Source organism: Leptospira ainlahdjerensis (assembly GCF_016919175.1).
GTDB lineage: Bacteria > Spirochaetota > Leptospiria > Leptospirales > Leptospiraceae > Leptospira > Leptospira ainlahdjerensis.
This window is the reverse complement of record NZ_JAFFPU010000073.1, coordinates 1-57,435: the sequence shown is the minus strand read 5'-3', so window position 1 is coordinate 57,435 and position 57,435 is coordinate 1. Positions and strand designations below refer to the sequence as shown.

At 42.5% G+C, this 57,435-nt stretch carries 53 protein-coding genes and 1 pseudogene (1 of these 54 only partly in view); 27 read left to right on the top strand and 27 right to left on the bottom strand.

Annotation, left to right across the window (positions count from 1 at the left end):
- Positions 1-246, bottom strand: the start of a protein-coding gene (locus tag JWG45_RS18045) for an HIT family protein (protein ID WP_205281015.1). Its footprint begins 276 nt before the window's first position; the window shows 246 of its 522 coding nt (coding positions 1-246); its start codon is at positions 244-246; its stop codon lies beyond the left edge, outside the window.
- 268 nt (positions 247-514) lie between these two features.
- Between JWG45_RS18045 and JWG45_RS18040 the strand changes: the two genes are divergently transcribed.
- Genes JWG45_RS18040 through murC form a run of 8 tightly spaced genes read left to right on the top strand, consistent with a single transcriptional unit; the run spans position 515 to position 8,527 of the window.
- Positions 515-904 (top strand): rhodanese-like domain-containing protein, encoded by a 390-nt coding sequence (locus JWG45_RS18040; protein ID WP_232380762.1) that lies wholly within the window; start codon positions 515-517, stop codon positions 902-904.
- Positions 905-948: 44 nt separating this feature from the next.
- On the top strand, positions 949-1,914 hold the full coding sequence (gene rsmH / locus JWG45_RS18035; RefSeq protein ID WP_205281014.1) for a 16S rRNA (cytosine(1402)-N(4))-methyltransferase RsmH: 966 nt from the start codon (positions 949-951) through the stop codon (positions 1,912-1,914).
- Positions 1,907-2,269: a hypothetical protein gene (locus JWG45_RS18030; RefSeq protein ID WP_205281013.1), complete on the top strand. Its 363-nt coding sequence runs from the start codon at positions 1,907-1,909 to the stop codon at positions 2,267-2,269. The genes rsmH and JWG45_RS18030 overlap by 8 nt, the downstream gene beginning before the upstream one ends.
- A complete protein-coding gene (locus JWG45_RS18025; RefSeq protein ID WP_205281012.1) occupies positions 2,244-3,737 on the top strand; it encodes a UDP-N-acetylmuramoyl-L-alanyl-D-glutamate--2,6-diaminopimelate ligase in 1,494 nt (497 codons plus the stop codon). Before JWG45_RS18030 ends, JWG45_RS18025 begins: the two co-directional genes overlap by 26 nt.
- Before the next feature lie 54 nt (positions 3,738-3,791).
- Positions 3,792-4,904: a phospho-N-acetylmuramoyl-pentapeptide-transferase gene (gene mraY, locus JWG45_RS18020; RefSeq protein ID WP_205281011.1), complete on the top strand. Its 1,113-nt coding sequence runs from the start codon at positions 3,792-3,794 to the stop codon at positions 4,902-4,904.
- Positions 4,901-6,055, top strand: coding sequence for an FtsW/RodA/SpoVE family cell cycle protein (locus tag JWG45_RS18015; RefSeq protein WP_205281010.1), 1,155 nt, complete (start codon positions 4,901-4,903; stop codon positions 6,053-6,055). The genes mraY and JWG45_RS18015 overlap by 4 nt, the downstream gene beginning before the upstream one ends.
- Complete coding sequence (locus JWG45_RS18010) at positions 6,052-7,128, top strand: UDP-N-acetylglucosamine--N-acetylmuramyl-(pentapeptide) pyrophosphoryl-undecaprenol N-acetylglucosamine transferase (RefSeq protein ID WP_205281009.1); 1,077 nt, start codon at positions 6,052-6,054, stop codon at positions 7,126-7,128. Before JWG45_RS18015 ends, JWG45_RS18010 begins: the two co-directional genes overlap by 4 nt.
- Before the next feature lies 1 nt (position 7,129).
- The gene (gene murC / locus JWG45_RS18005) at positions 7,130-8,527 is read left to right on the top strand and encodes a UDP-N-acetylmuramate--L-alanine ligase (protein WP_205281008.1); all 1,398 of its coding nucleotides are present in this window, start codon (positions 7,130-7,132) and stop codon (positions 8,525-8,527) included.
- A 6-nt stretch (positions 8,528-8,533) separates the two neighbouring features.
- Here murC and JWG45_RS18000 read toward each other — a convergent pair whose 3' ends face one another.
- Positions 8,534-9,355 (bottom strand): tetratricopeptide repeat protein, encoded by an 822-nt coding sequence (locus JWG45_RS18000; RefSeq protein ID WP_205281007.1) that lies wholly within the window; start codon positions 9,353-9,355, stop codon positions 8,534-8,536.
- 132 nt (positions 9,356-9,487) lie between these two features.
- Here JWG45_RS18000 and hisE point away from each other — a divergent pair, with 132 nt between their 5' ends.
- From hisE to JWG45_RS17985, 3 genes are read left to right on the top strand one after another with little or no spacing between them, the layout of a single operon-like run.
- A complete protein-coding gene (hisE, locus tag JWG45_RS17995; protein WP_205281006.1) occupies positions 9,488-9,766 on the top strand; it encodes a phosphoribosyl-ATP diphosphatase in 279 nt (92 codons plus the stop codon).
- A 3-nt stretch (positions 9,767-9,769) separates the two neighbouring features.
- On the top strand, positions 9,770-11,647 hold the full coding sequence (locus tag JWG45_RS17990; RefSeq protein WP_205281005.1) for a hypothetical protein: 1,878 nt from the start codon (positions 9,770-9,772) through the stop codon (positions 11,645-11,647).
- A gap of 36 nt (positions 11,648-11,683) precedes the next feature.
- Positions 11,684-11,872, top strand: coding sequence for a hypothetical protein (locus JWG45_RS17985; RefSeq protein ID WP_205281004.1), 189 nt, complete (start codon positions 11,684-11,686; stop codon positions 11,870-11,872).
- A 452-nt stretch (positions 11,873-12,324) separates the two neighbouring features.
- Here JWG45_RS17985 and JWG45_RS17980 read toward each other — a convergent pair whose 3' ends face one another.
- From JWG45_RS17980 to JWG45_RS17935, 10 genes are all read right to left on the bottom strand, one after another.
- On the bottom strand, positions 12,325-12,963 hold the full coding sequence (locus JWG45_RS17980) for a hypothetical protein (protein WP_205281025.1): 639 nt from the start codon (positions 12,961-12,963) through the stop codon (positions 12,325-12,327).
- Between the two features lie 14 nt (positions 12,964-12,977).
- The gene (locus JWG45_RS17975) at positions 12,978-13,388 is read right to left on the bottom strand and encodes a zinc ribbon domain-containing protein (RefSeq protein ID WP_205281003.1); all 411 of its coding nucleotides are present in this window, start codon (positions 13,386-13,388) and stop codon (positions 12,978-12,980) included.
- A complete protein-coding gene (locus tag JWG45_RS17970; RefSeq protein ID WP_205281002.1) occupies positions 13,388-13,972 on the bottom strand; it encodes a cytochrome c-type biogenesis protein in 585 nt (194 codons plus the stop codon). Before JWG45_RS17970 ends, JWG45_RS17975 begins: the two co-directional genes overlap by 1 nt.
- A complete protein-coding gene (locus JWG45_RS17965; RefSeq protein ID WP_205281001.1) occupies positions 13,969-16,158 on the bottom strand; it encodes a heme lyase CcmF/NrfE family subunit in 2,190 nt (729 codons plus the stop codon). The genes JWG45_RS17970 and JWG45_RS17965 overlap by 4 nt, the downstream gene beginning before the upstream one ends.
- Before the next feature lie 42 nt (positions 16,159-16,200).
- The gene (locus tag JWG45_RS17960) at positions 16,201-16,596 is read right to left on the bottom strand and encodes a cytochrome c maturation protein CcmE domain-containing protein (RefSeq protein ID WP_069606428.1); all 396 of its coding nucleotides are present in this window, start codon (positions 16,594-16,596) and stop codon (positions 16,201-16,203) included.
- 100 nt (positions 16,597-16,696) lie between these two features.
- Positions 16,697-17,467: a YdcF family protein gene (locus JWG45_RS17955; RefSeq protein WP_205281000.1), complete on the bottom strand. Its 771-nt coding sequence runs from the start codon at positions 17,465-17,467 to the stop codon at positions 16,697-16,699.
- Between the two features lie 126 nt (positions 17,468-17,593).
- Positions 17,594-17,773: a tautomerase family protein gene (locus JWG45_RS17950; protein WP_205280999.1), complete on the bottom strand. Its 180-nt coding sequence runs from the start codon at positions 17,771-17,773 to the stop codon at positions 17,594-17,596.
- Between the two features lie 325 nt (positions 17,774-18,098).
- Positions 18,099-18,509: a hypothetical protein gene (locus JWG45_RS17945; protein ID WP_205280998.1), complete on the bottom strand. Its 411-nt coding sequence runs from the start codon at positions 18,507-18,509 to the stop codon at positions 18,099-18,101.
- A 10-nt stretch (positions 18,510-18,519) separates the two neighbouring features.
- Positions 18,520-20,853, bottom strand: coding sequence for a TonB-dependent receptor (locus JWG45_RS17940; RefSeq protein WP_205280997.1), 2,334 nt, complete (start codon positions 20,851-20,853; stop codon positions 18,520-18,522).
- A gap of 53 nt (positions 20,854-20,906) precedes the next feature.
- Positions 20,907-21,233 (bottom strand): LIC10965 family protein, encoded by a 327-nt coding sequence (locus tag JWG45_RS17935; protein ID WP_205280996.1) that lies wholly within the window; start codon positions 21,231-21,233, stop codon positions 20,907-20,909.
- Positions 21,234-21,381: 148 nt separating this feature from the next.
- Between JWG45_RS17935 and JWG45_RS17930 the strand changes: the two genes are divergently transcribed.
- Together JWG45_RS17930 and JWG45_RS17925 are read left to right on the top strand one after the other, a co-directional pair.
- On the top strand, positions 21,382-21,597 hold the full coding sequence (locus JWG45_RS17930) for a hypothetical protein (protein ID WP_205280995.1): 216 nt from the start codon (positions 21,382-21,384) through the stop codon (positions 21,595-21,597).
- 103 nt (positions 21,598-21,700) lie between these two features.
- The gene (locus tag JWG45_RS17925; RefSeq protein ID WP_205280994.1) at positions 21,701-22,009 is read left to right on the top strand and encodes a DUF1272 domain-containing protein; all 309 of its coding nucleotides are present in this window, start codon (positions 21,701-21,703) and stop codon (positions 22,007-22,009) included.
- 169 nt (positions 22,010-22,178) lie between these two features.
- Here JWG45_RS17925 and rsx read toward each other — a convergent pair whose 3' ends face one another.
- Both rsx and JWG45_RS17915 read right to left on the bottom strand, forming a co-directional pair.
- Positions 22,179-23,234, bottom strand: coding sequence for an LIMLP_03685 family anti-sigma factor (gene rsx, locus JWG45_RS17920; RefSeq protein WP_205280993.1), 1,056 nt, complete (start codon positions 23,232-23,234; stop codon positions 22,179-22,181).
- Complete coding sequence (locus JWG45_RS17915; RefSeq protein ID WP_205280992.1) at positions 23,231-23,779, bottom strand: RNA polymerase sigma factor; 549 nt, start codon at positions 23,777-23,779, stop codon at positions 23,231-23,233. The genes rsx and JWG45_RS17915 overlap by 4 nt, the downstream gene beginning before the upstream one ends.
- A gap of 43 nt (positions 23,780-23,822) precedes the next feature.
- Here JWG45_RS17915 and JWG45_RS17910 point away from each other — a divergent pair, with 43 nt between their 5' ends.
- From JWG45_RS17910 to JWG45_RS17900, 3 genes are all read left to right on the top strand, one after another.
- Entirely contained in the window at positions 23,823-24,692 is an 870-nt protein-coding gene (locus JWG45_RS17910) for a hypothetical protein (protein WP_205280991.1), read from the top strand.
- A 387-nt stretch (positions 24,693-25,079) separates the two neighbouring features.
- Positions 25,080-25,700 (top strand): SGNH/GDSL hydrolase family protein, encoded by a 621-nt coding sequence (locus tag JWG45_RS17905; RefSeq protein ID WP_205280990.1) that lies wholly within the window; start codon positions 25,080-25,082, stop codon positions 25,698-25,700.
- On the top strand, positions 25,697-26,503 hold the full coding sequence (locus JWG45_RS17900; RefSeq protein WP_205280989.1) for a hypothetical protein: 807 nt from the start codon (positions 25,697-25,699) through the stop codon (positions 26,501-26,503). Before JWG45_RS17905 ends, JWG45_RS17900 begins: the two co-directional genes overlap by 4 nt.
- Positions 26,504-26,962: 459 nt before the next feature.
- Here JWG45_RS17900 and JWG45_RS17895 read toward each other — a convergent pair whose 3' ends face one another.
- Complete coding sequence (locus JWG45_RS17895; RefSeq protein ID WP_205280988.1) at positions 26,963-28,192, bottom strand: acyltransferase family protein; 1,230 nt, start codon at positions 28,190-28,192, stop codon at positions 26,963-26,965.
- A 1,461-nt stretch (positions 28,193-29,653) separates the two neighbouring features.
- On the opposite strand from JWG45_RS17895, the gene JWG45_RS17890 reads away from it, so the two are divergent.
- Complete coding sequence (locus JWG45_RS17890) at positions 29,654-30,379, top strand: hypothetical protein (RefSeq protein ID WP_205280987.1); 726 nt, start codon at positions 29,654-29,656, stop codon at positions 30,377-30,379.
- 63 nt (positions 30,380-30,442) lie between these two features.
- Here JWG45_RS17890 and JWG45_RS17885 read toward each other — a convergent pair whose 3' ends face one another.
- Positions 30,443-31,279, bottom strand: a complete 837-nt coding sequence (locus JWG45_RS17885; RefSeq protein WP_205280986.1) for an alpha/beta fold hydrolase — start codon at positions 31,277-31,279, stop codon at positions 30,443-30,445.
- A 76-nt stretch (positions 31,280-31,355) separates the two neighbouring features.
- Here JWG45_RS17885 and JWG45_RS17880 point away from each other — a divergent pair, with 76 nt between their 5' ends.
- The 3 genes from JWG45_RS17880 to JWG45_RS17870 all read left to right on the top strand — a co-directional run bounded on the left by JWG45_RS17880 (position 31,356) and on the right by JWG45_RS17870 (position 34,936).
- Positions 31,356-31,742 carry a DMT family transporter gene (locus JWG45_RS17880; protein ID WP_205280985.1) on the top strand — a complete coding sequence of 129 codons (387 nt, stop codon included), beginning with the start codon at positions 31,356-31,358 and terminating at the stop codon, positions 31,740-31,742.
- 580 nt (positions 31,743-32,322) lie between these two features.
- Positions 32,323-33,495 carry a CaiB/BaiF CoA transferase family protein gene (locus tag JWG45_RS17875; protein WP_205280984.1) on the top strand — a complete coding sequence of 391 codons (1,173 nt, stop codon included), beginning with the start codon at positions 32,323-32,325 and terminating at the stop codon, positions 33,493-33,495.
- A gap of 277 nt (positions 33,496-33,772) precedes the next feature.
- Positions 33,773-34,936 carry an acyl-CoA dehydrogenase family protein gene (locus JWG45_RS17870; protein WP_205280983.1) on the top strand — a complete coding sequence of 388 codons (1,164 nt, stop codon included), beginning with the start codon at positions 33,773-33,775 and terminating at the stop codon, positions 34,934-34,936.
- Positions 34,937-36,214: 1,278 nt separating this feature from the next.
- Here the strand turns inward: JWG45_RS17870 and JWG45_RS17865 are convergent.
- Together JWG45_RS17865 and JWG45_RS17860 are read right to left on the bottom strand one after the other, a co-directional pair.
- Positions 36,215-37,213, bottom strand: a complete 999-nt coding sequence (locus JWG45_RS17865; RefSeq protein ID WP_205280982.1) for a sigma-70 family RNA polymerase sigma factor — start codon at positions 37,211-37,213, stop codon at positions 36,215-36,217.
- A 2-nt stretch (positions 37,214-37,215) separates the two neighbouring features.
- Entirely contained in the window at positions 37,216-38,409 is a 1,194-nt protein-coding gene (locus tag JWG45_RS17860; protein ID WP_205280981.1) for an NAD(P)/FAD-dependent oxidoreductase, read from the bottom strand.
- 202 nt (positions 38,410-38,611) lie between these two features.
- On the opposite strand from JWG45_RS17860, the gene JWG45_RS17855 reads away from it, so the two are divergent.
- Entirely contained in the window at positions 38,612-39,562 is a 951-nt protein-coding gene (locus JWG45_RS17855) for a cytochrome-c peroxidase (protein ID WP_205280980.1), read from the top strand.
- A 297-nt stretch (positions 39,563-39,859) separates the two neighbouring features.
- On the opposite strand, the gene JWG45_RS17850 is transcribed toward JWG45_RS17855, so the two are convergent.
- A complete protein-coding gene (locus tag JWG45_RS17850) occupies positions 39,860-40,288 on the bottom strand; it encodes a MarR family winged helix-turn-helix transcriptional regulator (RefSeq protein ID WP_205280979.1) in 429 nt (142 codons plus the stop codon).
- 110 nt (positions 40,289-40,398) lie between these two features.
- On the opposite strand from JWG45_RS17850, the gene JWG45_RS17845 reads away from it, so the two are divergent.
- Together JWG45_RS17845 and JWG45_RS17840 are read left to right on the top strand one after the other, a co-directional pair.
- The gene (locus tag JWG45_RS17845) at positions 40,399-41,196 is read left to right on the top strand and encodes a hypothetical protein (protein ID WP_205280978.1); all 798 of its coding nucleotides are present in this window, start codon (positions 40,399-40,401) and stop codon (positions 41,194-41,196) included.
- A 24-nt stretch (positions 41,197-41,220) separates the two neighbouring features.
- Positions 41,221-41,853, top strand: a complete 633-nt coding sequence (locus JWG45_RS17840) for a class I SAM-dependent methyltransferase (RefSeq protein WP_205280977.1) — start codon at positions 41,221-41,223, stop codon at positions 41,851-41,853.
- Between the two features lie 617 nt (positions 41,854-42,470).
- Here JWG45_RS17840 and JWG45_RS17835 read toward each other — a convergent pair.
- Entirely contained in the window at positions 42,471-44,144 is a 1,674-nt protein-coding gene (locus tag JWG45_RS17835) for a TolC family protein (RefSeq protein ID WP_205280976.1), read from the bottom strand.
- A gap of 21 nt (positions 44,145-44,165) precedes the next feature.
- On the opposite strand from JWG45_RS17835, the gene JWG45_RS17830 reads away from it, so the two are divergent.
- Positions 44,166-46,310 carry a thioredoxin domain-containing protein gene (locus JWG45_RS17830; RefSeq protein WP_205281024.1) on the top strand — a complete coding sequence of 715 codons (2,145 nt, stop codon included), beginning with the start codon at positions 44,166-44,168 and terminating at the stop codon, positions 46,308-46,310.
- A 220-nt stretch (positions 46,311-46,530) separates the two neighbouring features.
- On the opposite strand, the gene JWG45_RS17825 is transcribed toward JWG45_RS17830, so the two are convergent.
- The 4 genes from JWG45_RS17825 to JWG45_RS17810 are packed head-to-tail and all read right to left on the bottom strand — an operon-like array spanning position 46,531 to position 50,859.
- A complete protein-coding gene (locus JWG45_RS17825; RefSeq protein WP_205280975.1) occupies positions 46,531-47,736 on the bottom strand; it encodes a hypothetical protein in 1,206 nt (401 codons plus the stop codon).
- Positions 47,714-49,252, bottom strand: coding sequence for an MBOAT family O-acyltransferase (locus JWG45_RS17820; RefSeq protein ID WP_205280974.1), 1,539 nt, complete (start codon positions 49,250-49,252; stop codon positions 47,714-47,716). Before JWG45_RS17820 ends, JWG45_RS17825 begins: the two co-directional genes overlap by 23 nt.
- A 36-nt stretch (positions 49,253-49,288) precedes the next feature.
- Positions 49,289-49,660, bottom strand: a complete 372-nt coding sequence (gene rsfS, locus JWG45_RS17815; RefSeq protein WP_069606453.1) for a ribosome silencing factor — start codon at positions 49,658-49,660, stop codon at positions 49,289-49,291.
- Positions 49,661-49,665: 5 nt separating this feature from the next.
- The gene (locus tag JWG45_RS17810; RefSeq protein WP_205280973.1) at positions 49,666-50,859 is read right to left on the bottom strand and encodes an LCP family protein; all 1,194 of its coding nucleotides are present in this window, start codon (positions 50,857-50,859) and stop codon (positions 49,666-49,668) included.
- Positions 50,860-51,924: 1,065 nt separating this feature from the next.
- Here JWG45_RS17810 and JWG45_RS17805 point away from each other — a divergent pair.
- A complete protein-coding gene (locus JWG45_RS17805; protein WP_205281023.1) occupies positions 51,925-52,464 on the top strand; it encodes a DUF1564 domain-containing protein in 540 nt (179 codons plus the stop codon).
- Positions 52,465-52,550: 86 nt separating this feature from the next.
- Here JWG45_RS17805 and JWG45_RS17800 read toward each other — a convergent pair whose 3' ends face one another.
- Positions 52,551-54,566 (bottom strand): DUF1566 domain-containing protein, encoded by a 2,016-nt coding sequence (locus tag JWG45_RS17800; protein WP_205280972.1) that lies wholly within the window; start codon positions 54,564-54,566, stop codon positions 52,551-52,553.
- A 128-nt stretch (positions 54,567-54,694) separates the two neighbouring features.
- On the opposite strand from JWG45_RS17800, the gene JWG45_RS17795 reads away from it, so the two are divergent.
- Both JWG45_RS17795 and JWG45_RS17790 read left to right on the top strand, forming a co-directional pair.
- Positions 54,695-55,234, top strand: a complete 540-nt coding sequence (locus tag JWG45_RS17795; RefSeq protein ID WP_205280971.1) for a TlpA family protein disulfide reductase — start codon at positions 54,695-54,697, stop codon at positions 55,232-55,234.
- The gene (locus JWG45_RS17790; protein ID WP_205280970.1) at positions 55,231-56,355 is read left to right on the top strand and encodes a hypothetical protein; all 1,125 of its coding nucleotides are present in this window, start codon (positions 55,231-55,233) and stop codon (positions 56,353-56,355) included. The genes JWG45_RS17795 and JWG45_RS17790 overlap by 4 nt, the downstream gene beginning before the upstream one ends.
- A 35-nt stretch (positions 56,356-56,390) precedes the next feature.
- Here JWG45_RS17790 and JWG45_RS17785 read toward each other — a convergent pair whose 3' ends face one another.
- Both JWG45_RS17785 and JWG45_RS17780 read right to left on the bottom strand, forming a co-directional pair.
- Positions 56,391-57,020 carry a DNA-3-methyladenine glycosylase family protein gene (locus JWG45_RS17785; protein ID WP_205280969.1) on the bottom strand — a complete coding sequence of 210 codons (630 nt, stop codon included), beginning with the start codon at positions 57,018-57,020 and terminating at the stop codon, positions 56,391-56,393.
- Positions 57,021-57,174: 154 nt separating this feature from the next.
- Positions 57,175-57,435, bottom strand: a pseudogene (locus JWG45_RS17780) (hypothetical protein); the annotation flags it as partial.

Below are 57,435 nucleotides of genomic sequence, written 5' to 3'. Positions count from 1 at the left end.
ATAAGAGAGAATATGTCTTTTGGGAAAGACCATCAAATGTCCGGGATTGTAAGGATATAAATTTACGGAAACAACGGTGAGATCGGTTTCGGAAACCGTAAGATTGGGAACGTCCGGATCTTTTCTACAAATTCCGCAGAGGATACAATCCACCTCGGGTCTTTTTCCCCGTGCGTAATCCAGTTTATGAATGGAAAAAAGATTTTTCCTGGGTTCGTCCCATTGAGTAGAATTGGATTCTTCCATGAACCCTAAATTATTCCGGTCATCCGGGCTGTCAAAAAATTAGCACGGCGGATCGTAAGGAAAAGTGACTTCCTCTTCGTTTCCATTGAGAGAAGGAAAAAAATTCGGATTCCCTGAGAGATAAAATTCTCCAAAAAAGAATACAAGCGATCGGAAACCGATCCTTTCTTCGATTTTTCGAGGGACATTTTGTGCGAGAGATGAAAACTAGATTCTAAAAAATCAAAAGAATCGATTCGGCAAAAAGTCGAACACGGATGGAAGGAAAATGATGAAGAATCAGAATCAAGATAGGAATGATCTTTTGGGAAAACGGAAATTGCTTCTCTGGATTCTAACCTTAGGATTTTCTCTTCTCTTTTTTTGCGGAAAGACCCAAGAACGGGCAGACAAAAATCTTGTGAAAGAATGGATTTCTCAGAACGCCCTCGTCGTGGACGTAAGAACTCCGCAGGAATTTGAAAGCGGTCATTATACAAACGCGGTGAACATTCCTCTGGATCAGATTCCTTCTCGGTTGGAAGAATTCGGATCGACCGATCGAAAAATCGTTTTGTATTGTCGTTCGGGCCGTCGCAGTCTTGAAGCTCAGAAGACGCTTCAATCGAAAGGATATTCCAACACAATCAACGCGGGGGGGTTGACGGACTTACCTTAGAATCTCCTTGCAGGACCGGATCTTCGAAAAAGGATGGAAAGACATTGGAACCGGTTCATTATTCAGTTCAAGGAAAAGAGATTCTCCGAATCTTTCAGGAGAATTTTTCAAAAGAAGAATCCATTCTTTTCTTAGATGGAACCGCTGGAGAAGGCGGACATAGCCTTCTCTTCTTACAAGAATTTCCTAATTCTAAAGTCATTCTCTGCGATCGGGATCCGGTCATGTTGTCCCGCGCGAGCGCGCGACTTTCCGAATTCAAAGAAAAAGTCATCCCGATTGAAACCAATTTTTCGGATATCAACTCCGAACTTTTGAAAGCGCACGGTGTGGAAGAGGGCCCTCAGGGAATTCTTCTCGATCTTGGAATTTCCACGTTCCATCTTTTTCATTCCGGAAGAGGTTTTAGTTTTCGAGAATCCGAACCCCTCGACATGAGACTTTCTCCGGATAGGGGCTTGAGCGCAGAAGACGTTCTCAACACGTATCCAAAAGACAAACTCTTAAATATTTTTTATACGTACGGCGAAGAACGTTGGTCCAAAAAAATCGCCGAAGTGATCATCGATCGAAGAAAACACAATCCGATCACAACTTCCGGAGAACTGGCGGAACTCATTTCCAAAATCATTCCTCGAAAGTTTTGGCCACCGGGAAGACATCCGGCGACTCGGATCTTTCAAGCGCTTCGTATCGAAGTCAACCAAGAACTCTCTCATATCGAAATCGGTCTGAAGTCACTTCTCGATCTTTTACGAAAAGACGGAGTGATTCAAGTGATCTCGTTTCATTCTCTCGAAGATCGAATCGTAAAAAACGCGCTCCGAGATTATGCGAAGGAAAACGGTTTTACTCTTCTTACAAAAAAACCGATTCTTCCTTCCGAAGACGAGACGAGGGAGAATCCGGCTTCCCGTTCCGCAAAATTGAGAGTGCTCAAAAAAACGAAATCGGTCGATAAGAAATATAGAAAGGAAGATTTCGAGGAAGAGGAAGAATCGGATGTCTAAGATCGGAGCCTTGTTGGAAAATCCTGTTTGGAAGGATCTCGGAATTCTTTTTTTCAATCTGGGAAAGGTGATCCTTTTCTTAAGTCTTTTTTTTCTCTATGTCTGGCAAAACGTCCAGGTTGCAAGACTCAATCGAGAGATCAGCATCGCAACCGGCGAAAAGATCAAACAGATCAAAAAGAACGACGACTTAAAAATCGGAGTCGCCACTTATACTTCCGCAAGAAGAATCGAAACTCTTTATAGAAAAACATACAACTACCTTCCCATCACGGTGGGAGATAGAATCATAACTCTAAACCTACCTCCTGAAAAAAATGAAGACGAGAATGAAGTTAACCCAGCTTCTCCATGAATTTCCAGAACTCAAACTCAGATCCGTTCCAAACGGCAAGTCGTCCGATGGAATCGAACTCGGTTATATCCAATCCGATTCTCGAAAGACAAACTTAGAAGATATCTTCTGCGTCTCCGATTCCCTCGGTTCTAAAAAAGAAGAATTTATTTCCAACACAAAGGCTTCCTTGATTTTGATTCGGACCGGTTCTTCGATCGTTCTTCCGGATTCTAAGATCGTTTTAGAAACCGAAATCGATCCCGAACAACTCCAAGGTAGAATCGCTTCCTTTCTTCTCGGTCACCCTTCGAAAGAGTTGGAGATCGTCGCTGTGACGGGAACCAACGGAAAAACTTCTCTTACGAATATTCTTTTTGCATTAGCAAAAGAGCAAGGACGCAATTGCGGTTTGATCGGAACGATCGGAGTGAAATTCGGAGATCGACTGATCGATACGGGTTACACTACGCCGGACGCTTCCTCTCTCAATCTCATTCTCAAGGAGATGAAGGAGCAGGGAGTGGACACCGTTTTTATGGAAGCGAGTTCTCACGGTCTCAAGCTCGGAAGGATGAACGGAATTTCTCTGAAGGCGGGCGTCTTTACCAATCTCACTCAGGATCATCTCGACTTTCATCCGGATATGGAAGATTATTTTGAAAGCAAGTTTCGTCTTTTTGAAATTTTGGATTCTTTCCCTTCTTCGTTTGCCGTTCTCGATTATATTTCACCGGGTGGAAAAGAGCTTTTGGAAAAAATCCAATCACGCCTTCCGAGTTTGCAAGTGAGTGCGTTAGACGGTCCTCTCGGAGAATGGAAAGTCGAAGGTCCGTCCTTGAATCTCCAAGGCACTTCCTATACTTTGAAGGAGGGACGTCATTCTCATTGGATTCATACCAATCTTCTGGGTTCGTTTAACGTTCGCAACACCGCTCTCGCTTGGATTACCGGAATCAGGCTCGGCTTGGACCCTCAAAAGATGTCTTCTTCTTTGGAAAGAATTCCGCAGATCCCCGGACGTTTCCAAATCGTCTACAGCAAGGACCGTTCGAGAATGGCGGTTGTCGATTACGCGCATACCCCGGACGCTCTGGAAAATATTATCCGAAGTGTCCGAGATTCTAAACCGAAACAACTGATCACTCTCTTCGGTTGTGGGGGAGATCGGGATCGGACCAAACGTCCAAAGATGGCGCGGATCGCGGAAGAACTTTCGGATCAGGTCATTCTTACCTCCGATAATCCGAGGACGGAAGAACCGGAATCCATCTTGGACGAGATCCAGACCGGCTTTTCCAAAGGTTTTGTTCCGCTCCTCAGGGAAGTGGACCGAGCCAAGGCGATCGCGGAAGGTGTGGCGGTTTTGCCGGAAGGCGGTTGTCTTCTCGTCGCCGGAAAGGGGCACGAAGAATATCAAATCATCGGCAAAGAAAAACGTCACTTCAGCGACGTGGAGCAGGTTCAAAAAGCCTTCGGTCTTTTTTAAAATTCTCCGATACAAATAAAGAACACTCCTTTTTTTTGAAACTAGGACGGGTACATGTTTTACTATCTCTACGATCTTTACTTCAACCATCTGGACTCCCTTCGCATTTTTAGCTACGTTACGTTTCGCGCCTTGATGGCGGGATTGACTTCGATGTTGGTCACGTTCTGGCTCGGTCATCGTGTGATCGACTTTTTATACGGGCTCAAGTTTAGAGAATCCGTTCGGGACGACGGTCCCAAATCCCACGAGGCAAAAAAGGGAACTCCTACGATGGGAGGTCTTTTGATCATCGGCTCTCTTCTTCTTTCCGTTCTTCTTTGGGGGAATCTTAAGAATCCGAACATCATACTGCTTGCGGTCTTTTCCCTGTTTTTCTCCGCCCTCGGTTTTGCTGACGATTATATGAAATCGGTAAAAAAGATCAAAGGTGGAATGCGCGCGAGAACGAAGTTTCTTCTTTCGATTCTGATTTCTCTCGGGTTTGGTATATTATTTTTTTATTATACGGGCCTTACTCCTCCGGGACATTCCGGTAAGATTCCGTTCCAACTGACGGATTTGTTTTTTCCTTTTGTAAAGGGGCCTGTTCTTGCATTAGGACTTCTTGCGATTCCGTTTTCGATCATCGTGATCATCGGTTCTTCTCACGCCGTGAATTTGACGGACGGACTCGACGGACTTGCGACCGGAACCGTTGCGATTGCCGTTGTTACGTTAGGAATCATCGCTTATTTTTCGGGAACCCCGATCGTCGCAAATTATCTCAACATTCCGTATCTTCCGGGCGCTCACGAATATTCGGTATTCTTATCCGCGCTCGCGGGAGCTCTTCTCGGATTTCTCTGGTTCAACGCGCATCCGGCTCAGATTTTTATGGGGGACACGGGTTCTCTCTTTTTAGGAGCGACCCTGGGTATGGTCGTGATCCTTTTGAAGAAGGAAATTCTTCTTTTGATTCTGGGAGCGATCTTTGTCAGCGAAGCGCTTTCCGTGATTCTTCAAGTGGGATCCTTTAAGTTGACCGGAAAAAGAATCTTTAAGATGGCTCCTCTGCATCATCACTTTGAATTGGGAGGATTGAAAGAAACCAAGATCGTAATTCGATTTTGGATCATCGCGGTCATCCTCGCGATCATCTCCTTATCGACTCTCAAAATTCAATGATTGATTTTATCGGAAGGAAGTGGAGGGAACTCTGGGTTCCGGGAAAAACTTCTTTGGACGTTCTTCTCATCGTAACGATCTTTATTCTTCTTTTTTTGGGTCTATGCGTTATGTATTCTTCTTCGAGCATAACCGCTTGGAGAGAATTTAAGGATTCGGAATACTTCCTCAAAAAACAAGCGATCTGGATTTGTGTAAGTCTTGTGTTTTTCTTTTTTTTCGCGCTCTTTCCCTATCAAAAACTCGAAAGACTCGCCGCCTTAGGAATGTTAGTCGCGATCGGACTTTTGATTCTCGTATTCATTCCTGGGGTGGGAAAATCGGTTTCCACGTATTACGGAAGAAACTTTCACAGATGGATCGCGCTGGGGCCGTATCAACTCCAACCCTCGGAAGTCGCGAAAGTGGCGGTTTTGATCTATCTCGCGTCGCTTTTTAAAAAATTAAAATTAGAATCCGCCCCCGATTACAAAAAACTCTTGGTTCCTTCGGTTTTACTGCTCACAGTAATCGTTTTGATTCTTGTCGAACCAGCTTTTGGAACGACATTAGAAATTCTTTTTGTAATTTTGGGTTTTATTTTTTTATTCGGATTTCCTTTTCGAAATTTGCTCGTCGTAGGTATTGTATCCCTTCCTCTGATTTATATATTGATCGATCGGGTCGGTTATCGGAAGAAGAGGGTGGAAGTTTGGCTGGATCCGTATCGGTATCGATTCGACGAGGGGCATCAGCTCGTGACCTCGTTTCGTGCGTTTTTGGACGGGGGTTGGTTTGGAAACAAACTCGCTTCGGGTTACGCGCATCGTTATCTCACCTACAGCCATACCGACTTCGTATTAGCAACGTTCGTCGAAGATTTCGGTTTTGTGGGTTTTTTGATTTTTATTTTTCTAATCCTTTTACTTTTGTTTCGCGCGTTTTATCTGGTGCAGAAGGTAAAGGATCCGTTCGGTTTTTATTTAGGAGCGGGGATTTTGATTATCTTGGGAACACAATTTATCATCAATATGTTCGTTGTTACCGGAATTTTTCCGATCACCGGTATTAGCTTACCGTTTGTTAGTTACGGGGGATCTTCTATTCTCATCGTTTTGATTTCTCTTGGAATTCTTGTCAATATAACGAGAAAGGAAAACATAGGTCTATGAGATCGATTGTAATCGCTGCCGGCGGGACCGGAGGGCATATATCACCGGGAGTGGCTCTTGCAGAAGTTCTTACGGACTTAAAAGAGCAGATCGGTTATGAGAGTTTATATCTCTATTCTCTCGAGCGAAATCGAAACAATCCGGATTTAGAACAAGCACCGTGTAACGTTCTCTGGCACGATCTTCCTCCTCTTTCCAGCAACGTTCTTCTTTTTCCCTTTCGTTATACGTATCAGATTCTAAAAACCTTTTTGCTTTTCCGTAAGCTCAACGTGGATGTCGTCGTCGGTATGGGCGGTTATTCGACGGTTTCTTCGATTTTATACGGAGTTCTTTTTAGAAAAAAAGTCTATCTCTGCGAACAGAATTGTATTCCCGGAAACGTGAACAGATTGTTTTTTCGATTCGCCAATAAGGCCGCGTTTAGTTTTCCTCCGATTGATCATTCAGTACCTTGCGATTGGTCGATTATCGGAAATCCTTTGAGAAAGAAGACACTTCCGAGGATGTCCTTGAAGTTTTCCGAAAAATACGACCCTAAAAAGAAAAAACAATTCAACGTGCTCGTGATGGGCGGAAGTCAAGGGGCCAGGCAGATCAATAATATCGTGGTTCGTCTGATGGATCACGACGAAATCAACACTCAATTTCGATTTCGCTTATTAACTGGCTCGGCCTTATACGAAGAGGTTTCTCAAAAAACGAAGAAGGACGCGGAACTCATTTCTTATACTGATAATATGAAGGAACAATACGAATGGGCGAACTTCGTGATCGCTCGATCCGGATCCGGAGTTTTATCCGAGTGCGCGGCGTTTTCTCTTCCCATGATTCTCATCCCGTATCCGTATGCAAAAGACGATCATCAGATGGCGAACGCGAGATATTTTGAAATGAACGGAGCAGCGTTAGTATTAGATCAGAAAGACGAAGACGAATCCCATCTTTTTAGAATTTTGGACAAATTGGCAAACGACGTATCTTTGTTAAACGACATGTCTATCAAATCTCTTCAGTGCTCTCATGTGGACGCGGCAAGAGACACGGCGAAATATTTTTTCTCTCTGGACTAAGATGCAGATCGAATGGAAATCCTTTCAAAGACCGTTCTTTCTTGGAATCGGAGGATCGGGAATGTCATCGCTCGCCTTTCTCCTTTTGGAAAAAGGAATGAAGGTCGGAGGTTACGACGGCAAACACTCCGCGGTTGTGGAAAAGCTGATCCAAAACGGAGCGACCGTTCTCAACAAGTCGGACACGCTCGAAGTGGAGAATTACGATCTTGCGATCTATTCCTCCGCGATTCGATTAGATTCTCATCCCTTAGTCAAAAAATTCCGTGAGAAGGGAGTCGCGATGGTTCATCGCTCCGAACTTCTTCACCAAGTGATGTCCGAAAAAAAACAAATCTCAGTTGCAGGCTCTCATGGAAAAACCACAACCACTGCGATGACTGCGTTTCTTCTGGAACGTTGTGGATTCTCGCCGTCCGTGATGGTAGGCGGAGAAGTAGCGTTTTTAAACGGAAGGGGCGGTTCTTGGGGAAAGGGAGAATGGGCTGTTTTCGAGTCCGACGAATCCGACGGAACCTTCAACAATCATAAAGCGGAAGTGCGGATTCTGACGAACGTCGATGAGGATCATTTGGATTATTATCAGACAAGAGAGAATCTTCTCAAAGCTTTCGCGCTTTATATGGAACGGGCGTCGCGAAGGTTGATCGTAAACCTGGACGATATCGGGATCAGAGACGCACTTTTGCTTTTTGGAGATCATTCTAAAATTTTGGGTTTTGCAAGGATAGAAACCATCGATACAAAAGAGATTTTTCAAGATGAAAGAATCAAGGATTCTAAAATCGCTCTCTACCGGATCGAAAGCGGCGTCTTGACTTTCTATTTTCAAGAAAAAGAATATTCTTTTTCTCTAAAGTTTCCGGGAGAACACTATCTCAAGAATGGGCTCGCGGCGATTCTCGCCTGTTTCGAGGCGGGGGCGGACTTGAATGAACTCGTCAAAGAAATCCCTGAATACTCGGGAGTCAGCAGAAGATTGGAATATCTGGGGAGCAAAAACGGGATCGAAGTTTACGACGACTACGGACACCATCCGACTGAAATCAAGGCCGTTATCCAATCGATGGAAGGTCTCAAAAAAGAAGGAAGAGCGGTGATCTTGTTTCAACCGCATCGATATACGAGGACTCAGAACTTATATATGGAATTTGCGGAAAGTCTGGATACAGGAGAAACGGTTTATCTTTTACCGATTTATTCTGCTGGAGAGGATCCTATCGAAGGTGTGGAAACGAGACTCATCGCGGATGCGATGTCACGTCCGACCAAAATTCTATCTAAAGATATCGAAGAGGGAGTTGTCGAACTCGGTCGGTTTTTGAAACCCGGCGATAAGTTTGTTACTCTGGGCGCCGGAAATGTTCGGGATTGGGGAATTCGATTTTTAGAGAATTAGAATATTCTAATTTAGAGAATCAATTCTGAGTTGTAAGTCCTTTTTTTCTTCCTGATCGCTCGTGAGCTCCAGAGCTTTTTTGTAATCCGACTTGGCCTCTTCTTTGCGATTCAATTCCTCGAAAGCATTGCCCCTAAAGAAGTAGGCGGAAGCGCGGTCTCCGTTCGGATATTTTGTAATATAAGCGGTGAACGTATCGACGGATGCTTGGAAACTCCCCACTTCAAGATAAGAAATCCCGAGGTTGTAGAGTGCGTCGTGGTTTTTATCGATGTTTTTGGAATCGGTGGATTCGATTGCCTTTTTAAAAAAACGAATCGCCTTTCCGTATTCTCTTGCCTCGAAATAATAGACCCCTGCTTGAAAGTTTGTTTTGGTGCCGTCCGGATCCTTGGTTAGTTTTTCAAGATATTCTTTTTCGAGATTTCTTTTCGCGTAAGCGTTCTTCAAATATTTGAGAATCATCTTTGCGTCCGGCATTCCGGTGATCTTATCGATCAGACTTCCGTTTTGATCGAGGAAGAGCATCGAAGGATAACCTTCGATGCCGTATTTTCTCTTGAGGTTCGGAAACGTGTCTCCGTCGAGGGAAAGCGTTACGAATTTGGAAAGTTCATTCTGAACTTCTTTTTTAGGATAAATTTCCTTTTTGAGAGTTTTGCAGTAAGCGCACCAATCCGCATAGACGTCGATGAAGATCGGTTTGCCGGTGGCTTTCGCTTTTTCAAAGGCGGTCTTCACCGATTTTTCCCATTGGATTTCGGCTCCAAGAGAAGAATGGAAAACAACGGAAAGAAGGATACAGATTGGGATAAATAAATTCTTCATTCTCTAACATCGGACTGTTTTGCAAATGCTTTAGCCAGCGTTTTCTTTCCGGAAGGGTGCAAAAATACGGTTGTCGGAGAATCGGAGGCTCGAAAAACTAGGGGCAGATTTCGCAAAGGAAGCCTTGGATTCATGGAATTTTTATTACAGTTGGAAAATATTCTTAAAAAAAGAAAACAGGAACTTCCTGATAAATCTTATACGGCCGATCTTTTTCGCGGAGGAGTGGACCGGATTCTTAAAAAAGTTGGAGAGGAAGCCGGCGAAGTTATCATCGCGGCTAAGAATGCGGACAAAAAAGAACTCACACACGAAGCTGCGGACTTACTTTTTCATCTGCAAGTTTTATTGGTCGAACAAGGAATTTCCCTGCAAGACATCGTGGAAGAACTCCGTAAACGACATTCTTAAAAAATGAATTTCCCGGGGAGCGCTTTGGCAAAAAGAATTTCCGGGAGATCCTTACTTTTTTTTCTTTTCATTCCCTTTTATACGATCCTATTCTATCAAAGCGCTTGGCTTTCGGACGATTCTTTCATCACGTTTCGAGTTGTGGACAATTTTTTAAACGGATTCGGTCTTCGATGGAATCCGTTGGAAAGGGTTCAGGTTTACACACACCCGCTTTGGTTGTTTCTATTAATACCAACGCAGTTCTTCGTCCGAGAAATTTCTATATCCGCGTATTTACTTTCATATCTTTGCGGTGTTCTTTTTTTATCCTCTTTCTTTTTTTTCTTTTCTAAGTTTAGAATTTTTGTCGGGATCGTATCTGTTTCTTTTCTCGTTCTCTTTTCTTCTAAAATATTCGTAGATTATAATGCTTCTGGATTGGAAAATCCTCTTTCTTTTCTTTTGCTTCTTTTATTTTTTATTCAATTTTATTCTTTGTATCTAAATTCGGAAGGGCGTATTTCCGGAAGACGCGGGTTTTGGATCGGAATTTTGACGGCGCTTTTGCTTTTGACACGTTTGGATCTGGCGCTTCTTTTCGCGATTCCTCTGATCTTTCTTTTTTTTAGAATTTCGAAAAGTGAGAGAGTTCGATTTTTGATTTCCGCGGTTTACGGTCTTTTGCCTTGGGTGATTTTTCTTTTTTTCTCGCTCGTTTACTACGGATCGATTTTCCCTAACACCTATTTTGCGAAGACGAATGTGATCTCTTCTATTTCAGAAAGAATGATCGCGGGGTGGAATTATATAAGTGTCAGTTTGAAATGGGATCCGATTGCGGGTTTTGTTTTTCTTTCACATCTCTTCTGGATTTTTTCCGAAACGTTCTTAAGACGATTTAAGAATCTCGGATGGAATCTTTCCGAGGACGAAAAGAGTATTCTTTTGCCGGGGGCGCTCTCGATTCTCCCCGTGTTTTTGTATCTCCTTTGGATCGGAGGCGATTTTATGGCCGGAAGATTTCTGGGTTCGTGTCTGATCGTTTCCATTTTTTGCCAGAGTTTCTTTTTGTCGAAACGTTTCGAAAAAAATCAGAAATTCATTAGAAAAATTGTATATACCTTTGGAACCGTACTTGTCGTTTATTTTTTCATAGATCCACGTTCTCCGTTTCGTTATTTTTATCAAAGACAGGAAGTGAGGATCGAAAAAGGTGTGGTCGATGAAAGAGCCTCATACCAGGATAATGTTTCGTTAAAGAGTTGGTGGAGAGGCATTACACCCGAATCGCATCCCTGGGCGCAGTATGCGATTCGAATCCGTTTATCGGAGGTAAAATCTGATTCGGAGGAATTTCTAAAACGAACCTCCGGGAAGATTCCAAAAAAAGAAGAATCCAATTTCGAAAAAAACGCCCTTCCCATTGCCAGGGAAATACAGATTACCACTAATGTCGGTTTAGCAGGTTTTTATGGAGGCCCGGAAATCCACTGGGTCGATCTGCTGGGAATCACAGATCCGTTTTTGGCGAGATTGCCGGGAAAGGGGTTTCCGGGTCATTATATAAGACTTTTGCCGAAGGGTTACGAAGAATACCTTGGGGAAACGGTCTCCGCTTTAGAAAGTTCCGATCTCGATCGGTTTTACTATGAAACACGATTGTTAAGCGAAGAAGAGATTTGGACGAGGGAAAGATGGAGGACAATCTTTGATTTTATGTTTCTTGGGAGTGGGAATTTCAAGAAGAGATTTCCGAAGAACTTTCGATATCCTTTTGTAGTGGAGAAATATCTGAAAACGCTCTATGGTCTTCCGTATGCCAATTGGAAAAAGGAAGACGTGGAAAAGTTTTTGGATCGAGAATACTTTGGTCCGGAAGACATAAGCCCATCAGAATGAAAGAATAACGATTGTCGTAGTTACGACAACTTCTCCGTGAAAGTCGCGGGCCCCACCCTGATCTTGGGTGGAGGGGCGGGTGGCGGAAAAATTCCGGAAACTTTCCTCTATCACAAAATTCTAATTTCGCAAGAAAAAATTCTCATGTGGGAATTCCTACAAAACCATTGTCTCGGGATGATTCTCGTTGTTTCTCCTCTCAACATGTGGGTAAGTTTATGCTGAACTCGGATGGTGGAGGCGGGGCAATAGGAAATTTCCCACAATTTCGCAATAGCGGGCAAACGAAAAGAAAGCAAGAAATAATTCCCGAGTTTGTCGGAGTTCCGACAAAGGTTTCTCGATCTTTTTTACTTTACAAAATCGTGATCGATTCAAACGGATTGTTCGCTCTTCGGTTCGGTATGCAAAAATTCTCCTTCAAACTTTCGATATTCTCTCAATTGCAAAAGTGGAAAGGGACTAAAACTTTCAAAAGGTCTTATCACTCGTCTTGGTCAACTACCATCGAATCCTGGAAGAATTTCGTAGCCATCGTCTTTCTCATCTTGGGACGATCCAGACGAATTGACTTTCCTATAGAAAAAAATCGATGAAAAAAGGAAGTGGCCGATTTCCGAATCCGTGTTTTACAAATCCTTGGATCCAAAGTGAATGACTTGAAATAACTAAAAATTCTAATATTCAAATTTAAGAATGGACTTAGCGGGAGTCGTTACCTGGAAAAAGTTCTTACTCTTGGAGTCAGAATTGAACGCGTTTTTAGGAAAACGAACCAAAAAACGATAAATATGTTCCACATCCGTTGTTACGTCGGAATCGTACAAAATCGCTCCGGAAGGATAAACGCCCGGTGGGACCGTGTAGTAGGGATATCCCACGGTGCCGTACGCGGGGAGAGCGGAAAATCGAGTATTTCGTACCTTTGCAGTGAGAGTTTGTAAATAATAAGGCCAGATTTTTTCAGCGGGTTGGTCGTTTAACAAAAACTGAAAATTCAAAAACTCGGGTAAAACCCTCGTTTCCGGAACGATCTGAAAAAGAATGTATATTCCCTCGGAGCCGTTTAGCTCCGAAATTTCTTTCCATCGTTCCAGTCTGTCTTTCGGCGCTCTTGAAGCGAGTTCGTTTTTTAGATTTTTTCTAACATCTTCCAAATCCTCTTTGTCCACCTTAGAAGCCGAAACGTAAAACCCGGCTCCGTAAAAAGGAAGGTCGTTTAATCTGACGAGGTCGCCTTGTAGTTTGAGATCTTTGCCTTTACAATCGACGGTCGAAATTGCACATAAGAATATTATAAAAACGGAAATTGTTATCCGCTCTAAATCTCTTAAACGATCAGTTTGGTTCCGCAGGACGGACAAAATTTAGCTCCATAGATCTCTATCTTAAACCCGCATTCGTGACAGTATTTAGTAAGAATTTCATTCGGATTCGGAGCCGTCTGCGCTTGTTGCGGGATGTTCTGCGCGATGGTTCTGATTTTCTCGTCGAATTCTTCCAAATCCTTAACGATTCCGTTGGAGATGGACTGAAATTCTCCATCCGTAAGTTTTCCGGTATCGAATTCTATCTTGATGTCTCTTAGATTTTCTAAGATCACTTCTCTTCGATTGATTAGTTCCAGCTTTTCGGATTCTCCATCCGTCGATTTGAGATCGAGGGAAAAACGAACATAAAGGAACGGAAGGACTACGATTCCTACCAAGAGGATGTAAAATGGAATGAGTAGAAGATCCATTATTTCTGTTTTTCCTGTATTTCTGAAAGATATCGATTGAAAGCCTCCGATTCTTGTTTCGAAGAATCGACGGAGACTTTTTTGGAAGAGTTCGGATTCTTACGTTTTATAAAAAAGAATATAAAAAGAATCCCAAGAACTCCTGCAATGCCCAGACTCAAATTGATCCAGGTGGAATCCGGAGTCGCGAGTATGTTCTCGCCAAAACCGAAGACGACCGAGTTGGCCATTCCTGTGTTTCCTGCCTCCACAAATTTTTGAATGACCGGATCTTGTAAGGCCTCTTCACCGAATCCGTGAACCATCTTGTTCACGATTACGTCTGCGCTTTCGCCTTTTGCGATCCGATTTTCTATAAAAATTTTCAGCTTTGCGGAGACGGTGCAATTGTTAAACGAACAACTCTTGATCGTGATCGAGGGAATACAAATACACCGGATCCTTGACGTCACTTCGTGAAAGGTTCGAATCTGTTCGGGCTCGCTCAGATTGGTAAAAGTGGAATCACCAAAGATCGGATTATAAAAAGAAATCGAAACAACGATCGATATGAAAATTAGAATTTTATAAAGTGTTGTTTTCAATTTCTGGATTCTCCAATAGGAAGAAGGATCAGGAGCCCCGAGAAGAAAAAGAGTAGGGAGCCCGCCCAGATAAATTTTACGAGTGGATTGACCCAGACTTCCAAGTTGGCGACGATCTGTCTCGGGAAACGATTGAAATTCTCTAGTTTTCGAACCGGTTGATTTTCGTTCGTAAAAAGATAATTCATAAACAAAAGAGGAAGATCCGGATTTTCATCCGAAAGATCCGCGTGTTCGATCGCGCCTAACTGAACGTATAAATCCTCTTTCGGAGTGGACGCGATCGCCGGTTCGCTCGTAGGGATATGAGTTTCGAAATCTCCACTGAGATGCGAAATCTGCGGATAAAATCTTCTTTCGGTCACCATCGTCGAAAAATCTTTCAGATGGCGTTTGACTTGAAAGGTCGCCTCGTGAGAAACGATCACATTCTGAATGTTTAAACCGTTCTTCGCGTCTCCGTTTACGAGAGGTTTGATCTTGAGAGTGCTCGCTGAAATCTGATAGTTTCCGAGAACTCCCGTGTCTTGGCTGGAATACACGATTTCGTTCTTTTCAGGAGCGTTTAAAAAGTAGAAAAATTTGATCGAAGTGTTTTGTTTAAACGCGTTTCCCGCAAATCCGATAAAAAGGATCACCATCGCCAAATGGACGAGATAACCTCCGTATCTTCTTTTGTTTTTTAAGAGCATTCTAAATCCGGAAAAGAAATAATTCTCCGAAGGATACGTCGCTTTTCTCGCGACGATTCCTCTGTGATATTCTTGCGCGATTCCGGCGATCGTGAAAATTCCGAGGCCTACCGCGACGACGGAATAGATTTCTCCGAGTACGTCTCCTAAACTGTAATCGCTGATCGTAAAATTCTGAGTATAAAAAAGGATGTAAGCTCCCGCACCGAAGATTCCGACTAACAACGGTTTGAAGAGTGTGGAAAAAAAGATCTTATCCGCGCCCTTTCTCCAAGCAAGAAGCGGCGCCGATCCCATGAGGAGGATGAGAAGAATTCCGGATGGAACCCCCCATGAGTTAAACCAAGGAGCTTTGAATTCTCTTCCATAAAGAAGTGGAGAAAAAACTCCGAGAAGAATTGCAAGAGTCGCGATTACGAGAAGAAAGTTGTTAAAAAGAAAACTTCCTTCTTTGGAAGTCATCGCTTCCAGATTTCTTTCCGGTTTTAACGCGTCTCTTCGGTGGATTAAAAATCCGATAAAGAACGCAAAACTTACGCCGATAAAAATGATAAACGGAGTTCCGATTGTGGATTTGGAAAAACTATGAGGGCCTTCTAATACGCCGCTTCTTGTGATCCAGGTTCCCAATAAACAGAAGTGGAAAGCGAGGATGATCAAAAGCATATTCCAAAACTTTAACATTCCTCTTCTTTCCTGAATGATCATGGAATGAAGAAACGCGGTGGAAAGAAGCCAAGGCATCAAAGACGCGTTTTCGACAGGATCCCAGGCCCAATAACCGCCCCAACCCAATTCTTCATACGCCCATTTTGATCCGAGAAGAATTCCGGTTCCAAGAAAAAACCAAGAGAAGATCGTCCATCTTCTCACAAAACGAAACCAGTTTTCGGAAAGATGCCCCGTGATCAAAGCCGAAGTCGCGATACAAAACGGAATCGCAAAACTCACGTAACCTATATAAAGAATCGGCGGGTGGATTACCATCGCCCAGTGTTGCAAAAGAGGATTAAGCCCTCTTCCGGCGACGGCAGCCGGTTGGAATTCGCGAAAGGGTTGCGCGTCGGAATAAAAAACAGCGAGATAAGAGAAGAATGCAGAGATGACGGTTAACGTTAGGTTCATCACCGGAATTCTGTCGTTTATCAATTCTCTTGTTTGCCATAGAACGATAAACGTAAATATGGAAAGTAAAAGATTCCAAAAAAGAAGAGAACCGGAAGAACCCGACCAAATTCCCGTGAGTCTATAAAACAAAGGAAGGTGTTCGTTGGAATGCATCACAACGTAATAGTTGGAAAGATCGGTTCTAAAAAGTTGAACTAAAAGAACTATAAAGGCGAGAAGAATTATGGCCGAGTTAGCCATCAGAGTGTACCTTCCGAGTTCGATCGCTTGGCGATCCTGCTTCCAAATTCCATAAGAAGTTTGTAATATGGAAAAAAGAAGAATTGCGAAAGAGGCGATTATGCAGAGAGCGCCGAAATCATTCATATCAAAGAGTCCATTGTCCTTTCGTTTTTAGGCGATAGAAATTTATTTATTTTCTTCCGAATAGTCGGCTTCGTATTTGGAAGCACACTTTGCTTCCACGTGATCGGAAACAAGAACTCCGTCCTTCATATAACCGTCGACTCTTGCTCTTGTTCCTTCTTTAAATGCGTCTGGAAGAAGAGTTTCGCCGGTGAAAAAAACCGGGATTTCTTTATCGTTAAATTCTAAGATAAATTTTGCGGTCTTACCTTCGCGAACGACGGTTCCCAACTTCACAAAACCTCTCACTCGTAGGAGATCGTCTTGGTAACGAGCGGGAGAGGCCGCCAGTTCGGAAGCGTCCAGAAGCGTATAAGATGTTTCCTTGGACGAGAAGTAAGCGATGGAGCCGAGGGAAAGAAGAATGATCCCTGCGAGGACCGTAAATTTGATATTCATCGTTAAATGTTCCGATCTAGTTTTTGTTTTAGACCATGAAAACAGAGATAACGGAAGGAGAAAAGTGGAAATATCCCGATTTTACTCCAATCCGTATCTTTCAGGAGTTCTTGATCTTTTGAACGAGAATTCCGATCCATTCTTTGATCGAGATCGTTGAGTTTTCGAGACAGAATGTGGATGGAAAGAAGTTGTCCAAGGTGAGGACCGATTTTTGCGCTCGGAAATCCGTGGGGAAGGGAATGATCGTAATTCCCTTGTTTTGAAAGTTTTCCACCGATCGTTTCATGTGGAAGGAGGACGTTACAAGAATAATCGACTTCCAACCGCGCTCTTTGAGTAACTCGGTCGTAAAGGCGACGTTCTCAGCGGTGTTTCTGCTTTTGGATTCTAAGATCAAAGAAGATTCCGGGATTCCGAGTTGTCTTAGGAATCGTCCCGCGGGTTCGGATTCCGGAACTTCTTGGTAGAATAGATTTCCGGATCCTCCCGAAAAAAGAATTCGAGGCGCTTTTTTTGCCTGATAGAGTCGAATCGTTTCCGTAAGTCTTTCCGCGGTGTTATTGAGCTCCACGGGTTCATCGTGGCGACTCAGCGTGGAGACCATTCCGCCTAACACAAGTATAACGTCCGCTTTGGGAACCTCGGTGATTGAAACCGGTGGATAATAAATTTCCAAAGACTGAATGAGTTTTTGTGAGACGGTGCTCGTGGAAAGAATCCAGAGAAAAAGGACGGGAATCAAAACAGAAAGTTTTTCTTTCCATCTTTTGAGTTTGAATCCGGCAAACAATAAAACTAAGAGAACTAAAGGAAGAGGAAATAAGAAGAGCGTTGCAAGTTTGGAAACGGAGAATAGGATTGTGGACATAGATCTTGATGTGGCGGCGCACCCGCGCGCTCCTTATTGTTGAAAAATCGAGTTCTTTGTAAAAAACTCAAAAATTAAATTCCGAAAATTATACTTTTCGACAAAAAAAGAAAACAAATGGAACTCTCATTCGAGGAGTTTCCCGCCTTTGGCCCAATTTTCTTTGGACACTTCTTCGATTACGATGTAGGTTACTTCCGGAGGTTTTCCCGCAACTCGTTCGAGGGTTTCCGTAAATTCCTTTACGATTTCCTCTTTTTGTTTTCGAGTCAGCGGGCCTGCGACTTGTAAGTTTACATAAGGCATAACGTTTGGTCACTCCGTTTCAAATTCGGTTTTCATTTCTTCAATCCGCTTGGATTTGTAAACAGGTTTTCCGATTTCCTAGAAGAACTCGGTTTTTAATTCCGATCGAGAAGAACGTAGAAAAAGAATCGAACATCCGCATCCGTATTGGAGCCGAGTATTTTTGCAAAAAATTAAGTTGGAAAAAGATTCGGTTTGAACCGCTAAATTCGTGAAAGCGAAACGAAGACCGAATCCACAATTCGCCAAATTCGCGACTTTCCCTCGGTCCCCAAAATCGATTCTACAATGGGGACCTCATTGAAATCCCCTAAAATAAATTTCTCTAAAGTGCGTCGGGAGTAAAGGCCGCTCTGTAAGCTTCCGGCGGGCAGGTTAAGTAAGAACAGGATTTGGCAGGAGTCGGTTTTGGTGTTTCCGAACTTTCGGATTCTTCTGCGGAAGCTTCGTTATCGGTCCAAAGTCCCTTTGATGTCAAATCTTCGCATGATATTTTGACCGAATTCGATTTTTGACGTCCGGATGAATAACCCTGACAACTCCAAACGGGAATCTGAGTAAAGCAGGTGCAATTTCCTTGAAAGGCTTGAGTATCGGTGCAATAAACACAGTCCGCTTTTGTTTCGTTAAAAGCGCTTGCGAGTAGACGAATCGACTGGTCTTTGTCGTATTCGTCCTTGTCTTTTTTGCAAAAAAGGATCGGAATGATTAAGAAAATTAGAATGTATTTTTTCATGACTTTGTTCCTATTGAATCATTGTAAAAGGGAAAGAAACCTTTAGAATCGCATTCACTCCCGGGTTGAGAGCATATTCTTTGTAACGGCTCAAATGATCTACATAAGAAACATTGAATACGTTTTGAACGCTCAAGTCCAGAGTGGGTTTCGAATTTCCGTCTCCAAAATACGGTAATTCAAAACCTAATCCGATATCCGTAAGATTGTAACCCTTACTCGGAGTTTCCTTCGGGTCGACGCGGTATTGGGAATCGTAGAATCTTCCGTTCACCGTAAAGTAGAAGTTTTTCATTCCCAACAAGGAATCTTCGGTCCATCGAAGTCCCGCTCTCGCTCGATTGGGAGTCGTTTTTGGAAGAGGGTTCGTGTCGTTCTGATTTCTCGCATGAACGATATCGATACCTCCCGAAAGGACCAAATTTTTCGTCAATTCTGCTTGGATGGAGAATTCGCCGCCTTTTAGAACGGCGTCTCCCTGTTTGTAATTGTATTTAGGTAGTCCTGATTCAGCGTCGATCTCTGCGATGCTCGCTGCATATATGAAATTCTGAATGTGATTTTGAAAAACGCTGATTTCCGCCTGAATCCGCGAAGAGGCGTATCTCAGAGCGAAATCCATGTTATTCGAATATTCCGGTTTGAGTGTGTCTCTTCCGATTTCGAATCTTCCGGTTCCTTCGTGAACACCGTTTGAAAAAAGTTCGAACGGGGTCGGCGCTCTAAAACCTCTTCCGTAATTGAGAACTGAAGAAAAGGACTTATTGATTCTCCAGACGATTCCGGTCGAACCCGTTGTCGCATAATAATTTTTGGTTTGTTCGTTAACGCCCAACGTCGTATTGTTTCTGATATCTGCGGCCCTCTTGTCTCCTCTCACGCCTGCGCTGAGAGTGACGGAGCCCAGCTTCAATTCTTCCAAAAAGAAACCCGCTATGTTTACGATTCCGTAGGACGGGATCAAAGGTTCGGAGCCGATGGTTTTGTTGGTTTGCTGTAATCCGGAAACTCCCGCGGTTCCTTTAATAATTCCTAATATTGGTTTGTGATGGAATTTCGCATCGGCAGTCGCAGTATCGAGATAGAGGTTCAATCCTTGATGTTTTTCTCGAGCAGTGACTTGATAGTATTGAAACGATTTTTCGAAGTTGTCTATCGTTTCGTCCAATAGCGTATCCTTGATCGGTAGAATTTTATTCTTAGATTCGATTTCTCTTCGATTATTTCTTTGGTAGGAGACGTCGAGTTCCAAATTTCCGGCGGGCAAAATAAGAAAAGAATGAAAATGTGATTTTTCGTGTTTTAGTTTTTGAAAGACCGTGGCTCCGGGGTTTTCATTCGGATTGTCGAAAAGATCCTGAGTCTGTTCTCTCTGAAAGGAATCGATATAAAAGTTTCCCCACTTTCCGTCCAATCCAATGGATGCACTTTTATTCTTTTCGATCATCCCCGTGTTCGGAACTGTTCCGTTAGGAGTCGTGATCCTTCCGGCTTTACGGGTGTTGGCGCTGGCACGATAACCGAAACCGTCGATATTACCGAAGACGGCAAAGTTGGCCGCATCCTGTTTATTGTTGGAATAACTGTTGGAATTAAAAAGCCCCGCCATCTTCGGAACGCCTTCGCCAGAAAGGGGGGCTTTGTCTCTGATTACGTTCACAACCCCGCCGAGCGCTTCCGAACCGTATAGGAGACTTCCTGGTCCTCGAATGATTTCAATTTTTTGAATATTAAAAGCATCTAATTCTACTGTGTGATCGTCTCCGAATTGTTGTTCTTCCTGTCGGATGCCGTCGGTCATCACAAGTACTCTTTGACCGGTCAAACCTCGGATGACGGGTTTTGAGGTTCCGGCTCCCGTTGTCAGATTGGAAACTCCCGGGGTGTTGTTGATCGCGGACATCGCATTCTCGCCCCTTTGTCTGTCCAGTTGTCTTCCGGTTAACACCGTGATCGGTTGTGGGGAGGTTAAAAAGTCGGAGATCGTGGATTTTGCGGTAACGTTGATCGAAAAATCGTCCAAAGAACTTTTGATCAGAGTAAACTGAATCTTTTCATCCTTTTCTCCTATGGAAACCGAGATTGTCTCGGACTGAAAACCGCCCGAACTTGCGGAAAAAGTATATTTACCCGGAGTGACGTGATCCAAAACAAATTCACCTTTTTCATTGGTGACGGTGCTCTTTCTGGATTCTTGAATTAAAATCCTAGCATAAGGAATCGGATTTCCGTCCTTATCCTTTACGGTGCCGGACAAGGCGACGTCCAAAGCGTAAACAGAAAACGGGGAAATAAGAATAAAAAATAAGAATAATCTAATATTATAATAAAATGGCTTTCTCAAGCGATAGCTCCCGGACAAAAGTCCTAAAATTAATTCAATAAAAATAAATCGAATTAAATTGAAAAAGGAGGCGCGCGACCGCGTTGGATTTGAATAATCGTGAGAGAAGGAATTCGAGTGTTGGAAAAGTAGGAATTTTCTTTTGTAAGAATTAGGGAGGATTGAGGGATTAGAAAATTGGGGTTCCACAAAGAGGAAAGATTTCTTTGAAACTGACAAACGGGACAAGAGGGAGAATGTTTTACCTCAACTTGAGAAGTATATTCGGAATGTAAAACCGGGAGACGAAATTCTTTTTCCGAGTGGGTATGGATTTCCCTTCCTGCCCAACCGAGGAGCAGAAGCAGGAGAATTCCGATTTTAAGACGATGTTTTGACATTTTTCGAATAAATGCTAATGATAAACCAGTATTGATAGCGCACTTAGAAAGAAAACCAAAAATTCAAAAAAACATTTCATTTCTTAACTTTGAGAAGACTTTCCAAGCCGATCGATATGGAATCGGCAAAATCAAAAAGGAAGAAATCATGTACGAAGAAAATATCGAGCTTATCCAAAGTTTGATTGAAAACAAAAGAGATCCTTATGCGCTTCTTTCTTTTATCGGAGATACGGTCGATGCAATGAGAACCGATATAGAAGGGATCCAGGTTACGAAAGAATTTTACAAAGCGATGAGTAAGATTGCCGAATCGCTGGTTATCGTGGATAAGGAAATTTCCTCCGGAATCGAAGAAAATTAATGCGAAATGCAGATTCGTTTAACGTTTGCGCGAGAATATTCGTTCTTCATTCCCCTCGGAAAAAAAATCTTTATGCTCATCTTCAAAAATTTAGCGTGAGCGTATGTTAGAATTGAGACCGAATTGCGAAAATTGCGAAAAGCCCCTTCCACCTGAATCCATAGACGCAGTGATCTGTTCTTTCGAATGCACTTTTTGTATTTCTTGTTACGAGAAATTTCTTTCCGATGTCTGCCCAAATTGCGGAGGGAATTTCGTTCCGCGTCCGATTCGTCCGAAATATAACTGGAGAGGGGATAATTATCTCGGAAAATATCCGGCGAGCGCGAAAATTAAATTCAGACCGATCAATCTCGTTGAACACGCGGCCTTTGCAAAAAAAATGTCTCAGATACCGCCGAACGAAAGGTAGCATATTTTAGTCTACCAAACTCAATCTAAGAATTCCTGGAATCGGGAAATAAAAATTCGAAAGATAGGTATCGAAAATGGCATTAAAGCCTAGGTTTGCACCGTTTGAAAAAAACCGGACTCAACTTCATTGCCAATCCATGTCTCTGCTCTTTAAAAAAAGGAACTGCCTATTTTCTGAGCGTGGTGATTTCCGAAATGGAAGCCTTGGGCATTCGAACCAGACCGGAATCTATCGATTGGATTGAATAGAAGTCTCCGATTTCAATCAGATAACCTTCGTGGACGGTACCGTTCTTTTTTATGATTTGAACGTATGGCCGACTTGACCATTTTTCACCTTCGTGAAGGTTCTCGATCGTTTTGATATCGCCCGATTCGTATTCTATTGGACTTTCGCTTTTTCGAATTCGTTTCATGGAATCGAGCTGTGACTGAAGAATCGATTCTTCCTTGCCGGAAATCGGACTTATCTGAATTTGAATTTCATTCGGTTTGGATGATTCTTCCCAGTTTGCAGCTTCGGCCATGGAACCGCTTTTTACCAAAGTAGATTCCGAGTCTTCGGTGACGTCTAACGCTTGAACTTGAATCAAACCTTCGATCAGAAAAATCCTTTCCTTATCCGCATTGGCCGAAATGAACAGAGAAGTTCCGAGCAGGGTGGAGCGTATATGGGGGCTGTTCGCCTGCACGGTGATTCCCTCTTTTCTCTGTATGGAAGATAATAAGGCAGAGCCTTCTTGGACGTTGATTCTCAGATAATCGGAACTTGTTTCCATATTCATACGAGTGTTTGGGAAGATACGAATCGAAAAAGTTCCCATCCCTTCCAAAACCAGATCACAATAAGAATTTTCCACGGTCCGATATCCGATCCGTTGATCGGAAGACTCGTTTTGTTCGCACGTTCCACGAGATGTCTTTAGAGTTCCCGCGATTTTATGCGAATTGTTTGGTATTTTATAAAAAAAGAATATTCCAAAAACAACGAATACGGACGCAGCCGCGGTCAACAATGCTCCCGTTCTTTTCCAAGGAATGAGCGTGGGTTTAGGAGAAATCGGAAAATCCTCGGGATTGAGAGAACCCAGCTGCGTTTTTATTCGAACCATTTCAAAATATTTCCTCTGTAAAGAGGGATCTTTCATGAGCTCCGCGAATTCTTCCTTCGAAGTTTTTGGGTCGAGGGCGCGGGCGAGATTTTGTTCCGGATCTTCTTTCACCCCTGCACTCCTTCCAACCAAGTTTTATCTATTCCCAACGATTTTAATTCTTCTTTTAGGAGAGTTAACGCGGATACCAATCGTCTGCTCACGGTTCTTTGCGCGATTCCGGTTTGAAGCGACGTTTCCGCGATCGTTTTTCCGTGAATACAATGAAGAACAACAATCGATTTCTCTGGTTCTTTCAGCAAGTGAATCGATTTTGTCAGCTTCTCCATTAGAATTCTCTCCTCCTCTTTTTTGTATGCAGACGAATCAAAAGAAGAAACCAAATTTTCCCAAGAAGAATACTCTACGATATTCTTCTCTTTATTGTTTCTTCTAAAAAAATCGGTCAATTCGTTCCTGGCGATCGCGTAAACCCATGTGTTTTCGGAGCCTTTATTTGGATCAAACTTTTCTCGATTGTTATAGACCTTTATAAAAGTTTCTTGGCAAAGTTCTTCCGCAGTCTCTGTTGTTATACCAGACTTAAGAAAGAAAAACTTGAGTTTATTGTAGTAACTCTTATAAAGGTATTCTATGTTGTCTAAACTTTCACTCATTCGATGAGAAACGCTTCCAGATTTAATTACGCTTGGAGAATCGATGTTCGCCACTGTTTTTTTTATTTTTATCAAAATCCGAAATTTTTTGACTGCGTTTCTTTTTCTGTCGCTTTTACACGCTGCTTTCTTATCCGAAATTCATTCGGACGTTCTCATTTTGAAAAACGGGGAACGAATCCGCGCCGATTCCGTCCGGATGAAGAATGGAAATTTAGTTGAATTTCGCATTGGAAAAGTAACGAAGCACATAGAATTTTCAAAAGTAAGTTCGATTCTTCCCGAGAATCCCTCTTCTAAGAAACCTAAAAACAAGATGATCCAAACCACGGTCGTCACTCCGGCGATCGTATCCGAACCCGCACAACAAACGATCCAGCAAACGGAGCCGGAAATTAAAAAAGACGATGTTTTGAAAGAGAAAGTCAGATCCCCAATGTCAAGAACTTCGAAAACGTTGCAGGCTCTTATTCCGGGTTGGTCCCCTTTGTTGTTTTCCGAAGATAGAAACGGATGGATTACGGGGGGTGTTCTTGCGTTATCCGAGCTTTATGTTTTGTATCGTGGTTTTGATTTTTTTCAAAAGCCGAAGGAGTTCTTTGGGTATTCTTCGGATATATCAAAGGAGGCGCTTATTCCTTATTATGCAAGCATAGGATCTCAAAACGGTTTCGTTATTCTTTTTTTCTTTTTCAAGAGTAGCGACTATTTTGTCACCCAGCGAGGTTATGTGATGGAGAAATCCGAGTTTTTCCATCAGCGCGAATTCTATGGAATCGCACTTCTTTCTCTGATCGCAGTGAATATCTATTTGAGTAGTTCGGAGCTCTATAGCGGGGATTTAAAAAGTGTTCGTTTGTATACTTCGGATTCCGGGAACACATCTTCACTTTCGTTTACTTGGGTATTTTAATAAAAGTGGCGTAAGTCGTGGAATGATTTCGTATAAACGGATCGATAGAGAATTCTTACGAAGACGGTTTCTTAAATCCATTCCGCATTTATTTTTCTTTTCGGCTTTGGTACGTTACGTCGCTCCCAAAGATCGATTCCTTATATGCCGATTCGATTCTTATTTTTTACTTTCCATTGCAATATTCAAAATAGTGAATGTACTATTGTCGTCCTTTGTTTGTGTTTCAATTCAATTTCTATAGCCGATCTCCGCTCTTGGTAAGAATTCTTACCTTCTCCGGTTTCCGATAAAGCGAATTTTCGGTAAAAGTGGCGAGGACGTATAACGTATCTCGTAATAAAAATTGCACTTCAAGAATGAAAGAGGAGTGGTGCGATTTTTATTATGAATAGAGTTTTTCTTCCTATTATTTCCCTTCTTCACCTTTTTTTGATCGGATGTGATGCGGGGCGTAAGCCCTCGGATACAAATTTATATTTAAGTTTAATCTTAGAAAAGCCCTCTTTGATGTTGGTCGGAGACAGCATTTCCGCGTTTTGGCCTGCTGAGTTATTGGAACCCTTCGCCGCTTCAAAGACTGCTTTTCCAAATCGTTCGACAGCCGCTATTCTGGAAGCCGCGAAAAATCTACAAGGTCGTTATAGGGCGTGTACCTATAACGGGGGGGCCAACGACTTTTTGGGCAACTTGGGTCCGGCAAACGATTCTTTGTTGGGAAATACTATACAGAGACAAAAGCAAGCAATCGAAGCCTTGAAGCTTAAATGCGATTCTATAGTGGTTTTATCGTTTTGGAATGTGGAATCTCCTTGGCCTATCGCCGCAGTCCGTCAATTGAACGATAGGATGAAAGTCGAAATTACGGATGAGTTCGTGTTGGATCCCTCATCGGAGATTACTCCCGATATGCTCGTTGACGGAGGACACCTAACGTATCGGGGTTACGAAAGGCTTTCCTATTTGGTGAAGGAGACGTTTCGACTCAAAGGGGTTTTACTCCAGTGAATTCAAAATGTATAATATTCTTCCTGATCCTCTTTCTTTGCGTTTTCGACCTACTTGGTGAGAATCTCTATCTGAATTCTCCGGAGCCAAAAGATCGTCTTGCCGTTTCTCTTTCTATTCAGAGACAGGAATCTCTGGACGCGAAAAAAGAAACAATCACCGGAGCTCTTCATGCTGAAAAAAAAATCGGGATTTACGTTTCCTTGTTTGCGATTCTTCCTTATCAGAGACTCAGGGAATCTGGCGAAAGAAAGAGCGAACATTGGAATCAGCAACAAGCGGGTATTAAATTCTTTCTTCCGCTAGGCGATGCCGGCCTTGCCGCGGTGGGCGGATCCAGTTATTACTTCGCAACCGGAAAGGAAAGATTGGGGATCGGCTCCGAAAAATTTGGAAATATTGAATTTAGCGGTGGATTGTTTTATCGTAACGGACCTTGGGCTTTGTTCGGAATTACTCGCTGGAATTCTCAGACGACTCCTTATCTACGAGAAAGACAAGGGGAACAGTTTGAAAAAGCATGGTATTTCGATTTCTGGTTTTCTTATACTTATAAGTCTTTCGAATATATCTTCGAAGCGACGCGCAAGGTTCTGTACGATCCACAAAGGGAGGATCTTTATTCGACCGTTTTATCGCCCGGTCTGATGATCCATTTAAAGTCGCTGAGTTTCGGCGTTGCAGTTCCTTTTACGGTCTCTAGGAGTTACGTCCCGGACGGAACTCTTGCACGTCCGGAAACTACGTTTCAGAGAGACGACTTTGATCGTGGAATCTTATTCAAGTCTTTTAAATATTTCTAATATATCTAATCATTCAAAAGAGAGGTTTTTTTGAGAAAACGTTTTTTTCGATTCTTTTCAGAAGCCGGTATAAAAATGAATTTTGGGTTGCCTCAAATCTTATTTACCAATGAAGGCATGCGCTTGCTGTGTGAAGTTGAAAAACGAAATTAGATCTTCATTGCTATACCATAGGCATTTTGAAAAGAGTAGATCTATTACTTCTCGAAAACAAGGAAGCTCTAGGATATCTTTATCGCTCCGAAGATCGCCTAACGTCGGCCGTAGTCCTACGCAGATCTCGCACGAGAGTTCAAGGGCGATATATACTTCCGATGTTCGGTTCAAAATTAACGTTACATAGAAGATTCAAGGATAGGATATGCCGGAGCATTTAATAAAATTGAAAAGGATTCTTTAAAATTGCGTTCACCATCATTCGATGCAGGTTATTCATGAGGTAGATTTTAGGACAAACCTCTAACTTGTTTTAATCGTAGGCTGCATCTCTACAACTTTTCCGAAAAATTTTTCTTTCAGAATCATAAACGGTCTTTCCGTGAGTAGATGAAATATATAGCCGAGAAACAATAATACGATTCCAATTGGAATCGTATAGATCAATAAGTCGCTGTATTTCGCTCCCTTAGGGTTGATAAAAGCCGGAGACAAAATTCCCTGAAAGAAAAAGTGAATGAGATAAGTGCAATACGTCAATTTAGCAACGGGCGAGAATATTTTCCAAGAGAAGATGCGATTGCTCCAGGCGCCCGTTCTCATAGATAACAAGGCAATGATTGCCCAAGCAAATGAATTGATCGTAAATCTAAATACCATGGAAATCGGATGTTTATCAAATTCACAGACCAAAAGAGAATAGGCTAAGATAGAGGACCAGGCAAGGACAGAAGCGATTAAGACTTTCTTACGATCCTTTAAAAATTCCTCAATTCTTTTCGGATAACGATTATAAACGTACGCGAACAAAATCCCGGTAAAAAGACAGTCGAGTCTTCCTTGTAACGGATAATAGATCTGAGTAAGATACAGTTTTCGAGTTAATTCAGGCGCCGCAGGTTCGATCACGGTATAGAATATGATTGCTCTATAAACGATAGGGGCGACTATAAAAGACAATAAAACATAGATTTTATATTTTTGAGAAATTTTCCTAAAAACTAAGAGAAGAAACATCGGAAATAGGAGATAGAATTGTTCCTCTAAAGACAGGGACCAGCCATGCGGCATCGTGCCTGTGATATAATTCGAAAGATATAAAAAATCGTAAACTACCTTCGACTGAAGATTTGTGATGTAATCGGTATAGTCTGGCCGCATTTTGATAAAAAGAGGCGCTATGATGAATGTCTGAAATAGTAGAAAGGCGAAGTAGGGAGGGAAAATACGCAACGTTCGTTTAATAAAAAATTTTCCGAAATGAATCGTATTCTTTTTTTCAATTTCCCTAAACAAAGGACCGGAAATTAAGAATCCGCTGAGCATAAAAAATATGTCCATACACTGACTCGAAGAATAGAAAAGATTTTTCATTAGAAAGTTATGATCTTGTATGAATGTTTCGTAACCTATGTAAAGATGCCCCATGACTAATAAGAAAAATCCGAGGCTTCGAATTCCGTTGAGAGATGAAATTTCCCTAGGGTCCGATTGAAATATTCCAAAAAAATAATGTTTTAATATCTTGCGCATTGAACTTACCGATTTTGAAGGATTGGAGTTGATTTCTATTCGAGAGGTAATTTAGAATCCGACTCCCAAGTATGTTTTTGGAAGTAGAAGGAAAGGGATCGTCCGCATTTTGCCGAATCGAAGCCCGGGACATTCATGATTCTTAAATCTGTTTGAAATAAAAAGGAGGGCAGAATATAATCTTTTCCCAGGCCGTATCGTAATCGAATGCGCTCAAATTTCCTAGTCATAACACCCATTGAAGAAACGTTTTTCCGATCATTCTTACGGATCTTGCGAGTATCCTTGCCATTTTTTTGATTTTTAGTTCGGTTTAAATTTTTTAAGAGAACGTCACTGACACGATTGGTGCAAAACGGTTTCTTTGTCCTACTTCCTTCTTGAAGTGTGGAGAATCTTTATTCACCGTGCGAGGTTATGTGGTGGAGTAATCCGGCTTTAATCCTCAGATGAATTCTATGGAACCACTCTTCTCTCTGATCGAGGTGAACGTGTCTATTGGAGTCATTCGAAGCTCGATGGCGGGATTTAAAAATGTTCGTTTGTCGACGTGGTTGTGAGAATAGGTTTTCGACTATTTGTGTTTCTTAAAAAAAAAGTGGCGTAGATCGAAAAACGATTCCGTAGTCAATTGGTAGGATCGGTGATTATGAAACGTTCAATTTTGAATCCCCTTCGAATTTATATTGTGATCGTCGTTTTGTTTTTTGCGGGAGTCTATTTTCTCCGCTAAAGCCTTTCCGCTTTATTCTTAATTTTTATCTTTCGCTAAGGTTCTTCTTTGCGTCGGTATATTTGCTGAAGGCGTGTTTTGAACCAAAGCCCCCGAATTCGGACCCATCGTTTTAAATTTTAAATTCCCTTTTAGGATTCTCTCTACTTTGTTCGATTCTTGGAATTTTTATAAGAACTTGTCTCAAAAACTCAAGAAGCAAAACTCCCATAAGCATGGTACCAACAATCATGCGGTCGGAATGTCCGTAAGCCGATTAGAGGAGTGACCTGCGGGAACTCCCGCGTTTTATTACGAAGTTTACCCATGTTCAAATCATTTTTTTTTAGGCTTTGTGATCAGCCTTAAATGAAGCATAACGTTACCCCGAAGTTTTCTGGATCGGACGATAATTTGCCGGAATTCCGACAACTCTTCTGTGAAAGCGGCGCGCCCCGCCCAAATCTCGGGTGGTAGGGAGCGGTGGAGGGAAAAATTCCGGAGATTTCGCTATATCACAAAAACTTAATTTTGCAAGAGAAAATTCTCATGAAGGACTTCCTACAAAACCTTTGTCTCGGGACGATTCTTGTTGTATCTACTCTTAACTTGTGGGTAAGGGTATGTCAATGAAGAGCGGGTGGTATTTTTGTAATTGTTTGAAATGTATTTTTTTTCATTCCGGAAAAAAATGGCGAGGTTCATTCTATTTTCAGTAAGAGTTCTCAGAAACAAAATGGAGAATATAGATGAATCAACTCAAATCGGTTTTAGTCGGATTGTCGATTTTAGGAATCGTGTCTTGTGGACAAGGGAGGGGAGACGACAATAAGGATATCGCTGCACTTGCTGTTTTGGTCCAGACGGGTGGTGAACAAAAAGTTCAAGATCAGACGAAACTATTGTATTCGGCATTGTATCCCGCACCGGCGAACGCAACATCTTCTTCGGCGCGAGTTAGCGATGACGTAAGTTACTCCCCTCATCCATTCACTTCCGCAACGGTATCACCGTGTCAATTATCCGGAACTCAATCTATCGATGGTACGGTGACGTCTAACGGATCCTCTCTGAATTTTACGGATCTCATTTGGACTTATGATAATTGTAAACAAAACACCGCCGGAGTATCGGTGGATGCGAACGGCATCGCGATACCGGTGGCGGTCACTTATAATGGCACTTTGATCCGATCGGTAAATGTGACTACTACGAGAACGGTTTCCGGCACTAAGACGATATTCGTCACGAATGGAACTGATAAGATCAGATCCTCGAATTATACGGTCGATAATGAAAGGTTTCCGGAGTTCGATCTAACGTTTACCGGGAAAGACTGTACATTCGAACAAGTTGAATATCTGCCGGGAAAATACAAAGGAGTATTAGAAAACAATGTTGTTGTAACAGGAACGATTGGAGGAAAAATAGTCAACACTTCGTTCCATTACACGATTCATTTCGGCGGGAATTAACGGTAATCTAAGAATTCGACCGGCGCGTTTAAAAAATAATGCCGAACAAACATCGATTCTTTGTCAAATCAACCCTACGATTCGTCGTAGGGTTTTTTCCTTTTCTTCGAAAGGAAAAAAATGAGTAGCACCCGGCCAGATCTCTAAAGTGGACTTTTTATTACCTTTGATGATTCTTCTCGCTCCTTCCGGCGAACAGACTTCCTGAGGATCCGGAATCGTAAGATGAGTTTCGGTTTTGATTCTTCCATATTGAAGCAAACTCAAATAGCTGACTGAATCGAAGATCTTTGCCTCCAACTCCGGAACACAACGTAGTATCGCCTCTCCCTTGGAACCGATTCTAAAACAACTTTGGAGATAGTCTTCGTAGATCGTATTGTCCCATCTCGAAAAAGACGGAGTTCTTTTGTAAATTTTACGAACCGTTTCGAGATCTTTAAATTCCCTTCTTCTTTTGATGGCAACCATCGCGAGCGGGTTGTGAAAGATCCAAGCGTAGGTAACTTTCAAAAAATCTAATACGACCGGATCGTTTGCGATCACCTTCTTGAATTTTTCCGGAACGACGTATGAAGCAAGAAGAAGACTCGCTCCCCCAAGAGAATGCCCGACGCCGATTAGGTCGGAGAGGTTTTCAAATTCTATTAGAGCTAAAATTTGATCTCTAAAAAAATACCAATTCTTAAATTCTAACGTCGACTGGGATTCTCCATGACCCGCAAAATCGAGTGCGAGAACACGATGCGTTTTTGAAAGTTCTTCGATGTAGAATTTATACGTGAGCGCGCTATATCCGTTTGCGTGACAAAGAAGAATCGTTTTTTTTGTTTTTGAATTCGGGTCCGAATCGATATAGGAAAGATCGAGTCCACGAAAGGAGAATGTTTTTCTAAGCATGTAGGAGAGATTTGACCTTGATCTTTCCAACTCCTGCGGTGAAGTGGTTTTCGTAAAGTCAAAACCGGAGCCTTTTATGCAGATTCAAGTTCTTCTCGTCTTTATCGTCGCTCTTGCGTTTAACGCATTGGCCAATATTCTCATTAAAGCGAGTTCCTTGGGTGATGAGGCTTCCAAGCCGGAAGGAATTCAGGGAATTCTCCAAGTAGTTTTTAATCCTATCTTTATCGGAGGTTTGGCTTCTTTCGGCCTGGCTCTTCTCGGCTACCGATTCGTATTAGGAAAGGGGCTCAAGCTCTCGCTCGCCTATCCGGTTTTTACAAGTGCGGGTTTTATCATCGTCTTAATCGTCTCTTCTTTTGCGTTCAAAGAGCGCTTGACTTGGACTCAGTGGGCCGGAATTCTTCTTATCCTCGCTGGAGTTTGGCTCTGCGCGGCGAATATGTTTGAAGCAAAGTCTTAAACTCGAAGCGTCCAAAGAAGTCGAAACTTGTTTGCGACAAATGCTTCCTTTCTCAATCGAATTGAAACGATTTGATTTTTCAAATCCGCTTTACGAATGTTAGAATTTTTGTAAACCGAAGACTTAAAAAAATCTCATCGATCGGCCGGCAACTTTTATTCAAAATATTTTTATCCTTTGTAAAAAGATCAGAATCGACTTCTGATAAGAGCGACTAACGTAAGATTCGTTTGAGCGGGTTTTGCAGACCGGATCGATCGATTGGTCGTCTAAGATCTTTCAACGGTTGGATTTCGATTGTATTACAATTGGCAACGATGATTCCTCGTCGGTCCGTTCCTACTTTCCGAAGATTCGATCAAAGAAGGGCCTTCGTTTTTCTGTAAGCTTTCGTTTTATGAAAGGAAATTTTTGAAAATTCACTCAGAAGTAGTGGTTTTGCGATCAGACCCGGTGCAAGAAAGTGCAAGGGGCATCGTTTCTTGTTGGGAACAAAAAAGTAGAACCGGAAAAAAAAGGTTTCTCTCTTGAAACTTTTTTCTTAGATGGGAATAGAATTTTTTCTATAGGAATCATTAAAATGAACAAAGGTCCACTTTCCGGAGTTAAGGTAATCGATTTGAGTCTTCTGCTTCCCGGTCCTCTTTGCTCCATGTATTTGGGAGATATGGGAGCCGACGTGATTAAAATTGAAAATCCGAGGGCTATGGACGCGACTCGAGTTATGTTTAAAAAAGCAAACGGGGCACCCTCCCTTTTTTTGATGCTCAATAGAAACAAAAAAGCGATCACTCTGAATTTAAAAAAAGAAAAGTCGAAAGAAATTTTATTTAAACTATTAGAAAATGCTGATATACTCTTGGAAGGATTTCGTCCGGACGGTCTTTCCAAGATGGGTCTTGGTTACGAGGATCTCAAAGAGCGTTTTCCAAGATTGATCTATTGCGGGATTTACGGATATGGAGCCGAAGGAAAATACAAGGACTTCGCGGGGCACGACGTAAATTATCTTTCTCTTTCGGGTGTTCTTTCCCAAACGGGGAAAAGCCCCCAGATTCCGGGTTATCAACTCGCGGATATTGGAGGAGGGACGATGACGGCTCTTTCCTCAATTTTGGCCGCGCTCTATGCGAGGGAAAAAACAGGGAAGGGACAAAAGATCGCGATTTCGATGATGGATTCTTCGCTTCCTTTTCTTTCTCTCTATGGGGGAATTTTTTCGGCGACGGGAAAAAATCCGGAAGGAGGAGACGAACTCCTCTCAGGTAAATTACCGAATTATAATGTTTATGAAACGAAAGAGGGAAGATGGGTCGCACTCGGTGCGCTGGAAGATATGTTTTTTAAAACATTCTTACGCCAATCCGGATTGGACAAACACCTGGAAGAATTTCCCGCCGAAGAAAAAAACTTTTCCAAGTGGAAAGAAATTCTAACTTCCTTCTTCCTATCGAAAACGTATTCCGATTTGGATTCTCTTTTCGAAAATCAAGACTCTTGTCTGACTCCGGTAAAAACCTTGGAAGAAGTAAGCAAAGATCCGGTCCTAAAAGAAAGAGGAATGATCTTGGATAAAAAACATCCGCAGTTCGGTGAATACTTCCAGTTCGGAGCGCCGTTTCCATTCTCCGCAACCCCCGTCACTTATCGTTTGGACCCTCCTTCTCATGGGGAACATAATTCCGAAATTTATAATTCTCTCGGTTATTCTCAAGACGAAATAGAGACGATGAAAAAGGAAAAAGTAATCTGAAATCGGTTTGAAACAATGTGGACATCAAAATATTTTTCCTAATTCAACGCGGCGATTTTTAAAAACAGAACGTTCGTTCTTAGGTAATTGTATTAAATGATCGATCTGCTCTTTTCTACGTAAGTAAGAATTCTTCATTTGAAGATTCTTGCTTTAGAATTGATAAAAACCTTCAAAACAAGTCTGAACTCGGTTTTTTACTCCATATTTTGGTTTGATCTAATCGCCCTTAAAAAAAAAGTAGGATCAGAACACTCTCGTAAGAAGGGAAAAACCGATGTACCAGGAATATACCGAACAGCAGCTTGAAATCAGAGACCAGATCCGCAATTTTGTGAAAAAAGAAATCACTCATGAAGTGGCAATTCACTGGGACGAAGAAAATAAACACCCCGAAGAACTGATTAATCGTATGAGAAGAGAATTGGGAGTGAACGGTCTTACGATCGATGAAGAATACGGCGGTTGGGGACTCGGTTCCGTAGAGCAGTGCCTCGTTACGGAAGAACTTTCCAGAGGATGCTTGGGTATTTCTCTTTGTTTCGGTTATACCGGTCTTGGTATCCTTCCTATTCAAAAGGGCGCTTCTCATGAACAAAAGAAAAAGTGGCTTCCGCCCGTCGTGGAAGGCGAGTATGGAGTTTCTTTTTGTCTTTCCGAGCCCGGTGCAGGATCGGACGTTCCCGGTATGAGCACTACTGCCGTTAAAAAAGGCGACAAGTGGGTCATCAACGGAACCAAACAATGGATCACTGGCGGCGGTAGCGCTGGTGCTTATACGGTTTTTGCTTATACCGATAAAGGAAGAGGAACCAGAGGGGTTAGTTGTTTTTATGTAAAAAGAGACACTCCCGGTTTGACCGTGGGTAAGAAAGAAGACAAACTCGGAATCCGCGCTTCCGATACTCGTCAGATCATCTTTGAAGATTGTGCCGTTGACGAGGCGAACATGATCGGAAAAGAGAACTTAGGTTTTATTTACGCGCTTCAAACTCTGAACGCTTCTCGTCCTTACGTTGCTGCGATGGGTGTGGGTGTTGCTCAAGCAGCTCTTGACTACGCATCTAAGTATGCGAGACAAAGAGAGCAGTTCGGATCCAAGATCTCCAGTTTTCAAGCTGTTCAACACATGCTTGCCGATATGTCCATCGGTTTGGAAACTTCCCGCCAAGTGACTTATCTTGCAGCAAGAATGTCCGACGCCGAAGATCCAAGACTTCCAAAGTATTCCGCGATTGCAAAAGCTCACGCTTCTGAAACTGCGATGAAATGTGCTCTGGATGCGGTTCAGATTTTCGGAGGATACGGTTATACGAAAGAGTATCCTGTTGAGAAGCTCATGAGAGATGCAAAAATTCTTTGTATCTTTGAAGGAACGACTCAGATTCAGAAAAACGAGATTGCGGCTTACGTGATCCGTGAGGCTGCTTCCGCAAAATAAGTTCGAGTGTTCGTCCGCGTTGCGGATGGATCGAATCCAAAAGGCGCCGGTCGTAAAGATCGAGCGCCTTTTTTATACAATTCTTTCTTCTTATTTTTGACTCTTGAGTTTAACGATCTTAGAACAAATGCGAATGAGGTAGATGGGAGTGATTCCGAGATAGGAAGTGATATGATATTGAGGAACTCAGTCTTTTAAATCCGGATAGGTTTCTTTAAGTAAGTTGAATCTTGCTTCCGCGTCTAAGGCCAGAAGTTCGTATTCTCTTTGCGCTTTTTTTGTAAAAGATTCTCCACAACTTTTCTTTCGAGGTTTTCCCAAACGAGATGCGTTGAAAATGGGAATTCTAATCTTCGAAATCGGCGCCGGCGAGTTTATGATCCGTGACGGCTCGTGTGTTGCGTCACATCCTGACCCACAAGTTGAGAGGAGATACGACGAGAATTTTCCCGAGACAAGGGTTTTGTAGGAATTCCTACATGAGAATTTTTTCTTGCAAAAAGTTTGATTTTATGATAGAGGAGAGTCTGCCGAGGTTTTTCCCGCCACCGCTCCCCTGCGAGCGCCCCATAGGAAGCGACGCACTGAGTTTCCCAAGATCAGGGCGGGGCGCGCGACTTTCACGGAAGAATTGTCGTAGTTCCGACAGAATAGATCCTCCGGGAAAATTAAAACTTTTGGATAGATTCGTCTCGGTCTGGGGAGATCGTATTCTCCCAAAACGCCCGAAAAACAAAGGCCTTCTGTGCGTATTTTTCCTTGTTTGACGAGAAAATCCCCGTTTGAAAGTTCACGAAACGAATCCCGAATTCCCGCCTGAGTCCGGACCTCTTTTGGAATTGAAGAGACGATTGACCCTCTCGTAGATCTTCCACGTTTCGGAATTGTTTTCGATGATCTGAAAGTCGGCCACTTCTTTCAATGAAGTTGGAAATAAGTTTTTTCCAAATCTAATGAGCTGAAGAATTCGAAATTTACAACCTGTCTTTTTATATTTTAAAAGAAAGCGAAAACTTTGGAAAGAGCTCCTACAAAAACCTGTCGGGTGACGACAGAAGCGAGGCGCTGCGTTTCAAGAAAACGTAGGAACTCCCATAAGAATTTATCAACGATCCGTTTGCTAAAAAATTCATCGGTGCTTACGGGACGAAATCTGTGGGAACTCCCTTCCTTTTAATTGTGAGTGTGCCGAGTGTTCTTGGAAGGGGTGGGTAAAAGCTCTCAATTCTTTTGGGAATTGTTTCTTTTTTGAAATCGTAAGCTGAAACTAAGAATCCCTTACTTTTTGCGAGTGATCGCCCAGTGGACTAATTTTAAAAGAGGTTTTGTCCAAATCGGCGGTTGGCGATTCGAGGAAGCGGATTTAGGGAAAAGAAGAAAAAACTCAAGAGGAACGAGAATCCCTTTTTCGATCAGGTCCGATTTATTTTTATACGCTGAGAATTTGTCCTCGTTCAACATCGTGTAAATATACGAAATTCCTTCTTGATCCATCAAGAAACTTCTGAGATAAACCGGTTTGTCTTTGTGATAAACGATGACACTTTCGGAACCGTTGGTTTCCGTAAAGAAAAGTTCGGTATTGGAAAAGAGCGGTTTTTTTCCGGTGCGAATGAGGAAGGAGGCGATCCTTTCTCTTCCAAAAAGCGGAACTCTCGCGGCGTGAACCTTACCTCCTCCGTCCGACCAGAGAACGATTTCCTCCTTTAAAAACGGGACCAGAAGTTCCGGTTCTCCTTTGGAGGCCGCGAGCAGGAAGTTGTGAAGAAGTTTTCTTCGCGTTTCCTTATCGGGAGAAAACTTTTTCCTTTCGGATCTGAGCGCGTCTTTCGCTCGTTTGAGGGTTTGTCTGCAATTCTCCTGAGTTTTTCCGACCGCTTCGGATATCACTTTGTAGTCCAGGTCGAAGGATTCTCTCAAAATGAAAACGGCCCTTTCAATCGGATTCAATTTTTCTAATAGATGGAGAAAAGCGAGATCCAAGGTTTCTGGATCCGGCTCTTCCGTATCGGGTCCGGTCGGAATCGGTTCCGGGAGCCAAGGCCCGATATAGGTTTCTCTTTTGTTCTTTACCTTTCGCAGTGTATCCAGTGAAAGTCTCGTCGCGATCGTGGAAAGAAAGGCTTTCGGAGAGCGGATTTCTTCGTTGGCGGATCTTTCCCAGCGAAGAAAAGATTCCTGAACGATGTCTTCCGCGTCGTTTACGCTACCTGTCATTCTATAGGCGATTCCGAAGACAAGAGACTTGTGTTCTAAAAAATGTCCGAGCCTATCCAAGTTTACTTCTCCGATGGAATCGCAAGTCTTCCCGCACCGAATTCCTCTCTGGAACTCGGAAACGATTTCCAAAAATAAAAATCGAATCTTTTCTCCAAACGAAAGGACAACACGGTGAATTTACAAATCAATTCTTTGATCCATACTGCGCTCCGAGAAATCCAAATTTTTCGGGTAGGCGTATCGTCCGGTTCGGATTCTTGGATGACTCCGTCTTTTCTTCCCAAACTTACGTTCCTTCCCAGATAGGCCAAAGAAAACGGAAGCGCGCCTTTTTTAGATTTTGTTCCCAGTCGGTAAGACAATCTTTCCGCCGCGTAGATTCCCATCGGCAATGCGGTGGCGCAAGCCATTCTAAGATGATCATAACCGGAAGAAACGATTTGAACCGCGTCACCCGCTCCTAGAATTTCGGGATGATCTTCGACCTCCAAAAACGAATTCACGTAAACCTGACCGATCGGATTGGATCTCAATCCCGAATTCGCGCCGATGGGGGATGCTGAGAATCCGTTCGCTAAAACACAAACATCGTGAATAATTTTTTTACCTTCGATATCGACGAGATGATCCGTTTCATACTTTAGAATTCTTGAATTTTCTATGAGTTTGACTTTGTTCTTTAAAAAGAATTCCTTGATCTTGGCGACGGCTTCCGAGGAAAATCCTTTTCCGATCTCGTTTGCATCCACGAGAGAGATTTTTGAATTCGGAAATTGTTCCACGAGTTCGGACGCGGTTTCGATTCCTCCGAGTCCGGCTCCTAAGACCGTAATCTTTGCGGTTTCCTTTTTTTTAAGAATTTCATACATTCTCCTGCAATCTTCGGTTTCCGTAAGTTGAACGTATTGTTCGGAAAATTTCGAAGTTTTGGCGCCCTGAATTCCGAGAGAATAGATTAAGAAATCATAAAGAAGAATCGAACTGTCCTCTAAAACGACTTGCTTTTTTTCGGAATCGATTCTATCAATTTTGGACACGACCAACTCGACTTGATCGTGAAGAAGGGATCGGATCGAGTAAGCCTTTTTGAGAGTTCCTGCGAGCAGTTGGTGGTTTCTGATTCTTTCTTGAAACTGTTCTTTAGCGGTGACCAGAATAATTTCGAGGGGAAGTTTTTTTCTAATAAGACGATTGGCGGCTATGATTCCAGCATAACCTCCGCCGGCGATCAAAACTTTTTGAATTTGAGACATTGTTTTCCTCCGTTATGAAAGGAAGACGCACCTGTATTTCGAGCCGTGACAACGAGGTAAAAAAAGTCCGCATGAGATTCTTAAATTCTTAGATCGGGAATTCTTTCCAATATTTCTTTTCCGAATATGTAATTAGAATTGTTTTAAATTCGAATTGACAGATGAGGCTCGAGTTCAAACCATTGACCCAGGATGGTCCAATATGTTCAGGATTTTGTCCATTTTTTTCGGAATCTATCTCTTGCTTACGCTCCTGGCTTGCAAGGAACCCGTTCAGAAAGCGGAACTGAAAGGTTTCGTCGTTGGGAACGTAATTCATCCCAGTAACAATCCTTACAACAAGGACAAGGTGGAATTGGGAAAATTGCTCTATTTTGATAAGCGACTTTCTCTCAAAGGAGATACGAACTGCGCGATTTGTCATACCGTGGAAATACAAAACTCGGAAACTCGTTCGGCTCCTCGAAATCAAATTCATAAATCCGCAGCGCCTCCGTTGACGAACGTAGCTTTGTATAAGGACGTTTTTACGGATCCGCAAGCGAACGATCTGGAGGAGATCGTAAAAGAAAGAGTGCACACCGCTGTGATGCTTAAGGACGAGAAGACGATCGTAGCTAGACTCAATCAAGTCGCGGAATATCGCGAGCTTTTCGAAAAATCCTTCGGGTCTCCCGGAATTAACATGGATCGAATCGTGAAAGCGATCTCGGCGTTTGAAAGGACGATCATCTCCAAAAATTCTAAGTTTGATCGTTATGTGATGGGTGAAGAATCCGCTCTGACTCCTTCACAGATCCGAGGAATGGACGTTTTTATGAACAAGGCGAAATGTAACCAGTGTCACAACGGACCTAATTTTTCCGATTCCGCACAACATACGACCGGACTGAAAGGAATTACGCAGAAGATTCGCACTCCGAGCCTGAGAGATGTCAGTAAAAAGAATGAATTTATGCACAATGGGGAATTCACAAAGCTGGAAGACGTCGTGAGTCATTTTGTGAACGGCGGTTCCAAAGGTTCCATTGAAGATCCTCTTTTGAAACCGGCGGCGATCACGGAAGAAGAGAAAAAAGACCTGATCGAATTTTTAAGATCTTTGGAAGGGGAATCGCTTCCTCTCGAAATGCCGAAGATTCCGAGAGCTTAGAATTTTTTGGGATGGAGAGTTTTTTTATAAACGGAAAAGAATCTCTATAAGCTTTTTTAATAACGATGGAGTTCCCACAGTTTACCTATCTTTTACGGATTATGTAATTTCTTAAGAGAAGATTGCCGTTTTATCTTTAGAGGGAGTTCCCGCGTTTTTGTGAAATTCAGGATCTCTCTTTTGTTGTCGCTCTTTCGATTTTGGAACAAGATCTTCCGTTTTAGAATTCGATCGATACCGGAGCGGTTTTGGATTTGTCCTAAGAATTTTATCGCGCAATATGTTTTCGTGAGGTCCTTAACTTCCGGAATCTACTTTTTCCAAAAGCGACATCAGAATTCTTCTTTCTTCAAAGGTGGTGTTCTTATAAATTCTTAGGAACATTTTTCTGGAAGAACGGATGACCGCAGACCTCGCGGCTCTTCCTTTTTCGGTGAGGAGGATTTCGGAAATTCTAGAATCCTGTCCGTTTTTGAATTTTTCCACATAGCCGTTAGCGACCAATCGTTTTACGATCTGCGTGACTGTGGATCGATCTCTGAGAATCTTTTTCGAGATGGAAGTCATCGACTCCGGCATCTTATTGTGAAGCGCACAGAGGACGGCTCCTTGAGGAGGGCTTAAGTCCTTGTAGCCTGCTTTCTCGTAGCTGGAGGAAAGGTTGAAGAAGATCCTTTCCGAAATCCCGGAAAGGATGTGTACGATTTTTTCCGGTTGTACGCTCATTCTACATACCTCTTATCGATGCTTTGTACCCAAAGCAAATACTTGCACCGAAGATTCTTTCCAGGATCAAATACGTTGACCGATCCGGTTCGCGATATACACAAATCTTTATGAAACAAACTTCCTCCAGTTTCAACTTTGAAACTATTGAAATCAACGAAAAATATTGCGGGCCTCCGAAGAGCGGAAACGGAGGTTACATTGCTGGAATTACGGCGAATCAAATCAAAAACAACGCCGCGGTCATCAAAATTAAAGCTCCGGGACCGTTGAACGAAACTCTGTATTATTCCAGAGATCCGAACACCGATGGAATTAAATTGTTGAGTAAGGAAACAAACTTAGTCATCGCGGACGCACAGGGAGACTCCGATTTTTATTTGGATTTTCCCGAATTGAACTCCTCATCCATAGAAGGAATTCAAAATCCAGAAAGGGAATATTTAGGATTTCAGAAACATCCTTTTCCCACTTGTTTTGTCTGCGGTCCGAAACGAGAACATGAAGACGGGATGCGGATTTTTCCGGCGAAAATATCGGATCAACCCGGATTTACCCATTTGCACGGGGCGTTCTGGAATCCTTGGAAAGACTTGAGCGGATCGGACGGGAAAATTCGAGACGAGATCGTATGGGCCGCATTGGACTGTCCCGGCGGTTTTGCGGTATCTTACGTGGATCCGACCATGATCGTTTTGGTAAAATTGCGCGGAAGACTGTTGGAAAGTATCTTTGCAGAAGTTCCGTATGCGATTTTATCCTGGGAGATCGGAAGGAACCGCAGACAAAGAATCGCGGGGACGGCTATCTATCAACTTTCCAATCACAAATGTGTTGCTTATTCCGAGGCCTTATGGATGGTTCCTGGAAATTGGAATCCTGAAAATAAAAAAGAGTTAGAAATTTAGAATATAATAAGGATAAATATCATCATGTGTGTCCAAAATGCTTCTACGTTAAGCTTAGTAAACGCCTATTTTTTTCAAATCCTACAAGGTTATATGCACTACCAATATCGGATGATAAAAAAGAATCTTTTTGAAGACCTGCCGGATACGATTGTCGAACTTGGGCCGGGAGTCGGTTCCAATTTAAGATACTTCAAACCCGGCACCACTCTTTTAGCGGTAGAACCGAATGAGGGAATGCATTCTCTTTTGAAGAAGAATTCGGAAAAGTATTCGATCAAAACTGAGCTGATGAATCTGTCCGCTGAAAAACTTCCGTTTCCTGATTCTTCCGTCGACGCTGTAGTTTGTAGTTTGGTTCTTTGTAGCGTTGTTGAACCGGATCAAGTTCTGAAAGAGATTCGAAGAGTATTAAAGCCCGGAGGAAGATTTGTTTTCTTAGAACACGTTGCGGCGGAACACGGATCTTGGATTTATTGGATTCAGAGGATCGTATTTCGACCCTGGCTTTGGTTTTTTGAGGGCTGTCATCTGACCCGAGATACCCATCAAACTCTTAGAAGTGCAAATTTTTCAAATTTGAAAATCGAAGAACGTTCGCTTCCTACTGTTTTTCTCCCGATTCGCCCCCATGTTTACGGGATCGCGATCAAATGAAGAATCTGTTCCAAAATCTAAAGCCTTACTTATAAGTTTGAGAAAGTTTTTTTGGAATCGTTGGGATTCGACTATGAATGTCTTTCAGAGTTCCTCACGGGGATTGGTGCTTGCAAGATTAGAATTTTGTGATAGAGGAAAGTTGCCCGAGTTTTTCCGGCCACCCGAGTTCAGCATGCCTTACCCACAAGTTGAGAGGAGATACGACAATAATCGTCCTGAGACCAGGGTTTTGTAGGAGTTCCTACATGAGAATTTTTTCTTGCGAAATTAAAATTTTGTGATATAGGAAAGTCGCCCGTGGTTTTTTCCGCCACCCACCCCTCCACCCGAAATTTGGGTGGGGCCAGCAACTTTTACGGAGGAGCCGTCGGAACTACGACGGTTTTTTTGAATTCTTCGATATGTTTATGTTTGCCGGAAACATCTTGCCTAAAGCCTAAAGATGTAGGAATTCAAAGAAACATATCGAATTTTATAAAATGAAATTCTTTTATCTTTCGAGATTTCGGAGAGGCCCAACGCTTGAATTTTAGAAATCGGTTTCCGGAGGAACGGAAATCATTCTTTTTTAGAAACAAAACGATGGAGGAAAAGGAAAAATAATACTGCCTCGCTCATTTTGTAGGAGCCGTTGTATCCAGGTTCGCTTGTTTCGATTCCGCCATCTTCATCAGGCGATCGATGATCTCTTGCGGATCCACTCCGAATTTTTCGAAGATATGATTCTTTGCGAGTTCGTATCGAAGAATATCGATGTTCAACTGAATCTTGGTTTGTGCAACCTGCAGTTCCGCCTGGATCAAATTGTCGAGGGCGGTTTTTACCGCAACGGCCGTGAATCTTCCTTGTCTAAAACGTTCCGAAAGGCCTCTGTAATATCGATTGGCTTCGTCTCTTCTTTTTTTTGCGCCTTCAAAGATGTCTTTTCCCGAAACGATGGCTGCATAACGATTCTCTAATTCTTCTTTGATGGAGAGTTTGAGTTCGGCTTCTTTTTTTTGCAGATTCTCTACGTCCAACTTTGCGTTTCGGATATCGGCCTTAATTCCCTTGTCCCAAAGAGGATAAGAAAATTGAAAGGATGCGTAGGCTTCCGGATATTTAAAGGACGCGATTCCTCGATTTGTATCGGTTACATTTTGCTGAGGAGCGACGATATTCTGACCTCTCGTGGAATAAGCGCCCGATACTTTCAAGGAAGGCATGTCTTCCGCTTCTTTGATTCTTAAATTGAGTTCTGCGATTTCTCTTTGTTTGCGAAGATTTCTAAGATCGGTCCGATGATCTAAGGCGTAGAGGTAGTCCTTCTCCACGTTAAAATCGGCGGGAACAGTTTCTTGAAGATCGGTGACTCCTTCGATTTTAGAGGAAGGATCCGCGTTTAAAATTCGAATCAGAGTCCTTTCGGCTTCCCTTCTGGAAACTTTTGCCTTGTCCAGATTCCCGGCGGTTTGTGAAAGAATGGAACTCCAGAGATTGACCTCAAATCCTTCGGAAAGGCCTAAATTCCGCTTTCTGGCGGTCAAGTCGCGGATGTTTCTCGTATTGGATTCTAATTCTTCCAAAGTTTTCACGTTGGAATCGTAGATATTCAAACTCCAGTATTGAACCAAGGTCTGAACCACCAACTGAGAAAGTGTATAAATCAATTCGTCTCTTTTGATGACGGTATTTTGTCTTAGGATCGCTTCCTTGTCTTTTTGAGTTTTTCCAAAACCGTATTTCAAAAGCTCTTGGCTCAGAGTGATCGTGAGCGCACTCGTGTACTGAGGCGGAATTGCAAGGGATGCAAAACCGGAAGAAGGATCTTCGAAAGCGCTCGTGTCAAAACGAGTGGTGCTTCCTTCTAATTTTGCGTAGGTCCCGGTTTTGAAATTTTTTTCGATTCCAACACTGAGTTTGTCTTGGCTTTGTTTGGTTCCTAAGAAAACGTTATTTCGATTATTTGGAAGAGTCGTTTTGAAAACCGTAATTCCACCGATTAAATTCCAAGTGAACTGAGATTCGTTTTTCAGTTCTCCACCGTCGGCTTTTACGTATTCCATCTTTGCGTTTTGAATCGTAATGTTCTTTTCCAAAACGTGATTGACCGCTTCCTTTAGAGTCAGGCGGAGTACCTTCTTGGAGTCGTTTAGGTTCCCTTCGGAAGTTTTTTTTTCTTCTTCCTGAAAGGTTTCGTTTGCATTTGATTCCTGGGAAGGAGCGGGTTGAATCGCCGCAAAAAGGATGGTTCCGGCAATGAGAATATTTCTAAATTTTCTGCGTGTCCTTTCCTTTTTGTGGTCCATGTAAGTGCCTACTTAATGGACATGGTTGAATGCAGGAAGTTTTTTACAAATCGAAAAATCAGTTTTAAGAGTCTAAAAGAGAACAATTCAATGAATTTAAACCCGCGAAGCAAAAACAGACTTGCGAAAGAAAAAAGTCCGTACCTCCAACAACATGCAAACAATCCTGTGGACTGGTTTCCTTGGGGAGAGGAAGCCTTCCGGAAAGCAAAGGAAGATGATCGATTGATCTTCTTATCAATCGGTTATGCGACCTGTCATTGGTGTCACGTGATGGAAAGGGAATCCTTTGAAAATCAAACCGTCGCGGATTATCTCAATTCTCATTTTGTATCGATCAAAGTAGATCGAGAAGAAAGGCCCGATATCGATCGAATCTATATGGACGCTTTGCACGCGATGGATCAGCAAGGCGGATGGCCTCTCAATATCTTTTTGACACCCGAAGGAAAGCCGATCACGGGCGGAACTTATTTTCCACCGGAGCCTAAATACGGAAGAAAGAGTTTTTTAGAAGTTTTGAATATTTTAAACAAGGTCTGGAGTGAAAAACGTCAGGAGTTAATCGCTGCTTCTTCCGAATTATCCCAGTATTTAAAAGAATCCGGAGAGGCGCGTGCGGCTACTAAAGCGGAAGGGGATCTTCCATCGGAGAATTGTTTTGAGTCCGGTTTTACTTTGTATGAAGGATACTACGATCCCGATTTTGGGGGATTCAAAACCAATCATACGAACAAATTTCCGCCGAGTATGGGACTTTCGTTTTTGCTAAAATACCATCATTCTTCCGGGAATCAGAAAGCGCTGGAGATGGTGGAAGACACGCTTCTCTCGATGAAACAAGGAGGAATCTACGATCAGGTCGGAGGCGGCCTTTGTCGTTATTCCACAGATCATCATTGGCTCGTTCCTCATTTTGAAAAGATGCTCTATGACAATTCTTTGTTCTTGGAAACCCTTGTGGAATGTTCCCAGGTTTCTTCCAAGATTCCCGCAGAAGCTTTTGCGATGGATGTGATTTCGTATTTGCATCGTGATATGAGAATTTCCGGAGGAGGAATCTGCAGCGCGGAAGACGCGGACTCGGAAGGAGAGGAAGGATTATTTTATATCTGGGATCTAAAAGAATTTCGAGAAGTCTGCGGAGAAGATTCTACCATTCTCGAAAGATATTGGAACCTAAACGAGAGCGGAAATTTTGAAGGGAAGAATATTCTGCACGAACGTTTTCGAAGCAGCACCGCAAATTTTACCGAAGAACAAAAGAAAAAGTTGGAATCCGCTTTAGAAAGAGGAAAGAAAAAACTCTTAGAAAGAAGAAGCGAAAGAATCCGTCCTCTCAGGGACGATAAGATTCTAACTTCTTGGAACGGGTTGTATATCAAGGCGCTCGTAAAAGCGGGAACCGCGTTTCAGAAAGAGGAATTTTTGGATCTCGCGGAAGAAACGTATTCCTTTCTTGAAAAAAATCTGATCTCGAAAGAGGGAAGAGTTCTTCGACGTTTTCGAGATGGAGAATCGGGTATATTAGGATATAGTAATGATTACGCGGAATTGATTTCTTCTTCGATTGCTCTTTTCGAGGCAGGTCGCGGAATCCGTTATTTAAAACGCGCGGTGGAATGGATGGAGGATACGATTCGATTGTTTCGTTCCCCTTCCGGTGTTTTTTACGATACTGGAAACGACGGGGAAAGTCTTTTGAGAAGAAGTGTGGACGGTTACGACGGAGTGGAGCCGTCGGCTAACAGTTCTTTGGCGGATTCTCTCGTTCGATTGTCTTCGCTCGGGGTCAACGCGGATCGTTATCGTGAAATTGCGGAATCCATCTTTCTTTACTTCACAAAAGAACTTTCCACACACGCTCTGAGTTATCCTTATATGCTTTCCGCTTATTGGACTTATAAAAACCATTCTCAAGAGATCGTTTTGATCCGTAAGAATCGTGATTCCGGGAAAGATCTCTTGTCTGCGATCCAGAAAAAATATCTTCCGAAAGCGGCGATTGCAGTGGTCAACGAAGACGAGTTGGAAGAAGCAAGAAAACTTTCCTCTCTCTTTGAAGCCCGGGGCAGCGGCGGATCGGCGCTCGTCTATGTTTGTGAGAATTTTTCCTGTAAACTTCCCGTGAGTTCCGTTGAGGAGTTAGAAAAACAATTGAAATAGGGAGTTCCTACTTTCGTTTAAAAACTCAATCAATTCGTGAAGTTGAAAAAGAGGAGTTCCTACTTTCGTTTGAAAACTCAATCAATTCGTGAAGTTGAAAAAGAGGAGTTCCTACTTTCGTTTAAAAACTCAATCAATTCGTGAAGTTGAAAAAGAGGAGTTCCTACTTTTCAGTCATGAGGAGCTCCGGTTCTAAAGTGGAAAAAGATCCGGATTCTTCTCAATAGCCTAATTTGCGGAACATCTCGTTCGTTGCTTTGGCACCTTGACAGTTCAAATGAATCTGATCTGAATAAAAATCGGGTTTCAAAAACGGTTTTTCAAATTCGAGTACTTTGAGATGTGGATACTTTGTTTTGAGAGGTGCAAAGGCTTTCCAAAATTTTGGAAAATAACCCGTTGCTTCGATATAATCCGGAAACGGCATGACTATATAAAAAACCTGAATGTTTTGGGATTGCGTATAACGCAGAAAGTCTTCAAAAGCTGAAAAATCAAAATGAGGTTCTTCTCTGTAAGGAGCCAGGATTTCTTCCTTGAGCTTATCCTGACTCATCTTATAGAGAAGCGCGTGTTGCGGTTTGATCCGGTCAGAAATATTTAAACCCCCGTTTTGAAAGGAGATCTTATTCGCGATCCACCGATTGTCCCTGACGTTACTTTCCGGAGCCATACACTGCGGGGTATAAAGTTCTTCACAAGCGCAGTCGAGTTTCATCGTTGCTTCCGCGGGTTTGTAGTTCTCATATGAGAAAACGTTGAGAAGAGCTTTTCTGTATCGATAGGTGGAAAATACGTTCGGGATCGAAGAGGAAAGAACGTAGAGTAATTCCGGACCCTTGTATTGGTCGAACATTTCTCCGATCGAAAATAAGTGAAGAATTCTGTGCGAAAAGAATTTCCAATTGATCTCGGAAACCGTTTTTTGCATACTTTCTTTTCCGCTTTCCATTACGAAATTCTTATATGTTAAACCTGAAACAAAACGAGTTTCGAGATATTCGGGGAGTCTCATGTTCGGTTTAACATATTTGATAAGCGCAGGGTCAACGATCGGATTTCCGTATCCACCCGCGATCAGGCCCGGACTGGACGCGAATAGGATAAAATCCGGTTTTTTATTTCCTGCATTCAAATACTTTGCTAGGTAATGCGGATAGTATCTTGCTCCCATCGCGGGAAGGCTGAAATTGTAAACGTTTGATTCCTTTGCTGGAACTAAGGACATACTTCTGGAATCGCCGAAAATTAGGCCTTTGAAATTCAAGGTTCCGGATTCCATTTTTTTTCGAACGTTGTTTACGAGAAACACTTCCGTATGTTCGTAAAAATAGATTTCAGTAAATCGTGCGAGGAGTTCGACTCCGATCACGATCGTGAGAACGGTCAAAACGACTTTATTCTTAAAAAGCGAAGTAAATGACATTTTTGCCGAACACACCTTTCAGAACTATACAATAAAAGAAAAAGACGTAGGTAAGAATTCGAATGACGGCAGGTTTTTCGAATATAAAGAATGCTGAATTATTCTTAAAATGAAAGTAATCCCAAACGAGAAGCGGACCGATAACTTTTACGATCTCGGTGAAATAATTGAAAATGCTGATCTGGTCGTTCGGCCCTCTGAGTGTGAAGAAGTTTTCGAAAATTCCCAAAAAAAGAATTCTCGCGTGATTTCCGTCGTAACTTCTAAAAAAGATCGAAGTCATCGCAAACATAAACGTCGTGAAAAAGCAGGACCAAAAGAAAAATCCCTTTGTAAAGAACGCGTGGTTTAAGAAAGGAAACTTGGACTTTGCAAAAAGTTTGAGGCGATCAAACGGTTCTCGGAAGATCATATAAAGGACGATATAAAGCCCGCAGCACAAACCCCAGAAGGCGAAGTTCCAACTCGCCCCGTGCCAAATCCCGGAAAGTCCGAAGATGATAAAGAGGTTTCTAAAATTATAGAGTTTACTTACCTTACTCCCGCCTAACGGAATGTAGACGTAATCGGTAAACCAGCGGTTGAGGGTAACGTGCCATCTCCGAAAAAGTTCTCTGAAATTTACGCTAAATTCGGGAGTGATGAAGTTTTCACTGAGGTTGAATCCGAGTAAGAATGCCGAACCCCTGGCTATATAAGAATATCCCGCGAAGTCGCAATAGATTTGAAAGAAGAACGCTATAAACGCAAGGACCGTGTGAATCGCGGAATGACCTCCCGCTAAGTCCGGATTGGCCTTGTAGATCAAAGGATTGTCTAAGAAAACGAGATTTACGAGTTCGGCGAGATTGTCAGCGACATAGGTTTTCATGTAATAACCTACAAGAAGCAAAAGGCAACCTTTGTAAAAAAGATCCAGATTGATCTTTCTATCTTCCTTGATTTGGGGCAGAAGGTCTCCGGCTCTTTCGATCGGTCCGGCAACCAACTGAGGAAAAAAACAAACGAAAAGTGAGAAGTCGATGAGATTCGTATCTGCTTTTAGTTTGCGAAAGTAGACGTCGATCACATAGGAAAGAGTCTGAAAGGTAAAAAAACTGATTCCGACCGGAAGAATGATCTGAAGGAAGGTCGCATCTTGGAAAAGAGTCGGATCTTCGACTCCGAAAAGCCCCGCCGAGGTTTTGACCGCTATTCCCAGATTTTCTATAAAGAAATTGTAATATTTGAAGAAGCCGAGCATCCCCATGTCGATGATCACCGCTAAAAACAAAAGCCATCCCCGAATCTTGGGCGATTCTTTTTGTTCGATAAGAAGTGCGATGTAAAAGTTGGAAACAGAAGTGGAAATGATAAGAACAAGAAAAATCCAGTCCCACCAGCCGTAAAAAGTGTAGGATGCGATGAGAAGAAAGATATTCTGAATTCTTCTCGAAGTTTTATAAGCGGCAAAAAAATAACAAACCGCTAAGACGATGAGAAAAAAATAGATAAAAACGGCGGAGTTAAAAATCATTTTCGAACGGCCGATCCGAAGGGAACGAAATCTCCTTTAGAGTTCCATTCTCTTGGCGTCGCGCCAGAGTCTGTCCAGATTGTAGTATTCCCTTTTTTCGGGGGTCATGATATGAATGATGATTTCTCCAAAGTCAAGAAGAGTCCAGCCGGAAGTCGCCGATGTTCCGGTTTTGTCGGCTTCTTTGTGAGCAAGTTTAAATTCTTTTAATGTTTTTCTGACTTCTCTTGCGACCGCGTTTGCTTGAACAGCGGAGTTCACGGTGCAGATCACGAAATAACTGAGATAACTGTTTACGGTTTCTAAGTTGAGAATGCTGATTTCTTCGCATTTTTTATCCACCATGATGTCGTGGATGATCTGAAGAATTTCTTTGGTTGTGGGTGTTTGTTTTGGGGCAGAATTCATGAAAATTATTTTCTCGGTTCGTAATCTGAGCCGACGACGACGGTTGCGTCCAGACCCTGATCCTTTCTCAATACGTGGTGCACTTCCGCTTTTTCTAAAACGGTAGAGATTCTATCCATGATCGCCGTGTTGCCCGAGCGGTCTATCACAACGGTCTTAGGAAACCCTTTTTTCCACGCGTTGTCGGCGGCTAAAACCTTGATTCTTTTATCGGAAAGAATGCTACGCACGTCCTTTGCAAGACCAGCGACTTCGGTTCCGTTCAAAACTTCGGTTCTTCCGAATTCAGCATCTGCAAAAACGTCGGAGTTCATGTCCTTTGAAAATTTCCGAAAGGCGACCCTGGCTCTAGTGATATCGGTTTTGAGATAGGTCTTTTTTGTTTTAGGGTCGTTCTGAGGTTCACCCGGAAGTTCGGAGATTCCGAATTGAATTCTTCTGGAATTCACAAACTTAACGAGGCTGATAAAGTCCTCTTTGGAGAGATCGGTTTCAATTAAACTGTGCGCGAAGATTAGAAGAGGAGTTGTGAGGAATTCCTTTCTTTCGGTGAGAGTTTCGTAGAGAGTGAGGACTACACTTTCTTCTCTGCTGATACGATCCAGATAATCGAGATTTTCTTTTTTGTCCATCGTGACTGCGTAGTCGTAGACGTCCTGACCGGACATGGTATAAACCCCGTCCTGGCGATTGTATTCGGGAGAATTCCGGACGGTCTTATTGTCCATGTAGATGCTCAAACCCCCGAGGAGATCCACGATTCGAATCCAATTCGAAGCGGAAAGGCTGATCGTATAGTGAGGTTTGGTTCCGATCAAATCGGTGACTGCGCTTTTCACCGAGGACTTGGCTCCCGATTTCAGGAGATCGAGAGAATCATCTGGATCGTCGAAAGAAGTGATCGGGTGAATGAAGTAGAGCGCGCAACGATTGTTCGAAGGGAACAAGGTCGCTAAAAGTCCGAATTCGTATTCTTCCGAATCGCCTACGGCATGAAAGAGAAAGTAAATCGGTTTCCCGGCGGCGATCTTTTCTTCCAAGCCGGTTCGATTGAATTTACTGATCAGAAAGATAAGTGCTGAAAATAAAAGGATTCCGGCCGCGATATAAAGCAGCCAACCGGACGATTTTTTAGAAGGTTCTTTTGACTCCAAATCCAGGCTCCGATTCCATTTCAAACCGGAAAAGTTCTCTGTCAAACGGTTATTTTATCCGATTCATTCTTGTTTGTAGAACGATTGGAATGTAAAGTTTGTATTGTTTGGAGAACGTTCTTGATTCTTCTCTAAGATTGTTAAGAATTAATTTCCCTCGTGTTGAAGGGGGATACTTGTCGACGAACTCTGAAAACGAAATGGAGTTTCAACTTTGAGAAAGCAAAAAAGGGAAATCGAAGTTCATGGAGAATCAAAGTGAAGGTAATGATGAAGATTTTAGAGGGTTGTGCGCCCGGCCGCATGACGGCCGCGCGCGGGTTACGATTTTTTTCAAGAACGCAGATGAGACCGCCGGGTAATTGGCGGCGTTCGGAGAGGAAAGAAAAGACGGAAATGAATTGTTCGTCCGAAGCAAAATTCGAAGGAGGCGGTGATTTCTCGATCGTCATAAGATGATAGGATGTCGACATTTTCGTCCGGTGGTTTAGAAGTTTGCGAAAAAGAAATCGATCAAACAGTCGGGCGTGCCTCTCGCGATACATTCAAGAATGAGAATGTATTTATTTCGGAGCGCTTCGAGTCGCGTGCCTACGGGCTCGCGGATTCCCGCTCGTCCTCTTCGAGGACGCAGGAGCGCCCTTCGGCCCGCTCACGCAGGGAGAGTTCGTTTCCCATTCCAGAAGCATTGTAAATTCTAGATAAAGAATAAGACTGTTTATCGGTATTACAGTTATCCTTTCCTCCATCTCGATCTAAGGGGAAGCCGCGTTTTCGAAGACTTCAAACCGAAACCGCTACACAAGCGAGAAAAACCCGATCCAGGGGTTACCTGAAAATGCCGCTGGAGGAGAATCGTTCTCTTGAAAAGAAATCTTCAGTTCGAAAAAGAATTCAAAATTCTTCAGTATTTCTTTTGGATCGATTTGTGTTTTCATCAAAAAGAAGGGATTCGTTCTGAGATAAAGGGTAGAGCCGAAAATTCTTAAATCAGCCTTTTGGCAGCCAAAAGTGGAAGAGGCAAAGAGAAACCGTGGGAGCGGCTTGAAAAAAAAATATTTTTTTCTGGAAATTGCCTCCGATCAGAAGCGGCCCGGAACTGCAATGGATATGGGATACTTAACGTTTCATGCCGACGAAGAAATCTCCTCAAGCCTTTTAGAAAGTCGAATGGAGACTGTAACTCTTTTGATTCCGGAAAGCACTTTGGTTCGCTTAGGGGTTCAGGACGCAAGAATATTACCGAAGAGAATTCCTCAGTTGCTGAGAACCTATGGAAAATATCTTACTGCGACAAGACGTCTTGGGAAAAAGGCGGGAAAAACATTGTATCAGCCCAATCGTGGAGAAGAGAAAATGAAACGAGTCAACATCCGTCTGAGCATCGGGAGTTGGACTTTTTTAGGGTTGCTTGCCCAGACCCACGGAGTTTCCCGTTGTTATCTTTTTAATTATTTGCTCTGGTTGGAAGAGTTGGGAGTCGGGGATTCTATCGTGGAAACGGTGAACGCGGGAGCTCCCACGTTTCATAGGTATTACAGCTATATCCTCCATCTCGATCTACGTGACAATCGTGTTTTTCGAAGACTTCAAACCGAACCCGCCTCTCTTTTTTCCGTTTTAGATTATCGAGATTGGTTCCCGAGTTAATGTATTCAGACTTTTCCTTAAAAGCCGAAAGAACCAGGATCGAAAGAATGGAATTCTTCGGTTATCGCTATTTCCAAAACAAAAAACTATTTTAGACATCGAACCCCTGCGTAATTGCTGAGGTGATCCCAGCGAATTTCACCTTTGAAAACGTCCAGATTGTAGGCGCCGTTTTCTCCCATTGAGATCGAAGACGACCAATACCGTTTACCCTCGTCTTTCGCCGTCCAAGATTCTGTTTCTCCGCTTTCATAGGAATCTTCGAGTTCTTCAATGGTAGGCAGGCGAAGATCTCTTGAACTACAAATTTGACTCGCTTGATACCAGTTATAACTTCCCGTCGTTGATTCCCAATGATTTTCTCTCTGGGGTGTCTGTTTTTTTATTTTCTTTTTAGTAGATTCTAAATTTAGAATATTCGAAGAATGGAATTTTGAATCTACAGATTTGGAAGGCTCCGTCCGACTTTCCTGGTAGTGGATGTCGAAGAGCTTTTTGAATTCTCCGTTCGGATTCGGAAGTTTAACGGCCATCTCTAAAATTTCTCTTAACTTGGACTTTGCCGAACCCCAGAAGATACCGGTTTTAGATTCCCAGTCCGCGCCGAGTTGATGGCTGTTGATGATCTGAGTCGGGTTTTGCGTTTCCAAACCTTCGTGCAAAAGAGAATCCAATTGTTCCTGAAGAGAAATCGGTTCGTGAAGTTTTAGGTTCACCCTTTTGATTTCTTTTTTGATTCTTTCAATTTGAGAAAAACTGGCGAATTCGGATTTAGCCAAGGTTACGATTCCGTCCCGAAAAGCCTCGTGAATCGCTTTTTGATGTTCTTCTTTTTCTTCTTCGCTGGAAGACAACGCTTCGGCAGTAAATTCTTTTTCTATTCTCAAAAAGAGAGTATCAAGCCGATTTGTTAAGTGGGAACGCCCGGTTTTTTCGGCCGTTTCCGATTTTTTTTGTATTATCTCCTTTAGAGTTTTGTAATGGGATCCGGATTTTTGACCAAGATCCTTGAGAAGATTTCCGTACAGTTTTGAGGCGAGGGAAAAATCGAAAATGGAGTAGGCTTGGTCCGCCTCTTTCTCTTTGAAAGAGAAAGAGGCGGACTCTACTTGATCCTTTCTTTCTTGAATACTCTGCTGAATTTGAATCTGTTTGTGTTTTTCCGGAACTTTTGCGGAATATTCCTCGGCTAACGAAGCATAAGCGATCAGACGTTTTTGCAGATCTTCGGGAGTCTGTTTTTTTGTTTCGAAAAGCTCGCGATCCAAGTCGTTTATCTTTTCCTTATATTCCAAACTATAATTGTTTGTAATACTCGTCTGAATCTGTTTTATAAATGTTTCCAGCTTCTTTCGGGATTCTTCCGAAAGACGATCCCCGAAGGCGTTTAAGATCTTTCTATAAATTTCGTTCGATTCCGAATAATCTCTGGAAAGCGTGAGTTTGGCGGCTTGATCCAATTCTTCTCTTACTTCTTCCAAAACTCCTTCTAAAATTTTATCGGAGGTTTTGAATTCCATAGAATTGAGATTGGTTCCGGGAACCGGTTTGATCTTTAAGAATGCAACACTCATGTTTCCGCTCGTGGAAACGGGGGCGTGATTAAAATCGAGATTGTATTTCGGATCCAAGAGTTTTCTTCCGGATTCTCCTGCATAATAATCCATCAGAAATTCGGGGAACTCCATCTGGAACGTGGATTTGATGGAATAGGAGAGAGTCTTCGAATCCCTCGTTTGATTTCGAAGAGAAACATAAATAAGGCCGTTTTTGGACGCGATCGTCCCGGAAATTACTTCGTCGGCATCGATCGCGTCGGCGATTTGTTTCATACAAATCTCATCGGAACAATCCATTTTTTGCAAGGCTTCGACTTGTTTATAAAGAATGACCATGGATTCGTCGTCTACGATCGTATATTTTCCTTCAAAGTTGTGAAGAACTGAATTGATGATCCCGTTTCGAAAACGGTTCTCCAAACCGGAACCGAGACTTCCCTCGACGGTCAATTTATGAACGTATATCTTCGAATGTTTTGTCTGCGCAAAGATCGAGAATGGAATCCACAAAGTTAAAAATAATAGAGGAAACCAAATACGCATCGTGTGATCGTCCTATTGGGAATATCCCATTCCGAAAATTCGTATTGTAAACAATTATTTCATTTTTTCAATTTGCGATTTACAATCCTCTTTCAAAACTCATTTTGGAAGAGGAGAAATCAAATCCAATGAAGGATCCCGGTTTTTTGATTTCGAAAAAAATAATTTCCTTTCTGATTCTTTTTCTGGCTTCGTTCGGAACCGCGTCCTCGGAGCCCATTTCTAACTTTGCATTCTACAATCTAAAAAAAGAAAGAATCGTTCTTTTCGATTCTCTCCGGGAGTTTTCAAAAAGGGATATTTTGATTCTTAACTTTACGGGCTCTTCCTGCAAGCCTTGCAAGGAACAGGTCCCGATTCTTTTGAATCTTACCAAAAAAGCCAACATTTCTTCCAGGGGAGAATTTAGGGTTCGTTTTTGGATCGTCTTTGTGGGCGACGACTTCCAAACCGGGAATGAATATTCCAAAATTCTAAAGTTAGAAAACGAAACGGAAATTTTGATCGATCCCCTTTCTTCGAGTTATTCTCAGGTTAAAATTTCAGGCTTGCCGACCGTGATTCTCCTGGACCAAAAACAAGAAATTCTTTTAAAAACGGAAGGTTTTACCGAATCCGGTACAAAAGCTCTGGAGAATTTTCTAATCTCCCTCGGGAAAATAAAATGAAACAACATCACCTCCGCATTTTTTTTATTTTGTCTTTTTTCATTTCAATTCTTCTTTTGACTTGTTCTTTTCAAAAAAGGGACTTTGAGCCGGGTTTTGTGGAAGTCGAAGTCGAAGGAAACGATCTTCAGGATGCGGAAAGGAATGCAAAGCTGGAGATGATCCGTCAGGTTTTGGGAACTGAAGTTGTTTCCCATTCTTATCTTTTGGATTCCGTGTTTTTGGGGAATATGATCGAATCTTCGGAGGTCGGTCTTGTTCGGAGATTCAGAATTCTCAAAAAAGAACATTCTAAAAATAGAATATTTGTGAAAGCGAGCGGTATCGTGGACGAAACGCGTTTGGGAGAATCGATCGAGGAACAGTATAAACTTTTAGGAAAGCCGAGAATCCTTTTGCTCGCTTCCGAAAAATTCGGAAACGAAAAAGAATCCAAATTCAAAACCCTCTTAGAAACAAAATTGATCTCCCGATATCCCGCCTTTGATTTTGTCTCCGTTTCGCCCGAAGAATTCAAAAAATGGAATATTCATCTCAAGGACCCGAAGGAAACGGAAACAAATCCCTTTCTCGAGTTCGCCCGAAAGAACGGAGTCGAATTGATCTGGTTCGCGGACTTTGTTTCTAAGGAAGGCGATCTTCTGGCTCAAGGGACCGAACTTCGTAGCATTTTCGCCTATCTGGACTTTAAACTTCTGGAAACCGCCTCCGGTAAAATTTTGGTTTCCGGAAATTTACAGGGCGGAAAACCCGCGATTCATCTTCGATATGGTTCCGAAAAAGCTCTCGATCAACTTTTATCGGAGATGAAACCTTCTCTCCTGAGACAACTCGCAGAAAAATGGAAACGTGGGAACACGATCCGTCTGACTTTCGAAAATCTAAGCTATGACGAATATTCCAAAAGTGAACTCGCACATTGGATCCGAAACGTTCGAGGTGTGAATTCCTTAAACGAAAGAGGACACGATTCTCAAGGAAGAATGGTGATCGAAGTGGTCGCACTTTTAAACGGCGGAAAACTTTTTACGATTCTTAAACAGATGGAGGATCGTCTCGGTTTTTCTTTTGAAAGTCAGGAGATCCAAAGTCATTTTTTGATCCTTAGAATTAAAAAGTGAGTCTACTCCAAAATCGGTAAAGGCGGATTGTTTTTTTATCCTCGTTTTTTTTCCTCAAGATAAGAATGCCAGAAGAGCATCGTTGCGATCGAACGATAGGGTTCCCATTTTTTTCCGAGTTTTAATATTTTCTCCCGCGAAGTTTGAGCGGGAAGTCGTTTCACTTTTTTTAGGGATTGAATGAGCGCCAGATCTCCGATCGGAAAAATATTCGACCGGTGGAGAGACATCAAAAGAAAAACGTCCACGGTCCAGTTTCCGATTCCTTTTACAGCCGTTAGGCGGACTCGAATCCGTTCGTCCGGAAGATCCTTTAGTTCTGAAAGGATGATCTTTTTTGATACGACCGCTTGCGCGAGTTCTCTTGCATATACCGTTTTTTGTCTGCTGAAATAACATTCTTTGAACTCGGAGTCGCTTAACGTAAGAATTTTTTTTGCCGTCACTTTCCCTATTCTTTTTTTGAGTTTGTCCAGGGCGGCTTTGGCGGAAGCGAGAGAAACCTGCTGTTCTATAATGATGTGAATCAGAGTTTCAAAATTCGGTCTTCGGCTCCAAAAGGGGGGATATCCGTATTTTAAAAAAATGGAATGTAGATCCGAATCGATTCTGAAAAGACGGTCGCAGATCGAATGAAATTCTTCTTTGTCAAATTTTCGGATCACGGTTAAAACGTTTTGAAATTCATAAATCGAATTTCTCTTTGAGAGAGTTTTGGAAACTTTTTCTGAGAAGGTTTTTTATGGAACGTCGATTCTGTTTGCGCGCGCGTTTAAAATTGCAAAAACGCACGTAAAACGCAACTGAAATAATTTCAACTTACCCCCATCCCGAATTTATGTCGATTTGATCGATTTCCTCAACGGTCGCGGCGGACTGGATTGCGGATTTCAAATCAGAAACTTTTTGAAGCAGGAAAGTCTTACGAATTGCGCCGTCACTCAAAACCTGTTTAATCTGTTGCGCTGAGTGAACAACATATTCTTTTACATTGTTCGAATTAGTGCATTTATAAGGAACAGAGGAATTCAATGAAACCGATCCGACTAAATTCAACTGATCGTCTCTATCTGAACCATA

Excerpts from the sequence above, each read along its gene's own strand:
- JWG45_RS17965 (WP_205281001.1), bottom strand. The coding sequence starts at position 16,158 with ATGAATGATTTCGGCGCTCTCTGCATAATCGCCTCTTTCGCAATTCTT.
- JWG45_RS17955 (WP_205281000.1), bottom strand. The coding sequence starts at position 17,467 with ATGTCCACAATCCTATTCTCCGTTTCCAAACTTGCAACGCTCTTCTTA.
- JWG45_RS17880 (WP_205280985.1), top strand. The coding sequence starts at position 31,356 with ATGCAGATTCAAGTTCTTCTCGTCTTTATCGTCGCTCTTGCGTTTAAC.
- JWG45_RS17850 (WP_205280979.1), bottom strand. The coding sequence starts at position 40,288 with ATGAGCGTACAACCGGAAAAAATCGTACACATCCTTTCCGGGATTTCG.
- JWG45_RS18025 (WP_205281012.1), top strand. The coding sequence starts at position 2,244 with ATGAAGTTAACCCAGCTTCTCCATGAATTTCCAGAACTCAAACTCAGA.
- JWG45_RS17905 (WP_205280990.1), top strand. The coding sequence starts at position 25,080 with ATGAATAGAGTTTTTCTTCCTATTATTTCCCTTCTTCACCTTTTTTTG.
- JWG45_RS17835 (WP_205280976.1), bottom strand. The coding sequence starts at position 44,144 with ATGGACCACAAAAAGGAAAGGACACGCAGAAAATTTAGAAATATTCTC.
- JWG45_RS17870 (WP_205280983.1), top strand. The coding sequence starts at position 33,773 with ATGTACCAGGAATATACCGAACAGCAGCTTGAAATCAGAGACCAGATC.
- JWG45_RS17885 (WP_205280986.1), bottom strand. The coding sequence starts at position 31,279 with ATGCTTAGAAAAACATTCTCCTTTCGTGGACTCGATCTTTCCTATATC.
- JWG45_RS18010 (WP_205281009.1), top strand. The coding sequence starts at position 6,052 with ATGAGATCGATTGTAATCGCTGCCGGCGGGACCGGAGGGCATATATCA.
- JWG45_RS17875 (WP_205280984.1), top strand. The coding sequence starts at position 32,323 with ATGAACAAAGGTCCACTTTCCGGAGTTAAGGTAATCGATTTGAGTCTT.
- JWG45_RS17895 (WP_205280988.1), bottom strand. The coding sequence starts at position 28,192 with ATGCGCAAGATATTAAAACATTATTTTTTTGGAATATTTCAATCGGAC.
- JWG45_RS17935 (WP_205280996.1), bottom strand. The coding sequence starts at position 21,233 with ATGTCAAAACATCGTCTTAAAATCGGAATTCTCCTGCTTCTGCTCCTC.
- JWG45_RS18015 (WP_205281010.1), top strand. The coding sequence starts at position 4,901 with ATGATTGATTTTATCGGAAGGAAGTGGAGGGAACTCTGGGTTCCGGGA.
- JWG45_RS17910 (WP_205280991.1), top strand. The coding sequence starts at position 23,823 with ATGTTCGCCACTGTTTTTTTTATTTTTATCAAAATCCGAAATTTTTTG.
- mraY (WP_205281011.1), top strand. The coding sequence starts at position 3,792 with ATGTTTTACTATCTCTACGATCTTTACTTCAACCATCTGGACTCCCTT.
- JWG45_RS17790 (WP_205280970.1), top strand. The coding sequence starts at position 55,231 with ATGAAACAACATCACCTCCGCATTTTTTTTATTTTGTCTTTTTTCATT.
- JWG45_RS18000 (WP_205281007.1), bottom strand. The coding sequence starts at position 9,355 with ATGAAGAATTTATTTATCCCAATCTGTATCCTTCTTTCCGTTGTTTTC.
- JWG45_RS17945 (WP_205280998.1), bottom strand. The coding sequence starts at position 18,509 with ATGAAAAAATACATTCTAATTTTCTTAATCATTCCGATCCTTTTTTGC.
- JWG45_RS17800 (WP_205280972.1), bottom strand. The coding sequence starts at position 54,566 with ATGCGTATTTGGTTTCCTCTATTATTTTTAACTTTGTGGATTCCATTC.
- JWG45_RS17860 (WP_205280981.1), bottom strand. The coding sequence starts at position 38,409 with ATGTCTCAAATTCAAAAAGTTTTGATCGCCGGCGGAGGTTATGCTGGA.
- JWG45_RS17830 (WP_205281024.1), top strand. The coding sequence starts at position 44,166 with ATGGTTGAATGCAGGAAGTTTTTTACAAATCGAAAAATCAGTTTTAAG.
- rsfS (WP_069606453.1), bottom strand. The coding sequence starts at position 49,660 with ATGAATTCTGCCCCAAAACAAACACCCACAACCAAAGAAATTCTTCAG.
- JWG45_RS17820 (WP_205280974.1), bottom strand. The coding sequence starts at position 49,252 with ATGATTTTTAACTCCGCCGTTTTTATCTATTTTTTTCTCATCGTCTTA.
- JWG45_RS17960 (WP_069606428.1), bottom strand. The coding sequence starts at position 16,596 with ATGAATATCAAATTTACGGTCCTCGCAGGGATCATTCTTCTTTCCCTC.
- hisE (WP_205281006.1), top strand. The coding sequence starts at position 9,488 with ATGGAATTTTTATTACAGTTGGAAAATATTCTTAAAAAAAGAAAACAG.
- JWG45_RS17840 (WP_205280977.1), top strand. The coding sequence starts at position 41,221 with ATGTGTGTCCAAAATGCTTCTACGTTAAGCTTAGTAAACGCCTATTTT.
- JWG45_RS17825 (WP_205280975.1), bottom strand. The coding sequence starts at position 47,736 with ATGTCATTTACTTCGCTTTTTAAGAATAAAGTCGTTTTGACCGTTCTC.
- JWG45_RS17915 (WP_205280992.1), bottom strand. The coding sequence starts at position 23,779 with ATGAGTGAAAGTTTAGACAACATAGAATACCTTTATAAGAGTTACTAC.
- JWG45_RS17950 (WP_205280999.1), bottom strand. The coding sequence starts at position 17,773 with ATGCCTTATGTAAACTTACAAGTCGCAGGCCCGCTGACTCGAAAACAA.
- JWG45_RS17845 (WP_205280978.1), top strand. The coding sequence starts at position 40,399 with ATGAAACAAACTTCCTCCAGTTTCAACTTTGAAACTATTGAAATCAAC.
- JWG45_RS17795 (WP_205280971.1), top strand. The coding sequence starts at position 54,695 with ATGAAGGATCCCGGTTTTTTGATTTCGAAAAAAATAATTTCCTTTCTG.
- murC (WP_205281008.1), top strand. The coding sequence starts at position 7,130 with ATGCAGATCGAATGGAAATCCTTTCAAAGACCGTTCTTTCTTGGAATC.
- JWG45_RS18030 (WP_205281013.1), top strand. The coding sequence starts at position 1,907 with ATGTCTAAGATCGGAGCCTTGTTGGAAAATCCTGTTTGGAAGGATCTC.
- JWG45_RS18040 (WP_232380762.1), top strand. The coding sequence starts at position 515 with ATGATGAAGAATCAGAATCAAGATAGGAATGATCTTTTGGGAAAACGG.
- JWG45_RS17930 (WP_205280995.1), top strand. The coding sequence starts at position 21,382 with ATGTACGAAGAAAATATCGAGCTTATCCAAAGTTTGATTGAAAACAAA.
- JWG45_RS17805 (WP_205281023.1), top strand. The coding sequence starts at position 51,925 with ATGGGATACTTAACGTTTCATGCCGACGAAGAAATCTCCTCAAGCCTT.
- JWG45_RS17855 (WP_205280980.1), top strand. The coding sequence starts at position 38,612 with ATGTTCAGGATTTTGTCCATTTTTTTCGGAATCTATCTCTTGCTTACG.
- JWG45_RS17990 (WP_205281005.1), top strand. The coding sequence starts at position 9,770 with ATGAATTTCCCGGGGAGCGCTTTGGCAAAAAGAATTTCCGGGAGATCC.
- JWG45_RS17925 (WP_205280994.1), top strand. The coding sequence starts at position 21,701 with ATGTTAGAATTGAGACCGAATTGCGAAAATTGCGAAAAGCCCCTTCCA.
- JWG45_RS17890 (WP_205280987.1), top strand. The coding sequence starts at position 29,654 with ATGAATCAACTCAAATCGGTTTTAGTCGGATTGTCGATTTTAGGAATC.
- JWG45_RS17975 (WP_205281003.1), bottom strand. The coding sequence starts at position 13,388 with ATGGATCTTCTACTCATTCCATTTTACATCCTCTTGGTAGGAATCGTA.